65 protein-coding genes are annotated in these 41,447 nt (G+C 65.7%); 5 read left to right on the forward strand and 60 right to left on the reverse strand.

Going from position 1 to position 41,447, the window contains the following annotated elements; all coding sequences use genetic code 11:
* Positions 1–269 precede the first annotated feature (269 nt).
* Complete coding sequence (locus QR64_RS25050) at positions 270–860, forward strand: DUF2637 domain-containing protein (RefSeq protein ID WP_052227131.1); 591 nt, start codon at positions 270–272, stop codon at positions 858–860.
* Positions 861–1,149: 289 nt separating this feature from the next.
* Here the strand turns inward: QR64_RS25050 and QR64_RS00155 are convergent, their stop codons facing one another.
* The 60 genes from QR64_RS00155 to QR64_RS00430 form a co-directional block, all read right to left on the reverse strand.
* Positions 1,150–2,007, reverse strand: coding sequence for a hypothetical protein (locus QR64_RS00155; RefSeq protein ID WP_152640884.1), 858 nt, complete (start codon positions 2,005–2,007; stop codon positions 1,150–1,152).
* A gap of 119 nt (positions 2,008–2,126) precedes the next feature.
* The gene (locus QR64_RS25345) at positions 2,127–2,462 is read right to left on the reverse strand and encodes a hypothetical protein (RefSeq protein ID WP_039583453.1); all 336 of its coding nucleotides are present in this window, start codon (positions 2,460–2,462) and stop codon (positions 2,127–2,129) included.
* Positions 2,463–2,465: 3 nt separating this feature from the next.
* Positions 2,466–2,687, reverse strand: a complete 222-nt coding sequence (locus QR64_RS00165) for a hypothetical protein (RefSeq protein ID WP_039583454.1) — start codon at positions 2,685–2,687, stop codon at positions 2,466–2,468.
* Positions 2,688–2,793: 106 nt separating this feature from the next.
* Positions 2,794–3,096, reverse strand: coding sequence for a hypothetical protein (locus QR64_RS00170; protein WP_039583457.1), 303 nt, complete (start codon positions 3,094–3,096; stop codon positions 2,794–2,796).
* A gap of 34 nt (positions 3,097–3,130) precedes the next feature.
* Positions 3,131–3,319, reverse strand: a complete 189-nt coding sequence (locus QR64_RS00175; RefSeq protein WP_152640885.1) for a hypothetical protein — start codon at positions 3,317–3,319, stop codon at positions 3,131–3,133.
* A complete protein-coding gene (locus QR64_RS00180) occupies positions 3,312–3,584 on the reverse strand; it encodes a hypothetical protein (protein WP_039583460.1) in 273 nt (90 codons plus the stop codon). The genes QR64_RS00175 and QR64_RS00180 overlap by 8 nt, the downstream gene beginning before the upstream one ends.
* A 3-nt stretch (positions 3,585–3,587) precedes the next feature.
* Positions 3,588–3,959: a hypothetical protein gene (locus QR64_RS00185; RefSeq protein WP_052227133.1), complete on the reverse strand. Its 372-nt coding sequence runs from the start codon at positions 3,957–3,959 to the stop codon at positions 3,588–3,590.
* Positions 3,956–5,230 (reverse strand): peptidoglycan DD-metalloendopeptidase family protein, encoded by a 1,275-nt coding sequence (locus QR64_RS27400; protein WP_235366940.1) that lies wholly within the window; start codon positions 5,228–5,230, stop codon positions 3,956–3,958. Before QR64_RS27400 ends, QR64_RS00185 begins: the two co-directional genes overlap by 4 nt.
* The gene (locus tag QR64_RS00200; RefSeq protein ID WP_039583462.1) at positions 5,227–5,532 is read right to left on the reverse strand and encodes a hypothetical protein; all 306 of its coding nucleotides are present in this window, start codon (positions 5,530–5,532) and stop codon (positions 5,227–5,229) included. The genes QR64_RS27400 and QR64_RS00200 overlap by 4 nt, the downstream gene beginning before the upstream one ends.
* A 15-nt stretch (positions 5,533–5,547) precedes the next feature.
* Positions 5,548–6,729 carry a fibronectin type III domain-containing protein gene (locus tag QR64_RS26365; protein ID WP_039583463.1) on the reverse strand — a complete coding sequence of 394 codons (1,182 nt, stop codon included), beginning with the start codon at positions 6,727–6,729 and terminating at the stop codon, positions 5,548–5,550.
* Positions 6,726–7,136 carry a DUF2744 domain-containing protein gene (locus QR64_RS00210; RefSeq protein ID WP_052227134.1) on the reverse strand — a complete coding sequence of 137 codons (411 nt, stop codon included), beginning with the start codon at positions 7,134–7,136 and terminating at the stop codon, positions 6,726–6,728. Before QR64_RS00210 ends, QR64_RS26365 begins: the two co-directional genes overlap by 4 nt.
* Entirely contained in the window at positions 7,136–8,824 is a 1,689-nt protein-coding gene (locus QR64_RS00215) for a hypothetical protein (protein WP_039583464.1), read from the reverse strand. The genes QR64_RS00210 and QR64_RS00215 overlap by 1 nt, the downstream gene beginning before the upstream one ends.
* Entirely contained in the window at positions 8,825–9,739 is a 915-nt protein-coding gene (locus QR64_RS00220) for a hypothetical protein (RefSeq protein WP_039583465.1), read from the reverse strand.
* The gene (locus tag QR64_RS25060) at positions 9,736–13,515 is read right to left on the reverse strand and encodes a phage tail tape measure protein (protein ID WP_052227135.1); all 3,780 of its coding nucleotides are present in this window, start codon (positions 13,513–13,515) and stop codon (positions 9,736–9,738) included. The genes QR64_RS00220 and QR64_RS25060 overlap by 4 nt, the downstream gene beginning before the upstream one ends.
* 24 nt (positions 13,516–13,539) lie before the next feature.
* Positions 13,540–13,935, reverse strand: a complete 396-nt coding sequence (locus tag QR64_RS00230) for a hypothetical protein (RefSeq protein ID WP_039583467.1) — start codon at positions 13,933–13,935, stop codon at positions 13,540–13,542.
* On the reverse strand, positions 13,936–14,172 hold the full coding sequence (locus tag QR64_RS00235) for a hypothetical protein (RefSeq protein ID WP_039583469.1): 237 nt from the start codon (positions 14,170–14,172) through the stop codon (positions 13,936–13,938).
* A 5-nt stretch (positions 14,173–14,177) separates the two neighbouring features.
* Positions 14,178–14,600, reverse strand: coding sequence for a hypothetical protein (locus tag QR64_RS00240; RefSeq protein ID WP_039583471.1), 423 nt, complete (start codon positions 14,598–14,600; stop codon positions 14,178–14,180).
* Between the two features lie 54 nt (positions 14,601–14,654).
* Positions 14,655–16,565, reverse strand: a complete 1,911-nt coding sequence (locus QR64_RS00245; RefSeq protein WP_084222247.1) for a GDSL-type esterase/lipase family protein — start codon at positions 16,563–16,565, stop codon at positions 14,655–14,657.
* A gap of 86 nt (positions 16,566–16,651) precedes the next feature.
* Positions 16,652–17,416, reverse strand: coding sequence for a phage tail tube protein (locus QR64_RS00250; protein WP_039583474.1), 765 nt, complete (start codon positions 17,414–17,416; stop codon positions 16,652–16,654).
* 12 nt (positions 17,417–17,428) lie between these two features.
* Positions 17,429–17,866: a minor capsid protein gene (locus QR64_RS00255; RefSeq protein WP_039583476.1), complete on the reverse strand. Its 438-nt coding sequence runs from the start codon at positions 17,864–17,866 to the stop codon at positions 17,429–17,431.
* Positions 17,863–18,177 (reverse strand): minor capsid protein, encoded by a 315-nt coding sequence (locus QR64_RS00260; RefSeq protein WP_235366941.1) that lies wholly within the window; start codon positions 18,175–18,177, stop codon positions 17,863–17,865. The genes QR64_RS00255 and QR64_RS00260 overlap by 4 nt, the downstream gene beginning before the upstream one ends.
* Positions 18,174–18,332 carry a hypothetical protein gene (locus QR64_RS26720; protein WP_153811614.1) on the reverse strand — a complete coding sequence of 53 codons (159 nt, stop codon included), beginning with the start codon at positions 18,330–18,332 and terminating at the stop codon, positions 18,174–18,176. Before QR64_RS26720 ends, QR64_RS00260 begins: the two co-directional genes overlap by 4 nt.
* An 8-nt stretch (positions 18,333–18,340) precedes the next feature.
* Complete coding sequence (locus QR64_RS00265) at positions 18,341–18,670, reverse strand: hypothetical protein (RefSeq protein ID WP_039583514.1); 330 nt, start codon at positions 18,668–18,670, stop codon at positions 18,341–18,343.
* Complete coding sequence (locus QR64_RS00270) at positions 18,667–19,080, reverse strand: hypothetical protein (protein ID WP_039583478.1); 414 nt, start codon at positions 19,078–19,080, stop codon at positions 18,667–18,669. The genes QR64_RS00265 and QR64_RS00270 overlap by 4 nt, the downstream gene beginning before the upstream one ends.
* Before the next feature lie 159 nt (positions 19,081–19,239).
* Positions 19,240–20,436, reverse strand: coding sequence for a P22 phage major capsid protein family protein (locus QR64_RS00275; protein WP_052227136.1), 1,197 nt, complete (start codon positions 20,434–20,436; stop codon positions 19,240–19,242).
* A gap of 18 nt (positions 20,437–20,454) precedes the next feature.
* Positions 20,455–21,105, reverse strand: coding sequence for a hypothetical protein (locus tag QR64_RS25065; RefSeq protein ID WP_052227137.1), 651 nt, complete (start codon positions 21,103–21,105; stop codon positions 20,455–20,457).
* Between the two features lie 99 nt (positions 21,106–21,204).
* On the reverse strand, positions 21,205–22,395 hold the full coding sequence (locus tag QR64_RS00285; protein WP_039583479.1) for a phage minor capsid protein: 1,191 nt from the start codon (positions 22,393–22,395) through the stop codon (positions 21,205–21,207).
* An 18-nt stretch (positions 22,396–22,413) separates the two neighbouring features.
* The gene (locus tag QR64_RS25355; protein ID WP_039583481.1) at positions 22,414–22,713 is read right to left on the reverse strand and encodes a hypothetical protein; all 300 of its coding nucleotides are present in this window, start codon (positions 22,711–22,713) and stop codon (positions 22,414–22,416) included.
* Positions 22,685–24,337 carry a hypothetical protein gene (locus QR64_RS00295; protein ID WP_200886433.1) on the reverse strand — a complete coding sequence of 551 codons (1,653 nt, stop codon included), beginning with the start codon at positions 24,335–24,337 and terminating at the stop codon, positions 22,685–22,687. Before QR64_RS00295 ends, QR64_RS25355 begins: the two co-directional genes overlap by 29 nt.
* Positions 24,334–24,534 (reverse strand): hypothetical protein, encoded by a 201-nt coding sequence (locus tag QR64_RS00300; protein WP_039583483.1) that lies wholly within the window; start codon positions 24,532–24,534, stop codon positions 24,334–24,336. Before QR64_RS00300 ends, QR64_RS00295 begins: the two co-directional genes overlap by 4 nt.
* Positions 24,531–25,817 carry a terminase large subunit domain-containing protein gene (locus QR64_RS00305; RefSeq protein WP_235366942.1) on the reverse strand — a complete coding sequence of 429 codons (1,287 nt, stop codon included), beginning with the start codon at positions 25,815–25,817 and terminating at the stop codon, positions 24,531–24,533. The genes QR64_RS00300 and QR64_RS00305 overlap by 4 nt, the downstream gene beginning before the upstream one ends.
* 3 nt (positions 25,818–25,820) lie before the next feature.
* The gene (locus QR64_RS00310) at positions 25,821–26,354 is read right to left on the reverse strand and encodes a helix-turn-helix domain-containing protein (RefSeq protein ID WP_039583484.1); all 534 of its coding nucleotides are present in this window, start codon (positions 26,352–26,354) and stop codon (positions 25,821–25,823) included.
* A gap of 253 nt (positions 26,355–26,607) precedes the next feature.
* Entirely contained in the window at positions 26,608–26,853 is a 246-nt protein-coding gene (locus QR64_RS26370) for a hypothetical protein (protein WP_152640886.1), read from the reverse strand.
* On the reverse strand, positions 26,850–27,518 hold the full coding sequence (locus tag QR64_RS25075) for a hypothetical protein (protein ID WP_052227139.1): 669 nt from the start codon (positions 27,516–27,518) through the stop codon (positions 26,850–26,852). The genes QR64_RS26370 and QR64_RS25075 overlap by 4 nt, the downstream gene beginning before the upstream one ends.
* Before the next feature lie 232 nt (positions 27,519–27,750).
* Positions 27,751–27,972, reverse strand: a complete 222-nt coding sequence (locus QR64_RS00325) for a hypothetical protein (protein ID WP_039583486.1) — start codon at positions 27,970–27,972, stop codon at positions 27,751–27,753.
* A 182-nt stretch (positions 27,973–28,154) separates the two neighbouring features.
* A complete protein-coding gene (locus QR64_RS00330) occupies positions 28,155–28,562 on the reverse strand; it encodes a hypothetical protein (RefSeq protein WP_039583487.1) in 408 nt (135 codons plus the stop codon).
* Positions 28,559–28,681: a hypothetical protein gene (locus QR64_RS28535; protein WP_268814351.1), complete on the reverse strand. Its 123-nt coding sequence runs from the start codon at positions 28,679–28,681 to the stop codon at positions 28,559–28,561. Before QR64_RS28535 ends, QR64_RS00330 begins: the two co-directional genes overlap by 4 nt.
* Positions 28,678–29,229 carry a hypothetical protein gene (locus QR64_RS00335; RefSeq protein ID WP_039583488.1) on the reverse strand — a complete coding sequence of 184 codons (552 nt, stop codon included), beginning with the start codon at positions 29,227–29,229 and terminating at the stop codon, positions 28,678–28,680. The genes QR64_RS28535 and QR64_RS00335 overlap by 4 nt, the downstream gene beginning before the upstream one ends.
* An 85-nt stretch (positions 29,230–29,314) precedes the next feature.
* Positions 29,315–29,683: a hypothetical protein gene (locus tag QR64_RS00340; RefSeq protein WP_039583489.1), complete on the reverse strand. Its 369-nt coding sequence runs from the start codon at positions 29,681–29,683 to the stop codon at positions 29,315–29,317.
* Positions 29,680–30,015 carry a hypothetical protein gene (locus QR64_RS00345; RefSeq protein WP_039583490.1) on the reverse strand — a complete coding sequence of 112 codons (336 nt, stop codon included), beginning with the start codon at positions 30,013–30,015 and terminating at the stop codon, positions 29,680–29,682. The genes QR64_RS00340 and QR64_RS00345 overlap by 4 nt, the downstream gene beginning before the upstream one ends.
* On the reverse strand, positions 30,012–30,737 hold the full coding sequence (locus tag QR64_RS00350; RefSeq protein WP_039583491.1) for a phage antirepressor N-terminal domain-containing protein: 726 nt from the start codon (positions 30,735–30,737) through the stop codon (positions 30,012–30,014). The genes QR64_RS00345 and QR64_RS00350 overlap by 4 nt, the downstream gene beginning before the upstream one ends.
* Positions 30,738–30,800: 63 nt before the next feature.
* Complete coding sequence (locus QR64_RS25080; protein ID WP_052227140.1) at positions 30,801–31,628, reverse strand: hypothetical protein; 828 nt, start codon at positions 31,626–31,628, stop codon at positions 30,801–30,803.
* 291 nt (positions 31,629–31,919) lie between these two features.
* Entirely contained in the window at positions 31,920–32,195 is a 276-nt protein-coding gene (locus QR64_RS00360) for a hypothetical protein (RefSeq protein ID WP_039583492.1), read from the reverse strand.
* Positions 32,192–32,332, reverse strand: coding sequence for a hypothetical protein (locus QR64_RS26725; protein ID WP_153811615.1), 141 nt, complete (start codon positions 32,330–32,332; stop codon positions 32,192–32,194). The genes QR64_RS00360 and QR64_RS26725 overlap by 4 nt, the downstream gene beginning before the upstream one ends.
* The gene (locus QR64_RS00365) at positions 32,329–32,706 is read right to left on the reverse strand and encodes a hypothetical protein (RefSeq protein ID WP_039583493.1); all 378 of its coding nucleotides are present in this window, start codon (positions 32,704–32,706) and stop codon (positions 32,329–32,331) included. The genes QR64_RS26725 and QR64_RS00365 overlap by 4 nt, the downstream gene beginning before the upstream one ends.
* Before the next feature lie 115 nt (positions 32,707–32,821).
* On the reverse strand, positions 32,822–33,145 hold the full coding sequence (locus tag QR64_RS00370) for a glutaredoxin family protein (RefSeq protein ID WP_084222248.1): 324 nt from the start codon (positions 33,143–33,145) through the stop codon (positions 32,822–32,824).
* Positions 33,142–33,564, reverse strand: a complete 423-nt coding sequence (locus QR64_RS00375; protein WP_039583494.1) for a RusA family crossover junction endodeoxyribonuclease — start codon at positions 33,562–33,564, stop codon at positions 33,142–33,144. The genes QR64_RS00370 and QR64_RS00375 overlap by 4 nt, the downstream gene beginning before the upstream one ends.
* Complete coding sequence (locus QR64_RS00380) at positions 33,561–33,872, reverse strand: hypothetical protein (RefSeq protein ID WP_152640887.1); 312 nt, start codon at positions 33,870–33,872, stop codon at positions 33,561–33,563. The genes QR64_RS00375 and QR64_RS00380 overlap by 4 nt, the downstream gene beginning before the upstream one ends.
* The gene (locus QR64_RS00385; RefSeq protein WP_147430390.1) at positions 33,872–34,102 is read right to left on the reverse strand and encodes a hypothetical protein; all 231 of its coding nucleotides are present in this window, start codon (positions 34,100–34,102) and stop codon (positions 33,872–33,874) included. The genes QR64_RS00380 and QR64_RS00385 overlap by 1 nt, the downstream gene beginning before the upstream one ends.
* Positions 34,099–34,701: a hypothetical protein gene (locus QR64_RS26375; protein WP_152640888.1), complete on the reverse strand. Its 603-nt coding sequence runs from the start codon at positions 34,699–34,701 to the stop codon at positions 34,099–34,101. Before QR64_RS26375 ends, QR64_RS00385 begins: the two co-directional genes overlap by 4 nt.
* Entirely contained in the window at positions 34,685–35,296 is a 612-nt protein-coding gene (locus QR64_RS00390) for a hypothetical protein (RefSeq protein ID WP_152640889.1), read from the reverse strand. The genes QR64_RS26375 and QR64_RS00390 overlap by 17 nt, the downstream gene beginning before the upstream one ends.
* A gap of 99 nt (positions 35,297–35,395) precedes the next feature.
* Positions 35,396–36,034, reverse strand: a complete 639-nt coding sequence (locus QR64_RS00395; protein WP_200886435.1) for a hypothetical protein — start codon at positions 36,032–36,034, stop codon at positions 35,396–35,398.
* On the reverse strand, positions 36,027–36,542 hold the full coding sequence (locus tag QR64_RS00400; RefSeq protein WP_039583497.1) for a hypothetical protein: 516 nt from the start codon (positions 36,540–36,542) through the stop codon (positions 36,027–36,029). Before QR64_RS00400 ends, QR64_RS00395 begins: the two co-directional genes overlap by 8 nt.
* Positions 36,539–36,799, reverse strand: a complete 261-nt coding sequence (locus QR64_RS00405; protein ID WP_039583498.1) for a hypothetical protein — start codon at positions 36,797–36,799, stop codon at positions 36,539–36,541. Before QR64_RS00405 ends, QR64_RS00400 begins: the two co-directional genes overlap by 4 nt.
* Positions 36,796–36,936, reverse strand: coding sequence for a hypothetical protein (locus QR64_RS26730; protein WP_153811616.1), 141 nt, complete (start codon positions 36,934–36,936; stop codon positions 36,796–36,798). Before QR64_RS26730 ends, QR64_RS00405 begins: the two co-directional genes overlap by 4 nt.
* On the reverse strand, positions 36,923–37,276 hold the full coding sequence (locus QR64_RS00410; protein WP_039583499.1) for a hypothetical protein: 354 nt from the start codon (positions 37,274–37,276) through the stop codon (positions 36,923–36,925). The genes QR64_RS26730 and QR64_RS00410 overlap by 14 nt, the downstream gene beginning before the upstream one ends.
* Positions 37,273–37,476 carry a hypothetical protein gene (locus tag QR64_RS00415; RefSeq protein WP_039583500.1) on the reverse strand — a complete coding sequence of 68 codons (204 nt, stop codon included), beginning with the start codon at positions 37,474–37,476 and terminating at the stop codon, positions 37,273–37,275. Before QR64_RS00415 ends, QR64_RS00410 begins: the two co-directional genes overlap by 4 nt.
* Positions 37,473–37,742 carry a hypothetical protein gene (locus QR64_RS00420; protein WP_039583501.1) on the reverse strand — a complete coding sequence of 90 codons (270 nt, stop codon included), beginning with the start codon at positions 37,740–37,742 and terminating at the stop codon, positions 37,473–37,475. Before QR64_RS00420 ends, QR64_RS00415 begins: the two co-directional genes overlap by 4 nt.
* A 1-nt stretch (position 37,743) precedes the next feature.
* Positions 37,744–38,028, reverse strand: a complete 285-nt coding sequence (locus tag QR64_RS00425; RefSeq protein WP_039583502.1) for a hypothetical protein — start codon at positions 38,026–38,028, stop codon at positions 37,744–37,746.
* An 86-nt stretch (positions 38,029–38,114) separates the two neighbouring features.
* On the reverse strand, positions 38,115–38,384 hold the full coding sequence (locus tag QR64_RS00430; protein WP_033097120.1) for a helix-turn-helix transcriptional regulator: 270 nt from the start codon (positions 38,382–38,384) through the stop codon (positions 38,115–38,117).
* Positions 38,385–38,607: 223 nt separating this feature from the next.
* Between QR64_RS00430 and QR64_RS00435 the strand changes: the two genes are divergently transcribed.
* From QR64_RS00435 to xerC, 4 genes are read left to right on the forward strand one after another with little or no spacing between them, the layout of a single operon-like run.
* Positions 38,608–39,150: a hypothetical protein gene (locus QR64_RS00435; RefSeq protein ID WP_052040033.1), complete on the forward strand. Its 543-nt coding sequence runs from the start codon at positions 38,608–38,610 to the stop codon at positions 39,148–39,150.
* Between the two features lie 46 nt (positions 39,151–39,196).
* A complete protein-coding gene (locus QR64_RS00440; protein WP_033097119.1) occupies positions 39,197–39,637 on the forward strand; it encodes an ImmA/IrrE family metallo-endopeptidase in 441 nt (146 codons plus the stop codon).
* 33 nt (positions 39,638–39,670) lie between these two features.
* Positions 39,671–40,075: a DUF732 domain-containing protein gene (locus QR64_RS26380; RefSeq protein WP_039583503.1), complete on the forward strand. Its 405-nt coding sequence runs from the start codon at positions 39,671–39,673 to the stop codon at positions 40,073–40,075.
* Positions 40,075–41,370: a tyrosine recombinase XerC gene (gene xerC, locus QR64_RS00450; protein WP_084222251.1), complete on the forward strand. Its 1,296-nt coding sequence runs from the start codon at positions 40,075–40,077 to the stop codon at positions 41,368–41,370. Before QR64_RS26380 ends, xerC begins: the two co-directional genes overlap by 1 nt.
* Positions 41,371–41,447 lie beyond the last annotated feature (77 nt).

Raw genomic sequence — 41,447 nt, forward strand, 5'->3', positions numbered from 1 at the left:
TGCCGGGAATCGAACCCGGGTCCTCCGCCGCCTCGCGAGGGCTTCTGCGGTCCGGCAACGTCGGCTAGTGGCAAGTGGTTCGGTGTGGGGTTGTCACTTTCTGAGCGGGCAATTCCATGTAGTTCCGTGTCGCGTCCGGTCGTTCCAACCGGTGTCGTGAATTACCGGTACGTATCCGGTACATCGCGCGGCGGGGCCCGGAAGAAGTAAACCCGCCCCCAGAGGGGACGGGCGGTGTGCACTCATGATGTCAGACCGAAAGGGGATTCGTGAACACCATCCGCGTGACGCGCACCGACGGGGCACTGATCTACGGACTCGGCGCCGCCGCGCTCGCACTGTCCTACACAGCCCTCGCCGACCTCGCCGCCCGTGCCGGGCTCGGACAGTGGCAGTCCGCGGTATGGCCGCTCGTCGTCGACGGACTGATCGTCGCGGCAACGCGGGTGGTAGTGACGCTCGACGACGGGCCGGCGCGTCGTTACGCCTGGGCGCTCCTGTGGTCGGCCGTGGTGGTGTCGGTGGCCGGGAACGCCGCGCACCTCCTACTGCCGCCGGGGCCGGTGCATCCCGGTGTCGCCACGGTCGTCGCGGTGGTGCCACCGGTGGCGGCGCTCGCGTTGACGCACCTGGCGATCGTGCGCGCCCGGGCGCGCGCGGAGGAAGAGGTTGCGCGCGCGGAGGACGAGGCCGAGACCGGCCTCGAGTCGAACGATGACGCACCCGCGTCGCATGCGACACCGCAGCTCACCGCAGTGCCCGAGGCGCCCACTCCCCCGCCGGCCGAAGAGGACGACGCACCCAGTGACGCGGGTGACGCGCTGCGTCATCGCGCGCGTCAGCTCCGCACTGCGGGGTGATCGAACTATGCGATCGGTGAGGAGATCGGGAAGTCAGAGGCGACGGTACGTCGGTGGTTGGCTGCGCCTGTCGCGTCGTAGAGTGGTTTCTTGCGCGGGCGGTGGGGCTTCGGTCCGGGAAGCACCGCCCGCGTCCCGCATCTCGGCGTGCTCGAGCATCCCCATCACCCGCAGCAGATCGCGAACCTCATCGGCGTCCATGTCTGGTTGGACGCATCCGCCGCAGAATCGGTTCCATGGAACGACGAAAGGCCCCCACCCTCACGAAGAGGATGGGGGCCTTGGCGGGTCACAGCGGGTCGTACCGCAAGTACGTATCGGTCGGCTGGATGGTCGGCGTGCCGTAGACCGACGAGCACCGGGCCTCGAATACGAGCAGGTCGCCGTCGACCAGGTCGAGCTGCATCGAGGCGGCCTGGGGCGTGCCGCCCTGGGTCGAGGTCAGGACGATCGTCCCGTTCCGCTTCACCCGGAACTGAATCGACGGGATCACGCCGCCGGTCGTGGTCAACTGGCCGTAGACGGTCGCGGTGCCGGTGCCGACCACGCGCAGGGCGTTCGACTCGATGACCGCGCCCGGGTAGCCGGGGCTCACACCCCAGCCGGTGACCTGAGTCCACGAGCTCGAGCCGTTCTGGGTGCCGGCCTTGTCCATGCCGCCGGCTAGGAACGTGATCGGGGCCAGCTCGACGCCCGTGGTGCCGCCGCCGGACAGGTCGAGGGGGAACTCGACCGCCGAGGATACGGCCACGTCGACGGCGCCACCACCGGTGAGGGTGAGATCGGTGTCGGCGGTGGGGACAGTACCGAAGGCGGCGTCACCGCCACCGGTGAGCGCCAGACCCAGCGTGCTGTGCGACGTCAGCGCTGTGTCGGTGGTGCCGCTGCCCGACAGCGCCAGATCCAGCACACCGACCGGTGTGAGGTCGACCGCGACATCCCCGCCACCCGACAAGTCGAGGGTGATGGGGGTTGCGAAGTTCACGGTCGCCACACCACCACCCGACAAGGCCAGATCGACACCAGCTGTCGCGGCCAACTCCACATCCACCTGCCCGCCACCCGACAGGTCGAGCGGATGCAAAGGTGTTGGGATCAGTTCCACCAGCACCACACCGCCACCAGCGAGGTCGAGGCCGATGGGCATCGCGAACACCGGCGCCGGCGGGAACACCGTGACCCCGCGATCAGGCCCCGGGAACACAGCCGCCCCCGTATCGGGACCAGGGAACACCGCGGCCCCGCGATCAGGCCCCGGCCACATCGTCACGGCCCCGTGTACGTGTACGACGGGGTCGTCTCGAACTTCCCGGACGGGGTGACCGTCGCGTCGGTCGGGTCGTACACACCCACCAACGTCGCCCCGCTCCACCGGCACACATGCGTCACCGTCGTCGACGCCGACACATCAAACGTCAGTTTCGAGCCCGCGACCGTGCCACCCGCCGCCGTCCCCCACGTCGTCGTCTGCCGCGAATACGAACCGTCCGTCACCTCATTCACCCCGGACGTACCCGGATCGCCGGTGTGCAGCGAAAACACGGCACCCCGCGATGCCCACTCATCAGCCATCGCATTCTTCGTCACGTCAGGTGTAGCCATGGGTTAGTCCTCCATATCGGTGCGGTACGCGCGTCCGCGCATCCACGGGTAGTCATCGGTGGTGCTCGTCGTGTTGTTGGGGTAGTGCACCCAGATCACGAACGGTGTTCCGTCGGGGATGATCGCCGGAGTACACTCCTCGGATTCGATCCGCCACTTGATGTCGGCGCCGCTGATCTCGGCGTCCCACGTGATGCCGTTCTGCCACTTCACTTCGGCGGTCATGCCGGGAACGAAGGGGCCTTTCGGGTTCGTGCGTTCGAAAATCCAGTCGCCGCCATTGAGGCAAATGTTCTCGTAAATCGGTTTCCAGCCGAGCATCAGTCAGCCCTCACTTCTTCAGTAGGAACAGGAAATTGAGGGCGCCGAGAATGCACACCAAATACAGCAGGCCGCGAATCGGATGAAACCAGTCGATTCCGCCGGTCCAGTAGTAGACGGCCAGGAAGGTGCACAGGATGACGAGTGCGACCATCGCGGCCATCAGCGCCTTGCCTTCGCTGTAGCGGGTCCACTCGATCCGGGAATACCCGATCACGAACAGCCACAGGGCTACCGCCAGCGCCGTGATCAGAATGTTGGCCGCCTTCTCCGGGCCGACCATCGGAAACAGCAACAGTCCGATGATGACCACAGCGGCGGCTGTGAGGTATCGGGGTGTCAGCCACCTATCCACCGGCATCCCCTCCGAACAGTTTCGCGAGACGCTCACCGATATGGTTGGCCTGCTTGATCTTCTCGTGACGTCCGGTCACCTCGTTGACGAGCGCCCACTGCGCCCGCACCTCATCGAGGACCTGCTGAGCATCGGCCGCCCCCGCCTGTGCAGCGGCGACAGCAAGTTTCGATCTACGCATCGGACCCTCCATCGGCAGGGACTCGGGGTAGTGCTTCCATGACCCGGGCGTCGGCATCAGCCTTGGCCAGCAGGTGCCGGTTCTGGTTCAGGAGTTCGGTGATCGTGTCGTCCTGCCGGGCGATGTGCTCTTCCCGGTACTTGAGGGCCTTGTCCATTCGGGTACCGGGAACGAGGCGGTCAGTGACGACCGCGAGGAACACTCCGACGAGGAGTGTCGTCGAGGCGACATCGACGATCGGGAAGCCGAGGACTGTCAGATCCACGGGCTACCGCCCGAGGAGTCGGTCGCGCTCGGCGAGCACGCGGTCGTATGCCGTCTCGACGTGCTGCCGCACCTGTGGCGGGATCTGCCCGAGGGCATCGGTCGGAACCGAAGCGTTCACGCGCACCCCGGCATGTTCGATGCCGACCTGCACGGCGTTCTCGATCTTCGCTTCCTGCGCCTTCGAGGTGCGGTCCACGAACAGCGTGGACACGACGAGGCCGACACCGGCGAGGACTGACGATCCGATGGTGAGCCACTGTTGCGCCTGTCCGTCGGTGATCCACTGCGCCGAGACGCTGATCGCGAGGAGTGCTGTGATGGTGCTGTAGGTGACCTGGCGGATGGTGGGCCAGAGTGTCGCGATGCTGCTCACTTGCGGGCCTCCAATGCTTCGAGACGTCGATTGATGTTGCCGAGGACTTCGAGGATTTCCTCGGCCTTCACGCTCGCGTCGAACGCATGCTTGTCGGCGGTGGGGATGAGGGAGAACGGCGAGAACGGTTTCTTGTCGACGAGTGACGGGACCGGGCGCACACCGAGGTTCCACAGGTCGCGGGTCTTGGCGAGCAGTTCTACCTGCTCTTCATGGTTGAGCATGTCGAGGAAACCTCCAGAGGTGGGGAGAAGTCGAGTGCCGAGGTTCAGGCACCGCTGGTAGCGGGTGGATCTGTCGGCGATGCCGTTGAGGCCCCCGTTGATGGCGCGTGTGACGCCTTCGAGGTTCCGGGTGTCCGCGAGCGAGTTGATCTGTGGGCGCGCAACCGTCCAGTACCACGAGGCTGCAAGAAACCCCCAGTGCGGATCGTCGCGCACAAGCTGCGGACGCTGCTCGAAGTAGGTCGGGGAATCCACCCAGCCCTGGGCGTGGCACCACGCAGAGAAGGCGCGGAAGTTGGCGCGGCCTGTGAGCTGGATCGGGCCGGAACCCTTGAATCGCGGCCCGTCCCCCGGCTGCGTGTTACCGAGATCCGCGCGGCCGTTGTATGCAGCACCGGAAGCGATCTCCTCCATGTACTGCAGGCCGGCACTCTCATGCCCGATCTGTGCGCACCACATCGCAGCACGCTCCACTGTGGTGCACTTCGCGGCGAGCATCGCGTTCATGAAGCCAGGGAGGAGTTCGCGGTACCGCTCGATCGGCAGACTCCCGCCCATTGCTTCCGAGAGGGCCTGTGCGTCCATGCCTCCTCCTGCGGGTGTTGATGGCGGGGCCTCACCGGGGAAGAGTGCGCCGTCGAGAAGTGGTAGCGGGTCGAGCCGGTTCGGTCCGGGTGGTGACCACACGTATCGGTGCCACTCGAGGTGCAGGTGTGGGGCGACGCCGCCGTTCGTGTTGCTGTCCGGGTTGATGTGCGCGATGCGCTGCCCGGCCTCCACGCGCTGCCCGAGGTGTACCTCGGGGATGATGTGCCCGTAGACGGTGGTGCCGGAACCATCCTCGGTGGGGTGGTCGAGGACAACCCACTGCCCGAACCCTGATGCAGGGCCGACGTGCGTGACACTGCCGCCCTGCACGGCGTGCACCGCCATGCCACCAGAGCCGCCCTCGCGCCCGAAGTCGCAGCCCCAGTGTGCGGTTCCCCAGCGGGCACCGAACCCGGACGTGACCATGTGACCCCGCTCGAGGGGCCAGTAACGCGTCACGATTCAACCTCCACAGTCTCGGGTGTGACGATCTGATACCCCCCCGCAAGCTGCAAAGCGAGATGATGATTCGGCTCATCGGTCACGTACGTGCCTGCGATCGCATCCATGCGCTTGCCGTATCCCGCACCCCCAGGGGTCGCGAGCACGACCTTCATCTGCCCCGGCTGGCCGAACATTCGCGGCTGATGCCACACCAGCAGGTGATCGGTACCTTGGATCGGCGGGTCGACCCGGTATAAGGTCGCCTCGAATCCGCCGGGTGATGCCAGTCCGTCAGCGACTATCTCAGCTGTCGACATGTTCACCTCTCTTTCTCATGCGGTCGTAGTGAATTGCATCGGAGCGGAGAGCTCAGAGAAGTTGTCGCCGATGTCCACGGCCTGAACCTGAACCTCGTATGCAGTGGACGCCGTGAGGCCCACAAAGTCGTGGTACAGAACATCCACCACCGCATAGCGGGTGCCATTCAGGAACAGGACGTAGTTCCGGACCATGACATCGTCAGTCGATGCGTCCCAGGTGACATGCGCTGACGACGATGTGATGGTGGACGCCGCAAGATTGGTCGGTGTCGATGGTGGCGAACCGAGTGCGTCTTCGACATACACCGTGACGATTGCCGCACCTGCGACTCCGTTGCCACCACGCGCGGTCGCATCGACGAGTCCCCACGACGACCCACCTCCACCACCGCCCGGGGCGGACGGCCAACCACCGTAGCCGCCGCGGGCGCCAAACCATGCCAAACCGTCCGCATAGGTGCCGCCACCGCCGCCAGCCGATCCTGTCCCGACCTGCCCGACGTCGATGCTGAACCCGTTCCCACCGATCGCTGCGGCACCCCCTGAGGTTGCGCCCCCCGATCCGCCAGGGTGAAACGGACCATCACTACCGGCCATACCCCTGGATCCGTTGAATCCACCTTTGCCACCGCGCATCTTGAACGAGCGATTCCCGAGACCGTAGGTGGACGCCGTAGCTCCACCCGCTGCAGCGAAGGAGCCGAACGTGGTGTCGCCAGCGTCGCTGTCGTCGTCACCTTCCGTGCCTGCACCGATCGTGACTGCCACATTTGTCGGCAGGTTCTCGAGATCCGCACCGGCGAACTCGACGCGTTCCCAGCCGCCGGAGAACCCACCTTGCCCTCCATCGGATCGGGTGCCCCTGCGGCCCGAGGTGGAGCCGCCGAATAGGTCCGCCACAACCTTGTATGCGGCAGGGTGCTTCGTCCACACATCGGAGGTGCTGTAGGTGTAGCGGATGGCGCGCTCGGTGCCGATCAACAGCTCGTCGATGCGATTGTCGAGACGCGCCACCTCACCACCGAACAGGGGCGCTGAAATGAACTCGCCTTTGAAGTTGCCTTGCGCCGTGTTGTAGGGGCCGACCGCGGAATCGAACTTCGATTGCTTCCACGTCGCCTCGTCGAGCCCGTTCAGCCCGGTGAGGTCGTCATCGAAGGTGCCGTCCGGATAACCACCCCCGGGGACAGTCACCGTGCACCGCCGTCACGCAGTGCGGGGTCGTCGGGGAACTCCTCACGCAGACGACGCAGCATCTCCTGCTTGATCTGCGGACGGATCTTGTCCAACCGCTCGGCGAGGACGTCCTTTTCCGGCTCTGGCTCGTCAGCCGGCACCCATCGTCCGCCACCACCCATCATCGGGTCTTCAGTCGCGTCGATACGGAACTTCTTCTTTGGTTCCTCACGATGTCCACACTGTGGGCATTGGATCATCACTCCGCAGTCGATGAGGTGGGCGGACACCTTCCGCCACCACTTGATAGGGAAGACGAGCATTGCGCCGATCACGTCCGGCAGCCCCACGAAGAACGGGAGGAAGACCTCTTCGGGGTCGTTCGGGTTGCAGTTCGCGAGGGTGGGTAGTTCGTTGTCCTGCATCAGATCACACCTAACGCCTTCATGCCGCTTGCAAGTTTCTGGATGCGTTTCAGGATCAGCCCGAATGCGTCCTGTGGGTCTTTCGAGCCGAGCCTGATATCCCAACCGGGAGCCCGCCCGGGGCCGGCGGTCAGGCGAAGGGACTTCACGCGCGGTGCTTCGATTCGCCCCGACCGGTCACCTTCGGTCTGCACGAATATCCGGTTCCCCAAATCGAAATGCCCATACCCTTTCGCGCCGACCAACCACGGTGTGCCGTCGAGGATCTGCATATCCGCCGAGTACTTCGTTTCGGTCGCGCGGACCGCCTCGCGTAATACCAGGGTGGCACTGAGGGTGTATGCCTGGTCTGCGCCGTCGACCCACATTTCGTACAGCGAGAAGTCCGACAGGTACTGCGAGCGGTTGACCAAGTAGACGGTCATGAAGGCGAGGATCGTGTCCTCCAGGAACGGCATCAGCAGTGCCGTCGCCACGCCCCCCATGGGTGGGATCGGAAGGAAGGGGATCGCTGCCAGGGCATCGCCGATCGCTGCGATGGCCGCCTCGATGATCTCGTTCACGCCGGGCATTGAGTGCCCACCACCGGTCAGCCTGTGCCCACGCGCCAATCTCAGGGACGCCTTCTGCGACACAACCCCTGGCGATCCGGCCGGGTAGAACACGAACGGCACCTTCGGGTTGGTCCCCAGGTAGCCGGGCACCTGATACTCCGGCACCGGCGGCAGGCCAACGACCGACTGTTCTGAGTTCTCGATCGGTAGCGACCCACCACCGAGTCCCTCGGAGAATGCGGACACGAAGATCCGCACCAACTGTCCGACGCCTTCCCAGAAGGAACCCGTCACGGTCGGGGCGAGCCCACCCGAGTTGTTCTCGAACCAGATGACCAACGTGCCGTAGGCGACCTGCGCACCCTCCCACGGCAACGGATCGCCGGGCATGTACCGCCGCCATCGGACGGTCAGGTCCGCGTCGTGCAGCATCGACTCGGCGCACTCGTGCCACGTCTTGAACCGCGAGAGCGCCAGACCGGTAACGGTGCCGCGGGTGGCGGCCGTTTCGTAGTCCAGTGGGGCGAGGGCGATCGGCCAATTCGTGTAGTCCGCGTCCCCGTCAGAGAGGGGGTCGTTCCATCCCATCCCTGCCGGCCACCCATGCGCGCGGGCAAGGTTCAGCTTGAGCGCGGTACCCAACGCCCAATCAGTGGGGCCACCGAGCATGAACACTTTGAACGGCTGGAACCCAGCCGGGGTGGTCGGGGTGGCCCACAGGTCCCGCCACTTCAGTTGCTCGTAGTCGGACAGGAAGTTCGCGGTGACGATGGATTGACCGAGGTCGTTGGTGTCCATGTCGACGGTGTCGAGGAACCCGGACCAACGCCTGCCGACGTAGTCGACCGTGACGAGGACATCGATGGTTTCGCCGCGGTCCTTGCGGCCCCGGATGTCCCACAGCCACTGCGCTTCTTCATGATCAGAATCGATCTTGATGACGCCGGTACCGGTGTCGTTCTCGACATCCAGCCAGTCGTATTCGTTCTCACATCGCACGACGTACTGCAGGTTGATATTGCCGTCCCACAACTGCACGACGGGCGCATACAGGCGCGACATGACCAGGGCAGCTTCGCGTTCACGAACCGCGGCGAGGCCATCCGCGCACGCCTGCTCCAGTGCAGTCGTCATCTACATTCCTCCGAGGCAGTTCGACCACAGGCGCGGCTGATGCAGCTCCGCCCGCGCCCCACCCACCGGCGCATCCGTCACCGAGATCGGCAGGCGTGTTAGCGGGGTGTGTGGCGGGATGGTGTGCATGAAGTAGTAGCCGCCGCCGACCAATCCCATGACATTGATGCCCGATGCGTCCTGCATCATCACGTGCATCGGATCGAGCTGGATCGTCAACGACCCCATAGCCGGAGTGACGGGCTGCAGGGTGATCGACCGTGACGGGTACAGACCACCGGGTGTGCGCGCGCGGGGGCGGCCCGTCCACGACACGTCCGGAACCGTCCACGTTCCCGGCGTCAGGACCCACGTCTGGAACATCTCGACATCGGTCGGGTTGGACACTTCGATCGTGCCCGACCCGGACGTGCCCGCCGTCTCCCATGACTTGACGATGGGCGGTGCCTCCCAGAACGACTGACCGGCACGCAGCTTGTAGAAGACGTTCCCGTACTGGAGCACTTCCGGGCTGATGTCCGGAACGAAGTCCGGTTCCTCGAACATCTGCACCGCGAGGCTGCGGATACCGGAGTCGGATTCGACGCGGATGCGGGCGAGGGTGTCGCCCGGCCACCACGGGTCCAGCTGATACGTGAAGCAGGAGCGGAGCAGAGTGTCCGACTCCTGCCATGTCCGGCCGGGGATGGCGCGGACACGGAAGCCGAGCTGCATGTCGCGCGCCGGGTTCTCGAGCCCGGCGAACGAGCCGCCGCGCTGGCGCCTGGCCCGCTTCCATTCCGTGTCCACCGGCGCGTGGTAGAAGCCCTGCACCTGGCCTTTGCCGAGGCGGATTCCTTCCGTCCCGGCGAAGTCGCCCGCGAGGTGGATCTCCGGGCCACCTCCGGCGCCGAGGATCGAAATGTTCAGGCTCACGCTCCTGCCCCTCCGTACTGCATCAGTAGCCGCTTCGTCGTCTCCAGTAACTTCCGGATCTGTTCCTGGTCGTTGGAGACGGTGATGTTGTTGGCGATCTGCACACCGTTCCGCCGCATTGATGGCGAGGTGCCGCCGGGGCGGTCCTGTTCGTTCATGCCTGCGAACGCCGACTGTGTGTCGCGGATCGCCTTCCAGTAGCGATGGTTCGGGTCGAGCAGGGTGCCCCCCAGGCCGAAGGCGTCGAGGGCGGCCTGGGTGCCAATCTCGCCTGCCTGCGTCCCGAACTCGCCGAAGCGTGTCGACAGCTGCTCCCCCGGGGTCGGGGGTATCGGCAGGCCTGCGGTCTGCGGGGTGCCGCCACCAGATCCACCACTGATAGATACCGTCGTCGGCTGCGGGGTGGTGCCTGCTGCCGTCGTGGTGCCGCCGAGGGTTGACGGCCAGTTAGTGACGAACACTCGTTGCCCGTCGGTGGCGAGGGTGGCGCCGCTGTCCGTGGTTCCGGTGATCAGGTTCGGGTCGCCGAGATCGTTCGCGAGATCCTGCTTCGTGAACGTGCCTGTGCGCTCGGTCGACGGATCGTCACCCGAGGTCGCGCCGGGCCAGTGCCACACCTCCGGGAAGTCCATCGCGCCGTCTGCGCCACCGCCGTACTGGATGCCGTTGGTGCCGTCCGACTCGATGTTTGTGCCATACAGGGTTCCGGCCATGTGGCCGTTGACGCCGACTCCGCCGTTGGTGCCGATGTTGAAGCCGTCCGGGTCGTAGCCCGGCTGCCATCCCATCGCAGCGAAGTCGGAGTCGGTGGTGAACCGGACGTTCTGCCCGGTGCCTGCGTTGAACACGGCACTGAGGTACCCGGAGCAGTCCAGGCCGCCGTAGACGTAGCCTTCGCCGTCGTGGGCCATGGCCTTCGCGACCGCGGCCTGAGAGTTGAAGCCGCCTCCGGTGATGCCGCCGTCGGCCATCTTCACCAGACCCAGCCCGAAGTGCTCGGCCGTGGCGGCGAGGATCCTCTCCGACCGAGCGCGCTTCGACAGCGCCCAGGGGATGTAGGACTCCTTGACGGTCTCGTCCTCGGCCCAGATGATGCCGCGGCCGTGGCCGTCCCGGATCTGCGGATCTCGGATCGCGCCGTCGGCTGCCACCGGCACCGGCCCCTGGATACGCGCGGCCTCGCCGGCGGAGTATCCCTGCGACTGCCAGTACCCGACCCGCCGCTGCTGCAGCTCCACGTACATCGACAGCGACCGACCGTTGTTGCTGTTGATGAAGCTGTTGATCGCGTTCTGTCCGTCGTCGGTGTTCGCGGTGACGAGCACCGTGCCATCCGGGAGGGTCTCGACCTTGAGCCCGAGAGCGGAGAGGTTGTCGATCGCATCCTTGGTCAGCGCCTCGGTGTGGATGGTCTTGTCGTTCGGGACGTCGAGGACCTTGCCCTTGAGGACGTCGAGGGCGTACTGAGCTTCAGGCATCCCTGGCTGGTTGATCTGGGTATCCACGAGGTTCGGGACGAGTCCGTAGCTGTCGATGAGCTTGAGGGCCTCCTGGTTGGTGAGCCCCATCTCCCTGGCCTGCCGGATCAGTTCGTCCCGATTGGCGGCGTACTGGCGGGTGAGTTCCTCCACGGTCGCCCCGGCGAGGAGACCGGTGCGGTTCTGCTCGAGGAACTGAGCAGACAGTCCGGACAGGGTGTCGTGCATGGTCTTCTGGGCAGGGTTGGCCTGGTCGAGCTTGCCGGTCCAGTTCTCGATCTTCGCGACCGAGCCGTCCATGTTGACGCCGAATTCGGAGATCGTGTCGTTGACCTTCTGGATCTCGTCATTGAAGGCCGCCGACAGTTGCATGTTGCCGGCGAACTCGCCGAACCGTTCCTGCGCGGTACCGACGGCGGGGATGAGGGTTCCTTCGATGAACTCGGCGCCCTTGTTCAGTCCGTCCGCAACCGCGGTCCCGCCAGATTCGGCGGCGTCGGCGAGTGCGTTGATCTTGTCCCCCGCATCGCCGAGGTCGGGGATCAGGTCGCCGAGGAAGGGGATGTCGGACAGGAACGCCAAGCCGTCGACCATGTCGGCGACGCCACGCAGGAACTGCACCGACATCTCCGAGCCTGCCTGCGCGAACTCGGCGAGCCCACGCATACCGTTCGCCACGAACCTCAGCACCGCCTCGGCGCCATCGAACGCTGCGTTACCGACGTCGATGAAGAACCCGATGACCCCGGCCCGGTTGTTCGAGATGGTGTCCGCGAACTCGGAGATGTACGGCCCGAAGGCTTCCGCAAGGGCCGCCTTGAGTCCATCTCCTGCGCGCTCGATGGAGCGCATAGCCCCCTCAACGGAGGTAGCTGCGTTGCCCGTCATCACCTCGATGGCAGACTTCGCAGCCCCCTCGTAGTCGTTCATCGACTGCACAGCAGTCGTGAGATCGAGTTCGTTCATGGCGTTACCAAGGTCCTCAGCCTTGGTGCCGAAGAGGCCGACGGCGACCGCGTTACGAACGAGAGGGTCCTCGGTCTCCCGGATCTTGGTCAGCAGCTCCTCCATTGCAGCTGCGCCTTCTTCGCCGCCCTGCCCGACTCGCGCCGACATCTCGGCAGCATCAAACCCGAGTGCCTGGTACGCCTCAGCCGCGGCCGTCGATCCGTCGATTGCCCGGATCGCGAATTCCTTGATGGCATCCGCTGCGGTATCAGTGTCGCGTGCGCCTGCCTGTACAGCCTGGTTCATCAGACCGAACGCCTGCGCCCCCGTCAGGCCGACCTTCTCGAACTGCACCGAGTACTCGATGATGGTGTCCATCAGGTCTTCGGATGCGTTCAGGCCGATGTGCGCGCCCTTGACCATGAGGTCGAAGGCATCGTTGACGTCGGCAGCGAACCCGGACTTGACGGCGTTGCCGGCCGCCCTGGCGACCTGGGGCACATCCTCGCCGAGGATGCGGGCCACGCCGTCGAGCGACTTGATGATCTCCTCGGCGTCACGCTGCGTTGCCCCGGGATCGAGGAGGCTGTTCTGTAGGGCCAGTCGGGCGGTGTCGAGGTTTCCTGCGACGGATTCACCGAACGTGTCCGCGTACGCCTCACCTGCCGCTTGCGCGAACTTGCGGGCCTGCCCGACGGTGACCCCGGTCTGGGCCTGGAACATGTCGCGGCCCAGTTCGGCCTGCATGCCATCCTTGATGGCCCCGGCGAGCATCGCGCCCGCGGTCAATCCGAGGGCTGCGACACCGAGGATGGAGGCACCGATCGGTCCGGTCTTCGATCCGAGGTCGCCGATCGCACCGGCGAACGACGATAGGAAGTTGCTGCCGCCTCGTGCGCCCGCATCACCGCCTCCCTCCCCGGCTCGCCGGTAGAGGTCGTCCAGTTCGCCTTGGGCGTCCCGAAGCTGATCGCGTAGCCGGTTGCCGAGGTCGATGTCGTCGACCGCCCCGGCTGCCTGGCGTGCGCCCGCCCGGATCTGCTCGATCTCGTCCGCTGCTCTCCGTGCGTCGGACAGCAGGTTGGTGTTCATGACGATGTCATCGACGGACTGGTCGGCACGCTGGGCGTTGCGCTCGAGCTCACGGATCTGGTCGGCTACTCGTCGCGCTTCCTGGTCGAGTCGGTCGTTCAGCTCGACAGCTTGCGCGGCCTGCCCTGCGCGTTGGGCGGCGCGGGTGATGTCCTGGAAGCTGTTGCTGATCCGTTGTGTGGCTTGGCGGGACTGCTGTTCGGAGCGTTGGGTGCCCTGAATGAATCGGGAGTCGTCGAGGGTGAGGCGGGCAACCAATTCCCCTACATCGAGCGCAATGACTCAGCCCTCCTTCTTCGCCGCCTTCTTCCGGGCAGCGATCAACTCGGCATGCTTACCGAGAACCTTCTCGATGTCCGCCATGCGCGGGATGTGCGCCATGGCCCAGTGGATTTCGCCCCAGTCCGGGGACATACCGAAGTGCAGGATCGCGGTCCGCCCGGAGTGCAGGATCATCGGCCACGGAAGTCCGTCGGCGACCATCTCGTCGAACGCGGGCCCGAGGGCTGCGATCGCCTCGTCGGTTTGCTCGACCGGCGGCATGCCTTCGGTGGCGACCATGTCGCGCATCTTCTTCGCTGTGTCGTAGTCCGGGGCTGGCACTGTGTACCGCTTCCCGCGGATCGGCAGGTGCAGGTCGGGGTCGAATCCGGTTTCGGTGAGGTCCTTGAGCGCCACTCATGCGCCTTTCGTCAGAGCCTTGTGCAGGCGAGATGTGGGGTTCGCGGCGATGCGAGTGATGTGCACCCGCAGCCACCGCCAGGAGCGCTCGTGGAGGATCCCGGATTCGACGTCGATGCCGTCGGCGTGCAGGTCCAGCTCGAGGACACCCCAGTGATTCAGGCAATCAGTGAAGGTGTAGGCGTCCTGTCCGGATTTGAGTCGGGTGGGGGTGTCGTTCCACCATTCCCGCACCCCGGTTATGGGGTCGTACGGGCCGCCGCCAGGATCATCCGGTCCGTAGGTGCCGGGCGCCGAAAGATCGACCGGAGTTTCTCCCCCATCCGTTCCTGATTCGGGGATGGGGGGATCGGATTTCCCGGCACACCGGCGCTTTCCCACATGGCTTGCCCGGCGGCTTCGGAGTGTCCGAACCAGAGCATGGCGACTCGGGCGGCGTGGGCGATGGTGGGCCAGCCGATGCCGTCGTCGACCATGTGTTGGTAGGTGTCGCCGAGCATTTGGAGGACTTCGGTGCGCTCTTGTTCGTCGTTGAGGCGTGCGCCTGTGGCGATGAGTTGGTGGAGGTGGAGTCCTTGCCAGGCGGTGCAGTGGATTGGGTAGTCGCGGCCTTGGATGGGTAGGTGTAGTGCGGGGTCCATGAAGGTGGCGAGGTCTTCCACCGGGCTCCTTCCTCGGGTTAGGTAACGGCATCGCGGGATGCGTTACGAGCGGGGTTAGGACGTGACCGTAAGCCCGGTCTTGGTGACCAGATCGTCGAGCAACAGGTCGATCTCGCCCTGTTCCAGTACCCGCCGAAACACGGCGAGTCCGGCGGTGACGCCTTCCCACACCCGGCTTCCGGTGTTGGACTGCCCCACCGACATGCCGTTGAACGTGACTCCGGTCGTGTTCAATCCGGGCATGTCAATCGGGGTGCGCGAGTCGATGTAGTACCTCGAGTTCGCCGCGTCGTACACCGCGACCGCGATATGCCAGTTCGTGTCGGCGACGGCCTGGGCCACCGTCTCTGTTTCCAGATTGGTGCCCATCGTGATGTTGCGGGGCGAGCCGCTGATCTGCGATGTCAGGTAGTTCGTCGACACGCCGTTCCAGATGTACGACGGCCCCGTCGAGGACGTGCGCTTGAAGATTGCCACCACGGTAGCTGGGGTGTTGTAGGACTGCCCGAACGTCGCTGCCAGCGAGTTCGTGCTGGCGGTCGTGCGTACACCCTTGCGGCCGTTCGGGCCGGCGACCACGGTCACGTTCGATCCGCCCGCCGTGAGCGGCGCAGATTCGATACCGTCCGCGAGGGGCACCGCCGCCACGGTCGCGTCGACCGCTTCGGCGAGCAGGTTCGGGTCCCAGTAGGCGACCAGGTCGGGGTCGGCGGTCCAGTCCCAGTCGAGGTCCACCGCGGCCGGGCGCACACCGGGCCACGCGACACGGGACGGCAGTTCCCACTGTTCGGCGATGATCTGCGCTTCCCATGCGTGCCCCTTGGTGGTGGGGTGCACCAGGTCGGTGTCGACCAGGTCGTACACGTCGTCGACCTCGTCGGTGGGCCAGTAGGGGCGGGTGTCGTGCACGGTCACCCCGGGGCGCGCTGCGGCGATCTCCCGCATGGCCTGCCAGTACTGTTCGTACGTGTCGCGCTGCCCGCTGGTCAGGCTCAGGGCGGGCGGCTGCACGATGATCGGCACCCACGCCTGGCGGGTGGTGGCCGCGTCGATCTTGTCGAGGACAGCCTCGAGGTCGGCCTTGAACTGTGCTGCGGTGCGACCGCCTGACACGTCGTTGTTGCCCCACAGCATCGGCACGAAGTCGGGGTCTATCTCGGCGATACGCTCCCACATGGTGTCAGCCCCGGCCGGCAGGAACGTCGCCACCGATGCCCCGGACTTCCCGGCGTTGTAGAGGGTGACACCGAGGTCACGGTCGCCGCGCTGCAAATGCACGTTGCCAATGGACACATCACCCACGGCGGAGCTGATCTGCACTGTGTGCCGGTCCTCGGCGACGATCGGGGACTGCCACGAGCCGGTTGCGCGCACAACCCCGGAGGTGGCGGGGGTGACCGTCCAGGTTTTTCCGGCGAACGACACGACGAACGGATTCTGCCCGGGTCCTTCGAGGTAGGTGACGTGGACGCCGTCGATCGGCTGCACCGGGTTGTGCGTCATGGATGTGCCGGACGGCAGTAGCCGGTTGGTCAGCCCGAGGTCGTAGGCGCTGGCCGCGACGCTGCCGCTGGTCTGCCACGCCGCGTCGTTGCCCTTGAGGATGTAGCCGCCAGGCACGTCGGCAGGGTTGAACGATGCTTGCAGCATCTTCTCAAGCAGTGATGCGACCCGCAGGGTGCGGGGGGTGGCGTTGGCCCCCTCGATCGAGGACGACCCGATCATGACGCCGTTGATCTTGCGGGTGAATCGGTCGGCGAGGGCGATCTGCATCGGCATCCGGGCCGTACGCAGCGCCGCCGGAACCAGCGCAGAGGCCGGGGCATAAGTTGCGTTAAGGCCCGCTTCGGACAGGCGCCCGTCGATCTCCCCGTGGGCATCGGCGATACCCTTCGTGATCGAGTCCACCAGCGCCTTGGTCAGACGGGAAACCCCACTGACAATCGTCGGTCTCACATACGTCATAGGGGTTACCCGTCCTTCCTAGCCAATGATCAGATCCGGCCCGATGACCGGCGCATCCTCATCGGTAGCGCCGGTCATCGGGCCGACTAGGGGTTTGCTGCAGTGACCGTGACGTCCGGAGTGGTACCACCGGTGAGGCTGGAACCATCCGCAGTGAGCGTGCCGCCACTAGCGAGGGTCACGTTGTACGAGCCCGCGCTACCGGTGACCGTCGCGTTGCCCGCGCCGACCGTGGACAGAGCCTCGAGAGCCGACTGCACAGCGGAGCTGGTGGCGTCGTAGGCGATGCCCGTGGTGGTCTGCCCGCCGACACTGAGAGTGAAGGTGCCGTCCGTCGGGGAACCGGTCACCGCCACATCCCACACGGTTTCGGACGTCGGCTTACTGATCTCCTGCGGCTTACCGCGGCCCTGTAGCGTGAAGGAGAACTCCTGCAGCGCGTTGACGTCCGATGCTGCAGTGTCGGTCCACTGCACGGCATATTCGGACTGGTAAGCGTCGGGCAGCTCGTCGCGGCGGTAGACGCGGGCCTCGATGATGTTGTCGTAGCCGACCTTGCGGCCCTTCTGGCGCAGGAAGTTCTGCCCCGGGTCATCAGCGAATCCGGACGTGTTTTCGCCCTTGCGCTTGCCGCCACCTTCGACGCGGTGCGCGAGGCCGGTGGCGATCTGCGAGGCGTAGCCCTCGGAGTCGATGTCGGAGTCGTCCTGCAATGCACCTTCAAAGATGGGGGCGACCGAGGAAAGGCCACGGACGCGGGTCCATGCAGGGGCGGCGCTGGTGCCGGTATTGACCTCGAGGATCCAATCCCTGGCGAGGGTGGATGCGAGAGCCTGGGTGGGTGATGTCATGGGTTCGTCCTCCTAGGACGGATTGACGGTGATCACGTATGAGTCGGGTCGGGTCCAACGCCCGTTGGCGTCGGGGTCGCGGGGGGCGCGCACGACACGGCGGCAGAGCAGGACCCGGACACTCCCCCACTCAGTGCGGGTGGTGTCGTGGAGTGCGTCGAACAAGCCGTCCATCAGCCGATCGACAGCACGCGGGTCGCGGCCGGCGGATCGTCCCCGGATCTGGACGTAGATGTCCGGGTTGTGGTCGTCACGGCTGCGGTCGTCGTTGTAGGTGTTGATGACGATCGCGTCGTGTGGGGTGTCGGGCATCGCGCCGAAGAACACCGCCGGTAGCCCTGCCGCGCCGTACATGCCGGTGGGTTCGTATCGCGCGAGCCCGAGATCGGCGAGGTGCTGCGCGAGGGCGTCCTCGAGGGTGGTGGTGTCGGGTGCGCGCGCGGTCGTCACAGTGCCCTCCGGATGGCCTGGGCGATGATCTGACCGACGACTGGACGGGTGGCGATCACGGCGTTCTCGAGGAACTTCGCTTCGCCGTGGTCGTGCCGATAGCCGAGCTCCTCGTGCTGGCGCACCGCGTACGGGAGGCTGTACGAGACAGCGGCCTCGAGGTCACCGGAGTGCGTTGTGCAGTCGTTGCGCAGCGCGCCGGTTTCCTTCGGGGTGCGTTGGATCGACTCCTGCTTGACGACCTCGGCGGCGTCGTTGAGTCCGCGTTGCGCGGCGGCACGGATCGCGGCCATGTCGAAGTTCAGGCTCACCTGTAGCCGCCCGCCTTCTTGACCTTGTCCGCGTGCGCCTCGCACATGAACACGCCAGGCCGGCCCTTGGCGTTGACGCGGTAGAGCGCGTACCCGTCATAGGGCGTGCGCAGGCAGTCCGGGTAATCGCATGGGCTGTGGGCGTTGCGGGCCATGAGTCCTCCTAGGTGAGGTCGACGCTGTAGAAGTTCGGGGTTCGGCCGGCCCCGTCGTGGTGCAGCTGCTCCGCCAACACCTCGGCAGTCCGGCCCCCGAACTCCGGCGGCAGGGTCACGAGTGACCCGGGTGGAATCAGCTCGGTGGTGGCGGACATCGACACGCGGGCTTCGGAGATCACCTCCGAGCCGTCCGGCGCCAGCACCTTCTTGCGCTTCGCCGTGATCTTCCCGAGCACCTCCACCGGCGCGGCGTGCGCGGGACCGTACGGGCCGTCGCCGATCTTCCGTGCGACGAGCACCGGCCACCGCCACCAACGCGCGAGCGGCTCCCTCACCACGACCGCACCGCATTCGATGCCAGCCCAGCGAACCGGAGCAGCCGCAATGCAGTCGGCACGAGACCGTCCATGCTCGACGCCTTCGCGGCCTCGAGCTCCCCTGCGTTCGTGGTCTCCGATGCCCCGTCGATCGACGACGACACCACGATCTCGTCCATGCCGGCGCGCCCCTTCGCGGGGTCGATGCCGTGGGCTGCCCAGAACGCGGCCTGTATGCACGTTGCGTCGCGCATCGCGTCACGCAGGCTCTGGTCGGTGGGCATGCGGTCGGGGGTGGTGTCGTAGATGTCCGCGAGGCAGGCATCAGCGACGAGGGTGGACGCTTCCCGTAGGAGGGTGGTCGCGTTGTCGGGGGCGTCGCGCCCCATCCATGTGGTGAGTTCGGCGGGTGTGGCGTAGATCAGCACAGCGCCTCCTGTGGGGTGATGGTGGTTGGTGCGCAGGGCGCGCTGCTACAGGGGCCGAAAGGAACCCGGCGTGGGGAACCCCCAAGCGGCCTTAGCGTGCGTATTCGATGCCATGTGCCGGGGCACGCAGGAACGCACCAACCACCAAGTCGGGAGAGGTCAGGCTGCGGTGACCGTGGCGCCCGTACCGCCGGTCAGGCTCGCACCATCAACGGTCAGCGAACCGGGCAGCGCGATCGTGAACTCACCACCGGAACCGGTGACCGTGAAATCGGCGGCAGCGAACCCGTCGTCGAGGTTCACCAACGCGGTCTTCACCGTCGCAGCCGTCGCGTTGTAGTTGATGTTCCCCGTGGTGCGGCCGTTGAACGTCAAGGTGAACGTGCCACCCGTCGCGCCACCGAGGTTCACCGCGTAGGTGTTGGTGCCGAGGGTGAGCTTCACGGCCCGCTTGAACGACTTCGTCGAATCCGGGTCGGTGTAGTCGTCCGGATCGACCACGACGCTGATCCCGAAGAACGTGTCGAAGATCGACCGGTTCGTCAGGTGACTGGAGTCGTAGTCACGCAGCCAGCGCAGAGCAATCCCGGCGTACGACCCCGACGCGGAGTCCACGCCACCGAGCGGCGACGCGGGCACACGGTACGCGGTCTGGAACGCGGACTTGTGCATCACGAATCCCTCGTACTGGCCGATGGACTGTGACACGACGACGGGCATACCGGCGACGCTTCCGATGGTCGCCGACCGGAGTGCGTTCGCATCGCCGGACTGGTCGGCCTTACGGAACTGGTCGGACTTGAGGATCATTGCCTCGATGCCGGTGCCGACGAGGAACACGCGGTCGGACTGCGGTACGTGGTAGTCGTTGAGGACCTTTCGGCCGTCGACGGCGGCGGCGTGGAAGTCGAGGCTTCCACCACTACCGCTGATCTCGATGTTCGAGCCGACCGGGTAGGAGGCGCCGGAGATCTTCGCGGCGATCTTGTCCTCGATACGCTCGGCGACGGAGCGGGTCTGCGGAACGATCACCTGGTTGGTGAAGTCCAGCAGGTCGAGGGTGAGTTCCTCGTCGGTGAGGGCGATGGCGTTGTACGGGTGGGTGTCGAGCTTGACATCGATCTTGAACTCGTTCAGATCGGACAGCTCGATCGCCGCCGTATGATCACGCCACGCGTAGTCCTTCGCGACCGTACGGCCGTTGATGCGAAGCGACACGGTGTCGTTGGCGGGGCTGCGACCGGAGAAGTGCTGCGATGCCGAGGACTCGACGATGCCGGGGAGCACGACGTCGCGCTCGAGGACTGCGAGTCCGGCCTGCACAATCTGACCGGCCTTGAGGATGGTGTTTGCCATGAGTGTGTGCTCCTGTGGCTAGTAGAGGGTGATGCCCGAGCGGGATTTGCCGATCTTGTCGAGGAATCCGTCGGGTAGTTCGGTGCTGCTGCGCTGCTTGCCGCCTCCCACTTCGTTGCCGAAGTCCTTGCCGGTGTCCTTCTTGGGGGCGAGGCGCTTGGCGAGTGCATCGACCTGCTCGGCCGGGACTCCGGCGAGTAGTTCGATGTCCTTGTCGTCGGTGATGCCGTGCTTGCGCGCTGCTCGTTCGACTGCGAGTTCCTTGCGGGCCTGTTCGGCTTCCTCGGCGGCTTTGTCGCGTTCGGCTTCGGCGCGCTGCTGGTCGTCGAGTTTGGCGAGGCGGTCCTTCTCGGCCGCCGCCTTGTACTTGGCGACTTCCTGCTCGGCAGCCTTGGCGCGTGCGCGTTCGGCTTCGAGGGCTTTCTTGCCGCCTTCGCCGAGCTTCTCGTCGTCGCCGGACTTCTTGCCGCCGTCGTCGGGCTTGCCGTCGCCTTCGTCGCCTGCGCCTCCACCGTCGGTGCCCTGGTCGGTGTTGCCGCCTTCTCCGCTGTCGTGTCCCTCACCGTCGCGGCGGGGGTGCTGTCGGCTGGGCCAGCGGCCCGTGGTGGCGAAGGGGTCGATTCCGTGTCCGGATCCGAGGATCTGGGCGAGTGCGGTGGTGCGGCGCATTGGTGGGCTCCTTGAGGGTGTGCAGCGTCGCGCTGCGTGTTCGCCCCGGGCACCGTCGCGGTGTCGGGGGTGTCCGCCTAGGGGCGGAAGTCTGTGGGGTTAGCGGGCGCGGTTGATCTGCTCGCGGCGTGGCCGGCGGGTCAGGCTGTGCTCCTCCACGTGCCGCTGGATCGCTTCGCGCTGGGCGCGGAGGCGGGCGTTCGCCTCCCGCTTGGCCTGTGGGGTGATCGCAGTAGCGGCGCGGTTCTTGGTCTCGCGAATGGCACGTTCCATCGCCCGCTGCTTCTGGGTGGCGGCGTAGCCTTCGGGGTCCGGCTCGGTCGTGAACGTCCGAGATGCGCCCGGCACGAACCGACTGAGGGCGTGTCCACAGTTCGGGTGCCGGAAGCCCTTGGAGATGGCGTCCCGCATCGTGGCTTTGATGCGCACCCGGATCGGTCGTCCGGTCGTCGCGGACTCGACCGTGATCGTGCCTGTGCTGCCGTCCAGTGAGAGAACCTGGCCTTCGTACGGCTGGCATTGTGGCGCCGGCTTTGAATGCGACGACACGACCATGAGCGTGTGGCCGTGCTCGAGCGCCCGTTCGATGTGGGCCTCGCGCATCGCCTCGTTCACGACGGTGCGGGAGAGCATTTCGACGTAGCTGGTGAGCGACCAGTTGCGGCCCCGGCTGTCTCGGAAGCCGGTGATGCCGCGCTTGGTGAGGATGTCGAGTGCCTGCTGCGCCGCATCCAATCGCGTCCCGGTCGCTGTCGGTGCGCCGAGGATCCCGCCCGTCGGCCTGCCCGCGCGCGGTATCTCGCGGTTGCGGACCTGAACCTCCGTCACCACCTGCGAGTACAGGGCTCCTGCGTTCGCGGGGAGGGCTTGGGTGGCTCGGGCCAGGGTGGACCATGCCTGCTGCGTCTGCGCGACGGTGCGGGCTGTGTTGCGCCGGCGTGCTGCTGGCGCCCCGACCGCGCCAGCAACACCGACCGCGGTAGTCGTCGGCATGCGGTCCGTCTCGGGTTCGTCGGCGTCGGCATCGGCGGCCTCCTCACCGAGTTCGGCTGCGTCCTGCACGGCCCGCTCGAGCACCTTCGGCATTCGTTCCTGCAGTCGGCGTGCGAGTTGTTCGGCGTGCTGCCGGAACAGGAGCTGCTGTTCGGTTTGGGTGGTGAGCCAGTCGTCGGTGTCGATTCCCTTGGCGATGGCCTGGGCCATGGCGGTGAGGAGTTCGAGTTCGGCGGCTGTGTAGAGGGCGATGAGTTCGTCGGGGATGTTGCGGGCGTCTTCGGGGTCGAGTGCCACCTGCTACACCTCCTCGGATTATTCCTCGACGGGCTCGTACGTCGCTGCGAAGATGTCCGGCTTGCAGGGGTAGAACTCGCCCTTGACGCCGCGGATGATGTAGTCATCCTCGACTGCGAGCATGTCGCCCTCGAGCGTGGGAATCAGGAGTCCGAGGCGGTCGCCGATCTTCTCGTCCGACCAGCTACCAGCGCTGTCGACCCACACGCCTCGGCATCCGTTCGTTCCGACCGGGGCGAACTCGCACATCTGCGGCCAGGTGTCCCAGCGGAGCTGTAGAGCCTCGATCTCAACTGGCTTCTTGCGGTACCGCTCCATCGCTTGCCTCCTCGGCTTCCTGCTCGGGCTGCTCGTCGCCGGCGGGCTGACCACCGAACGGCGGTGCGTCGCTGCCGAAGATCGGAGCCTCCACTGCGGAGCCCTTCTCCTCTAGGATCAGCGCGACCTCGGCGTCGATCTGGTCCTCATCCCAGTCCTGATGCAGATACCGCACCATCGTGCGAGTCGATGCGGCCTTCGCCACCGACCAGGTCTGCACCGTCTGACCGCGCGACAGGTCGGACTCCTGCGCGAACGGCGGCCAATCGAGATCCAGCGGCTCAGCCAAGCTGACGCCGGCCAACTGCAGGCACACCGTCGTGAGGTGTTGCAGGGCGACACCGAAGTGCCGGGCCTTGCCCTCGGTGGTCGTGACCGTCGATTCCTTCTTGCCGGTCGCCTCCGTCGCGGTCTGCGCGACCTCGTCGGACATGCCGAACGAGACAGGCGAGTATCCGGTGCGGCGCAGTACCTCGCGGAGCAGCATCTCCCCCACTTGGTCGTGAGCGAGGACGCGGATGTCGGGCTGGTGGAACTCGAAGATGGACTCTGCGGTGCCGTCCTTGCCGATGCCGGTGCCGACCCTGGTGAAGATCCGTTGATCCTCATCGAAGGTGAGGCCGGCGCCGGGGCCGTTGTGGCGGAGGATGTCCTGCGATGCGAACACCCTGGTCTTGGCGAGTTCGACGTCCTGCATCAGCGACGACCAGGTCTTGTCGATCTCGTGGTAGAGCGGCACAAGATCAGGTGCACCGCAGTCGGAGGCGCCCATGTTCCGCAGATACGTGTCGGCGGACCACTCGGGGTTGGGTGTCTTGTTCGGCACGTATTCGACGGCGAGGACATCCTCCTCGAGTAGCACTGCTGAGGCGCCGTCGTCGGCGAGGTCGACAGCGATGCCCGCGGTCGCATGGTGCGCCTCGAGTGGTTGCAGCACGCCGAGGTTGCTGCTGGTGCCCTTGTACAGCTCGTGAGTGATACGACCCTTCTCGTAGCGTTCGAGGTGCCGCCACACATCCCGACTGTCCTTACCCGAGTCGAGCTCGGTGAAGAACGTGACAGCCCGCAGCCGTCCGCGATGCCAGTCAGGGATAGCACGGTCGGGGTCGACCCATTCGATCCACGGATCGTCCTGCACACTGCGGTCACGCACCACACGTCCGTACACGCCGCCCAACGCAGAGGATGTTTCCCCGGCTGCGTACAGGTCGGAGTGGAACCGTGGGATGTTGAACAGTGCGTCGATCTTGGCCTGGATCGTCTCGTCACGTACCCGGCGGACGCCTTCCTCGGCTTCGAGATCGGTGATCTCGTGTTCGGGGGCGAGGATCGTCGGCGGCTTCGCGAACAGTGAGGTTGCGGAGAGTCTTGCGATGTCGGCGGGGATCGGCGCGTGCAGCCTGCGCGGTGCCAGCTGCGTCGGGGACACTTGACGGCCCCAGAATGCCTGCCACGCTGCCCTCAGGCCGCGGCGTGGTGTGGTGGAGCCGCTGCTGTTCTCGCTGTAGTACTCCTCGAGGCGTGTGGGGTCGCCTTCCCATTGGACTCGTGCTTCGGTGACGCGGGCGATGACCGGCGCGATGGCCTTCGGAGGCCATTCCATCCCTGGCCGGATCGTGCTCATTCGTCCTCGTCTTCGTAGTCGTCGGCGGCTTCCCAGCCTTCGTCGTCGTTGAACTGCTCCCACATGCCCAGGAGGTAGTCAGGCTTGCCGATCTGAGCGAGGACGCCGAGGGCCTGTCGCATGTCGCCGGAGACCTCGACCTTGACGGTTTCGCCGCTCTTGAGCGTCACGTTCAGGGCGAAAGACTCTTGGCTCATGCTGCAATGTCCTCACTGTCGAAGCGGTGGTCGTCGGGTAGCGGTACGGCGTAGCGCCACAGGAACTGTGACGAGGCGACCGCGTAGCGCAGGGCATCAGCGAAGTCGTCGTTCTCCTTGACGGGCTTGTCCTCGCCACGCTCCACTGCCTTGCTGTCCCACACGTAGCCGGGGATCTCGTTCAGCAGGTTCGTGCACGACGAGTGGATCAGGAGCTGTTGGGTGGAGAGCAGTGATGCGACCATGCCGATGCCGAGTTTGTGGTTGTTCGAGGCGTTGACGACGCCGGGGAAGCCTTCGCGGGTGAGTTGCATCTTCAGTGCCGCTGCGCTGGGGTCGACGAAGTGGTAGGGCACGTCGCCGTGCTCGGCCTCGAAGCGACGTAAGAGGCGTGCCCTGTCGGCTGGTGTTCCCGCGGGTGGCGCGAACTCGGCCATGGCGTACAGCCTGTTGTCGACACCCAAGCCCAACAGGATTCCGGCTGCGGGGTGGTTAACGCCGTCGTCGATGCCGATACACAGGAGCTGCTGCATGTCGGGCAGTCGGTCTACGGCATGCAACGCTGGGTCGAACATGTCGTAGATGACGCCGTCCGCCATCGTCCACAAGCCCTTGATGAACCGGTCATTCCACAGGCCGGTGTACTGCTGCGAGAGGTTCTCGATGTACCCGTCGGGTAGGTATCGGCGGTTGTCCTCCAGCTCGAAGTGGAACACTCGGTGTCCGCGTTCGTGCCGGCGGTCGATGTAGTCCTTCTTGAGGAAGTGGCGGGGTCCGTCGGGGTTGGTGGTGGCTCCCATCCAGGCGTTGTCGACGGAGTGGCGGGCCATGAGCTGGTTGACGAACTCTTCGGCCATCAGGGTGATCTCGTCGCAGTACGAGATTTCGATGGTCATGCCGCGGATGATGCCTTCGGAGCGGACATCGGAGGAGCCGAGGACGTGCACTGTGCGGCCCAGAATCTCGGCTGTTGGGGCGCCGCGGTTGTACTTCACCTGCGAGGCCCAGTCGCCGAACATGGTGACGTTCTGCAAGGGGCTGATGAGGTTGCGATAGGCGGTGTCCCGTGTGCGGCCGATGATGACCGCTTCACCTTCCCCTGTGCCTTTCGCCATCTTCATCATGTAGGCGAACAGGGAGCCGACGGTCTTGCCGGATCGGACGGCGCCTTCCCACAGGTTCATCTGCGACTTGGCCGCATCAGCTTGGGCGAGTCCGACGGAGAGGGCTTGTTTGCGGGATATGGGCAGTCGATCGATGGGGTCGAGCACCTCGACAGTCACGGGCTATTTCTCCGGTGGTTCGAGCGAGGCGATGTCTTCCGGTGTCACGTTGGTGACGAGGGTGGTGAGGACGTCGTGCATCTGGGCGAGTGTGGACTTTGCGCCGGCCGCGTCCGCGGTGTGGTCGGAGAGCTTGTCGATGATCGCCGCCGAACCACTGCGAGCGTTGGTGTGCTCCCGCATGTCCCGCGCCGGGATGAAGTTCAGATACACCTCATGCTCCGAGCCACCCTCGCCGCGCTTCAATGTGGGCCACAGGTCCTCACCGTCGAGGACGTCGAGCACCTGCTTCTGCGCCAGCTCCAAGATCCGCAACTCTGCTTCGGCCGCGGCGGCCTTGCGCTCCCGAGCGTTGAGCACCTTCACCGCCGTCGCCTCAGCAGTGCGCTCCGTCCCGAACGTCAGCTCGAGCTTCTTCGCCCACCGACCGATCGTGACCTTCGGCCGATCCATCCTCTCGGCGATCGCACGCAACGACAGGCCCTGCTCATGCAGTTCACGAAGGCGCCGGCTGTCGTCATCGGTCCACGCGGCCATGAGCCACTACACGCACACGAAGGCCGAGACTGGGACGTCCCATCGGGTGGTCCATTCGATCCCTCCTTCGGAAGTTGACGCCCCGCGCTCCCAGGTAGCGAAACCGGACGCGGGGCGGGTCCATCCGAGCGGCGCGAGGGGGTCGGTGCTCGAGGATGGACGATTGGGGTGTCTGGAAACGACGAAGCGCGAGGTCCCTGTGGGGATTCCTCGCGCCGATGGCGTCAGCCTAGCAGAATGCGCCGGATAAGCCTCAGCAACTCGTCCGATGGATTCGTAGGAGTTCGTTCGCGTCGTCGTCTGTGATGTACCGGCCGTCGTAGATGACCACTTTGCATTGGGGGCAGTCGATGTGGGTCCAGCCTTCGTCTTGAATCCGGGCGATGCCTGCGACGATGTCGACCGCAATGTTCACTGCAACCTCTTCGGGCACCGGCATTCCGAGATGTCGCTCAATCGCTTCAGCTGTGATTAGGAACAGTCGCTCATGCGGAGTCACACGGCCACCTTCTCACGTCGACGGGTCTTCACGCGCTCGTGAGCGTCGAGCACATCCCCCACCAGATACAGGTGCCCGAAGGCGTTTGGGGCGCACACGGGCGTGATGTGGCCTGCGCGGTGCAGGGATTCGACACGCTCTTGAGTGAGGAGCGTGTAGGGGGCGCCGAGTTCGCGTGCGAGGGCTGCGATTCCTCGTGTGGTGAGCAGGGCTCGGCGGGCTTCCTCCATGTCGCGGTCGGTGACGGCCCGGATGCGTTCTTCGGGCCGGTCGATGACGCGCCAGACCGGGCGGACTGCGGCGTCGATGTCGGACAACGCTTCTGCGGAGCCTTCGGTGAGGGCCAGGGCGTCGATGTTGGCGCGGAGCCAGCGGGAGGTGCCGGCGGTGCTGGCGTCGCCTTGGTAGTAGATGCCGCGCTGCTCGAGGACGTGTCGTGTCCAGCCGACGAGCGTGTTGTGCAGCTGGTCGCGGACGGCCGATGCGGCGTGGTTGTACGGGAGGGGTTGTTCGGTGCTGTCGTTGCCGCCGAGGGACGGGATGGGGGCGCCTCCGATGCGGTCTTGCCGGAGGATGGTTTCGTCGAGCCTGTGGGCGAGCCAGGGCACGGTTTTGAGGATGGCGTCGAGCTTGGAGAGTTCGGCTTTGGTGAGGTAGCCGTTCATCGTTCACCCCCTCGGGTCTCGTTCATGACGAACGTCTCTCGCGCTCGCTTCGCCTGGGGTGTGCAGTCGTGCTCGACCCGCATTCCGGTGATGCTGACGTGAGCATCGACCGAGCCACCACTACCCGGGTTCAGTCCGTCGGCGATGCGAACCGACAGTGAGAAGAAGGCGTGGATGGGCTGTTTACAGGCTGGGCAGTCGAGGATCTTCTGCGTGGTGCTCGTTGCGCCGTTCACTGTCCACCTTCCGGGGCCGCGTAGGTGCCACGCTCCGGAGACGGCCGATACATGCTCGGGTCCGCCTGCGCCGTCATCCGCACCTCCATGAGTTCGGCCCGCAGCTTCTCGTTCGCCTTGTGTGCCTGGCGGGCGGCTTCGGCAGCCTGTCCGAGTTCGTGCTCGAGTGCGTCGATGCGGGCGTTGGCTTCGTCGATGTCGGTGTAGGCGGCGGGCATCCGGCGTGTCCTTTCGTGCGGTGGGTATGGGTCCGGCCCCGTGCACGGGAAGCTGTGCACGGGGCCGGGGTCTCAGGTGGCGGCGAGTATGAGTGCCAACCCGCCGATGAGGAGCGCCCAGATCAGGAGTGCGGACGGGAGCGCGAAGACGGCGCCGCGGACCGGTCCGTCGAGTGGCCGGGTCATCGGGGATCCTCGTCGAGTTTGGCGAGTACGGCCCGGATGCCGGCGCGGTATGCGTCCCGCTGGTTCTCGGATTGGTTAGCCCAGTCCACGAGTCCGTAGATCGCGATTTCCTTCTCGGCGCGTAAGAACATCTGGGCGAGTTCGTCGATGCGCTTCTCGTCGGACTGCTCGCGTTCGAGGTGGCGCGCATGGCGGCGGAGCGCGTCGACTGCATCCTCATCGGCGGTGGACTCGCAGGGCAGCCAGCTGGCGACGGCCCGCAGGATCTCCGGCGTGACCTCGATTCCGCTCACCGCAGCCGCGTCGGCGTGGTGCTGTTCCTCGTGCGCCTCGATCTCGTCGGCTACCTCATTGGCCGGACCCGTGATGTGGAAGTCGCAGGTGGTGCAGTGGTATTCCCTCATTGGGTCTCCCAGGTGTGGGTAGGTGCGGTGTAGATGGCCGGCGTGTGGTGGCAGCCGGTGAGGATGGCGGCGAGGGTGTAGAGCGCGGCGAGTGCGGCGCACACCTTCAGCCGGGTCACGAGGTGCCGTCCAGGGCTGCGCGGAGTTCGCGTGCGACGACACGGCGGGTGTCCAGCTCCCACTGCTCGGAGGAGTCGTATCCGACTTGCGGCGAGTTCTCCAGATCGGTCGCCAATTCCTCCACCCGGTCGAGGGTGGCCTCGGCGGCCTCTGCGCGGCGGCGTTCGATCACGAGGTCGCCACGCTGCCGTTCGATCTCGCACTCGGCGTCATCGAGGGCGTCGAGGAGGGCTGGGAGCGCGTTTCTTGCGGCGACGATCAGCTCGGCGTCAATTCGCCTCTGGTCATCGTCCTGGTCTTCGCCTTCATCCCAGGTTTCGAGGTCGTGCTCGTAGATGAGGTTGGTGGACTTCCATGTCCACGGCGGGGTTCCGACGCGATAGGAACGACCCTCTTCATCGGTGCGTTCTTGCCACGCCGTGACTGCGTCGCCTGCCCCGACACGAAGTTCGCCTTCGCAATCGTCGGCCTGCCACGGTCCGGGCGTGCCTTTTGCGAGCAGCTCGCGCAGCTTGGCACGGCCTTCGGGCGTCTGGGCGTCGCTCATGCCTGGGCCTCCGCTCGATCAGCAAACCCGAGGGCTGGCGTGGGCCATGCCATTGCTTTGTGGGTTATCCGATGGCATGGGTGATTCATGACTGTGCCTCCGCTCGGTGCGCGGCGGCGAGACAGCGAGCAGCCAGGTCCCGCAACTGGAACGGGTGGACGCCGGCGGTGGCGCCGAAGCACTCGGGGACCTCGAGTTGAGTGCGGCCGTCCGAGTACACGGTCAGGCGAATGTGCTCGTTGGAGAAGTCGGGGTTACCCCAATCGTCCTTCTCCGGCGCGGGCAGCTCTACGACGCCGAACCGGGCGAGGATCGCGTCTGCGGCGTGGCCGCCCCTACTCAGTAGTTGCTTCTGCCGGTTCGGCGACAGCTCGTCGAATGCTCCGAGTCCGCTCGGGTTCGTTTCCGCCAACGCCACCGCGATTACCTGGGCGAGTTCGTCTCGGATGCTCATGCCGCACCGCCCTGGATCACACGAAGCGGACGCCGAAACGAACGCTCCTCGAACTCCAGTGGCTTCGACCGGAGGAGGCGCACCTTCGCCCCGTAGTGCTCGAGCAGCAACGCCCGATCGACCGCGGCGGTGCGGGAGAGGTAGACGCGGCGGACGGACGGCCAGATGAACCTGGTGGTCTGGAAGCGCTCCAGGTATTCGTCGTCGGGTTCCCAGCCCTCGGGCTTCCAGTCGGCGCGCGGCCGGCCTGCGTAGAAGGAGTGCTTGAAGTCCTCGGGGAAGAGTGCGCCTTCAGGGTATTCGACGTCGAGTTTCCACACGTACTCGCTCATGCCTGACGCCCCTCGAATGCGATCTCCCACACCCACGCCGGGAGCGTGTTCACGCGGCCGTACAGCGCGTGCTGCACCGGTACCGGCTCGATACCGTTCGCCCGCGCGATCGACGCGGCCTGCCTGCCGACCTTGGCGAGGAACTGGGTGCTGGTGTTCGGGATGTCGTGCGTCTTGGCGTAGCCGACGGCAGCGAACCAATCGTGGCGACCTTCGATCGCATCGAGTCGGGCCTCGGTCTTGGCGGCGATGGCCTTGGCCTCGTTGGCGGTGCGCTGCGCTGCCTCGAGCTGGTCGATCTGCGCGCGCAGGATGTCGAACGTCGACAGGGCCGTTCCGCGCGGGTTGGTGGCCTGTCCGGCGTGGAAGTAGGCGTCGAGGGCGTCGGCCGCTTCGGCCTGGAAGGCGACGACGGTGCCCTTCGCGCCTTCGGAGACGCGGTTCTCGTCGAGGGTGGCGAGCCACATGGTCATCGTGCGGCGGTCGATGAGGACCATCTCGCGGATCTTGCCGTCCTCGGCAACTGTTGCCTTCAAAGCAACGGTTGCCCATGACCTGCCCTGGAGCTTGCGATACTGCGCCGCGTAGCTCAGTCCGATCGCGTCGCACATCGGCTTGAGGGCCACCATTGGCTTGCCGTCGATCTCGGCTGCGGCGATGGTGGCGTTCGTGCCGGGGACTGCGATCTGGACGAGATGTCCGGTAACGTTGGTGAGTGACATTCGAGCTCCTAACTCGGTGTCCGGCCCCTCGGAGTTACCGCTCCGGAGGGGCAATTTTTTGGTTCAGAGGATCACTCTACGCGAGTGGAAAGCGGATCGCACCCCACTTTCCATCTCCTCCTTAGCGTGTTTTTCTTCGGCCTTCGCCTGCGCATACAGGACTTTGAGGCTCGGCCGCGACGACGGCGCCGGAGCGTGCGCACACAGGTCCGTGCCGATGTACCCCTCCCCGTCACACAGGCGGCAGTCATCGATCGCCCTACGGCGATCCTGGGCACGCGCATGAGCCTCCGCAGAACGAGCACGAGACGACTCCCTCGCCTTCCGGGCCTCCCAGTCCCCTCGAGCCTGGCGGGCCTCGCAACAGGCGCGGCACGCCGGCGGATTCGGCTCGTTGATGTGCCTCGGGCATTTCGAGGAGGGGGGTTCGATCTCGCGCGCGTCGCTTACGTGAGATCCCCCCTCTAAGTAACCACTAGAAGAAGGACGGGTCGGGTCGGGTCGGGTCGGGGTGTCGTTAGTCGCACCGTCACTCACGTCGTGACTATCGGCGTTAGTAACGGCGTTACGTTTCTTGTCCCGGAACCGCTTCTGCCGCTCCCTATTCGCCTCCCTTTCGGCCTCTACCTGCTTCTTCGTCGGCTGGTAGTCATCCCAGTCGACGAACTGGTAGCCAACATCGGTCTGTTCCCAGAGGCCCGCCTCAACAAGCCGTTTGGCGTCGCGATTCTGTGCGCCAAGTGTGCCGATCATGTGCTTCGGCAGTGCGCCTTCTGTGAGATGTGCGCTGCACCAGGCGCCCGCCCGGACCCACAGGCCCATCGCAGAATTGCCTGCCGAGATCACCTTCGGATGGAATGCGAGCGCGTCGTCGACCTTGAACCACGTCATCGGACGGCCCTCCATCGGTCAGCGCCTCGCGTTGAGTTGGGTAGCATTTTCGCCATCCCCTCTCTGCCTAGATCAGTGAGTGGGTAAGAGGCCGTGAGGTGTGTCAGCACCGCGCGGCCTCGCATCATCGTAGCGACAAGTGGAGAACATGCCGCCTTCCATCGAGCTGGTCTATCGGGATGGTGTGCCCGGACATCGGGCACGTACGGTCAGCGGTGTCGTCGTGCCGGCGCACCCGTCCCGAGTACTCGGAGGCGTGGACCTGGCGACGGCACACCGGGCACGAGGTGGTCACGGCGCATCCCCGATTAGGAGCTCGATCGCGCACGCCGCCTCGTCGTGCAGCTTCGCCACGTAGTCGCCACCAGCTTCGCGGGTGACATCAGCGAGGAGATGCAGGCTCTGCGCGTACTCCCGCACCCGGCGGATGATCGCCCGCAGCTCGTTGTTCTCGGACACCATCCCCGCGAGCGCACACTCGGCCTCCTCGAGCCTCGTGCGCGTGTGCTCCCACTCGTGCGGCGGATCGGCCCCGGGATCGCTCCAGCCCACCTCGGCGGCAGTCATGACACGGCCCCGCGCCGGCGGCGCGCCCGGTACAGGACCAGGCACGCCGCGACGAACAGGAACCGGCCGAGGATGATCCCGGCGAGGATGGTGAACGGCATAGACACGGCGAGCACCGCCTTATCCGTGGTAGTCATTCGCTGCCGCCTTCTCGGATCTGTCTCATGCGGGCATACATACGCGGCGCTCGTCCGCGGGCGGGGCCGGAAAAGATGCCGGGCACCTCTTCCTCCCCGAGGGCTACGAGCTCGTCCCAGGCATCGACCAGCCGCGCCCACACCTCGCTACGTGACTTCATCGCCGGGAATGCCAGGCGAGCCAGCGGATAGGCGCGCAGCAACATCTCGCAGCGGTAGAAATCGTCCGGGTCCCACGGATGATCTGCTCCGGCCCATGGGCGCCCGACCTGGTGCCCGGTCAAGTGCGAGACGATCGCCTCGGAGCTGATGCCCCGCTCACCGGAGGCGAGCCAGTGCGCGAAGTGCTCGAGCTTCAGGAGTCCTTCGGTCATCGCGCAGCCTCCACCGGTGCGAGGTTGTTGCCTGCCACATCGCACGCCCGGCAGGCGATAGCCAGCCACCCAGCGAGGCACAGGAGCGTGACCCCCGCGGCGTTCGCGACGGTCTTCATGCCGCACTCGATTCGGATTCCTCGGCGAGGTACGCCTCGGCCGCGGCATCGAGCTCGGCGATGTCCGCGGCGACCGTGTGCAACCGCCCGAGCGCGTTCAGCTTGTCCGGCCGGAATCCGGACCAGTGCATGTCACCGGCCACGACCACAGGGACGGCCTGGTAGCCGAGCAGGCGCACCGCGTCGGCGGCGGCCGGGTCCTGGTCGACGTAACGGATCTCGTACGGCGTGCCCTGCCGGTCGAGATGCTTTTTCGTCGCCACGCACTGCTGGCAGCCGACGGTCTTCGCGAACAGGGTCACGGGAACGGGGTTGGTCACTGGGAAGCTCCTTCGGTAACGGTGGTGATGGTGATGTGCGCGCCCGGTGTCTCCCCCGGAAGCGCAACTCGCTTGGACGCACGCAGATCCACGACCTGGCAGTCATCGCGGTAGATGACATTGCTGAGTGCATCGAGAGTCGAACGGCAAAGCTTGTCGGTATCCCCGATCTGGCGGGCCGCCGAGATCACCGCCTTCGCAGACGCGCTCTTCGGGCGCGGAAGGATGAACTCCGCGTGCACACCGACAGGGCCAGTCAGCAGCTCGCCGGCGTGACGCAACGCCTCGGCGACAACTGCGGCGCGCCACGGCTTCACCCGACCCGACGATTCGACGAGCACCGGTTTACCGCCGCGGTGGCCCTTGTACGATTTCGATCCCTGCGGGCCGACGTGGCCCGCGACGAAGAACTGAATCATCGGCGCGCACCCCGAGATGCCCGGGCCGCGGCCAGCAACACCCCGGCCCACTCCTCCGCCTCATCGACCTCGAGCATGCCGTCGTGAACCCACACGACATCACTCGACGCCGTAGCCAACGGGACACCATCGTCCGAATCCCACGAGATGCCCTGGTCGTCCTCGTACGACGACGGCGGCAAAGACACGACCGCGTGATCGGTGAGGATGGCGTCGGAGATCCGCTGCGCCTCCGCCAAGACCAGCCCGGGAGCACCAGGCATCATCACGTCAGCGATCAGGTCGGCGAGTTCATCGCGCGAGAGCATCACGCCGCACCTCCGATCCCGCGACCGGTCTCGGTGCGCAGGTACTCGTCGACGTCCTGCCGCCACCAGCGCAGCGGCGAGTTCCGGCCGGTGCCCGTCTTGAATGCCTTGCGGAAGAACGGATGGCAGTTCGGGTTCATCCGGTACTTCTTGATCGTGTCCGGCCGTCGGCCGATCGCGTCGGCGACCTCTTCGAGGCTCATATGGGCCGGGTTGGGGCTCTTTCTCACTTCTGGCCTCCCAGGTTGATTTGTCCACTACCGGACTCATGACGAACGGTTCTGCGACGAGAATCGCGGCCGTTGTATGCGTCGGGCATCATTAACTTCTCGATTTCCCGGAGCTCCCTGCGGCGCTCTTCGATCTGCTCGGACAGCTCGGATCTGGTCCGTAGATTTCTCCGGATCTCTTCCTCGCGCTCGCGCGCTCTACGTGCTTCGCTCTTCCGGAGTTGTCGGATACGTTCGCGTTCCCTCGCAACTTCGGCTTGTCGCCGCTCCAACTCCGCTCGGGCCGCGTTGACTCTTGAGCGCTTGGCTGCTTCCTTGATTTCGGCGATTCGCTGCCCTAGAAGTCGCTCGTTCTCGAGCCGGTTCGCTGCGATGCGCTCAGCCTCCGCTTTTGCGGCTTCGAGCTTCTCCGCGTGTGCGGCTGCACGTTCGGCCCGTCGTTCAAGGGCTGCAAGATGCTTCTCGGCAGCCTCGTACTGCTTAGTGAGTCGAGTGATGCTCCGGTCGATCTCCGCCTGGTACCGATCGTCGATCGGATCAGGCGGCCGTATGTACTCGGGCGGGACTCGATGGCGCGACTTCTTAGGCTTCTTCGGCATTGCCGCCACCTTCAAGCGTCAATGAAGCCAAGTCATCCCGCTCGTTGGTACGTAAAACTTCGATTTGCTGCTTGACCCGCTTTTGCTCGGAGCCGCCAGGGGTTCTATTGTCGACCCCCTTCCTGTGAAGTTCGTCGATCATTCGGAAGGTCTTCGCCGACCTCCGTGTGTAGTCCCGATCGGCAAACTTCCCACCCCAGTGCGCAATCAGCTCTCCTGCACGGTGCCCCATCCCGAACGTTTCCGACAGGTCCGCGATGACGCTCCCCAGTGCTAGCCGTGGGTCGATTCTGACCTTTCCATCAGGCAGGAATATTCGAACTGCAGCGAAACAGAGTCGTTCAATTTCATCTCTGTGAGACTTGTTTAGCGAATCAATCTCGGACCTGAGGCGAGCGACTTCCTCGGCTGCAATCTCGTCAGCCCTGCGCATCGCCTCAGAGGTGGTCGATCGTCGCAACTCGAATAGTTGGCGAGACAACGTTTCACGCTCTGCCTTCAAGGCATCACGCTCTGCAATGACCTCTTGCAGTAGTTCGTTATCAAGGTTGGCGAGGCGGTTCTTCGCCTTTGCTGCGTACTTTCCACGGGTCATGAGTTATTCCTTTCGAGTAAGGGCGCCAAGGGTGGTGTGGTGCGCACATCGGGTGCGCCGGATCAGGACTCCGTCGACACACCACCCCTGGCGGGTCTTTCAGGCGGTCGACTGGGACAGTTCGGCGCGGCGGGTCTTCACTGCTGCCGATACGTCCGCGTACCGGTCGCCGAGCCCGGCCTCGTGCTTCGTCCAGAGCGCGCGCAGTTCGTCCTCGGACTTCACGAGAGCGATCTCGTTGAGCAACTCGTCGATGTCGACAGACGGCGGTGGCGGCCCGTCATTGCGAGCGGCCTCGGCGTCGTGCAGGTCGCCCTTGTGCCACAGGTCGAGAGCGGCACCGAAGCGCATCCCCGCGTTACGCAGCGCGTCACCAATCGCTTCCTTCACAGCGTTGGCGCCGTTCTTGCCGCCCATGTCGCCGTACCCGATGCGCATCACGCCACAGACCGTGAGCCGAATCCACAGTCCGCCATTGCGGTCGAACAGCGGCAGCCCGGAGGCGTCGAGAGCGAACGGCTCCCAGGACCATTCGGGGTCCACCTCGAGGAGCCGATCGGTCAGGGCTGCGTGCCCGACGTAATCGAGGTGCGCAGCGGGCATCCCGTGCCTGCTGTTGCAGAGCCGGCAGAACTCCTTCGGCGCGTCCTTGCTGTACGGCTTCGGAAGGACGTTGATCTGGTGATCGGCGAACGGCTCCCGCATCTTCGCGAGGGCTTTGAGACGCTCGTCAGTCATCGCCGTCACCGCCTTCGATGGCGAGGAACGCATCGAGCTCGAGCTCCCCGCGGAAGTACATGCCCTGCACCAACTCGACGACGTTCTTCGCGGGCGTGAACCGCGGCGTCGGGGTCTTTGCCGGCGGAATGGACACCTCGACCCCCGGAGGGAGCGTCGCGTCGAACGGTTCCGCGAGGGCAACCGCGCATTCGACGTGCGTCCGAAGCGACTGCCACCCCTGCTCGGTCAGCTGCACCTTGGTCTCGATGACCTCGTCGCCGAACTGATCGACCATCCAGGCGAACAACTCGGCCTCGTTGAAGATCTCGATGTTCAGCTTCGGCTTGGAGGGCTTCGGCACGGTCGCGTAACCGAGCTCCTCCCCCGCCGCGGTGTGCGCGTAGACGGTGCCCCGCTTCAACTCTGCGGACAGCTCGGCCTTGGCTGCGGCTTCCGCCTTGGCGAGCAATTGCTTCACTGCCGCGATGGCAGCCAGATTGCGGACCGCACTGCTGATCTCACTCATCCTGGGAACTCCTCTCCCTGGACCTTCTCGACGATCCCCGGAAGCATCTGCTGCAACTGCCGGGACTTCTCGTCGACGAACGCCTGGGCCTTCTCTCGGGTGTCGGTCTTCCCGACGCGGATCGGCTCGGCGACATTGCTCGACGTCGCCAGCACCACCCACGCGCCGAGGTCCTCGTCGTGCTCGATGCGGAACTTCAGGTGCAGCTGCCGAGCGCGGCGCAGCACATCCGCTTGGGTCAACTTCTCCGGCTTCACAGCTCGGCGTCCTCTCGATCTGCGTCGAGCAACAGCTCGGCGTGGTAGTCGGCGCTGTCGTCGGCGAACAGGGCCGCGCAGTCGTATTCGTGCCCGAAGACGGTGCGGGCGCAGGTGCAGTCGTCACGCCACCGCATCGCGCGCCTCCTTCTCGGCGTCGAGGACGGCGGTGTAGCACGGGGCACACATGCCGCGACCCTTGAGGATCACCGTGCCGGGCCACTTCGCGAGTGACTGGCTCGGTTTACGGCCGGGCTTGCCGCACTTGGCGCACGGGGACTGGCACACGACCACTGCCGGCGAGTCGCTCACCGGTCGGGGTTCGATGAGGCCGAGCATCTCGAGCAAGCCTCGCGCCTCCTCGACGCTCTTGGCGTTGGCCGCGACCGTGCGCATGGCCGGGGCGATGGTCCAGTCGACGAGGTTGGTGTCCCCGAAGATTGCGGACTCGGCGATGTACCGCTCCGGGCCGCTCATCGCTGACCCCAGATCCGCGAGCGGCCGGGGCATCCCTCGCACACGCCGTCGGCCCATCCGCAGCAGTGCGACCCGGACTCGACCGGCTCCGGCAGACCGCACCAGCCCTCGTGCTGCGGAAACTCGGGCGTGCTGCCACCGCATGTGCAGGGACCGTGCGGTCCCTTCGGCGGGGTGTAGACGTCGACGAAGATGGTCATCGTCCACCCCCGGCGAGGTAGATCAGCGTGCCGATCGTGCCGCCGTACGTCGCGATCCAGGCCACCACAGCCGGGGTCAGGCGCATCGGGCTCGGCGGGGTTTCGTCGTCCTCGTCGGGGGGTGTGGCTGAGAAGGGGTCGAGGACCTCGAGCTGCCCGCGGTCGACGGAGAAGATCTGCGAGAACGTCTCGTGCGCCACGGGGGTCGATTCGTTCTCGACGGCGGCGAGCTCGTGCTCGGTGAGCTTGCGGGTGAGGATCGACATGTCAGGCCCCCTTCGCGGTCTCGTAGGACGGGGCCGCGGCGAGGATGACGTCGTGCAGGGCCTCGAGGGTGTCGCGCAGGGCCTCCCCGCGGACGGCGATGATCGTGCGGGCCGAACCGCGGTAGACGTTCGGTACAGACGTGAAGCTGTCGGTCACGGCAAGCGTGAGAAGCCATCCGCCCGAATCCGCCGGCGTGCACATCGGCTTCGTTTCCGGGCAGTTGTAGAACTCGCAGAGTCCCTCGATGGCGGCGAGCAAGTCGTCGCTGTTAAGCTGTCGCTGCATCTTCGATCCTTTCCAGGTGGTTGATGTCCGGCCGTCCCGCTCCACCGGGGCGGCCTTTTTCTTGTCCAGGGACGTTCTCGGCGTCGTCATGCCGGGACCGGCTGCCGGTTGGAGTCAGTTCCATTTGCCACCTCGGTCATGCCGATAACCTCATGAGCGACGAAAAGGTAGTCCCAGGAGGCGTCGAGCTTCTTGGCGATCTTCATCGCCAACTCCTCGGAGAGGTTTGCCATCTTGCCGGTCTCGAGGAGGCTGATGGTCTGCTGGGTGCATCCGACGAGAGCGGCGAGCTCCCACTGCGCGAGGCCCCGGCGCTGGCGTTCGCGCTTGAGGCGTTCGAGGTCTTTGACCTGCATCCACACATTCCTTCGGTAGATCCGCCGAACCTTGGTTCGTCTTGCGTTCCTCATCTTGCCCCCTACTTGTTCCGTTGACAAGTGGAATCATCACCAATCGTCAACTACTTGTCAAGAGAACAAGTGGAAAGTGGGTCACACCCTGCGGTTACTCTCGCTCTACTTGTGTTGGAAAATGCGCTGCACTGGAACAAGTAGATGCCTAGAGGGGACCTTTACCGCCGTGACCGAACAACATCACCAGCCGTCCCTGCGAGACCTCATCAACCGAGCTGCCGAAGTCCGCGACGCCACGGGCCGGCGACTCGCCGAGCTCGCCCAGAAACAGGGCTACGACCTGACTCACACCACGGTGAACAAGATCCGCGCACGGACCTACAAGTCGCAGCCCTCCGACGACACCATTCGCGCCATCGCCTGGCTTGCCGGCGTCGACGAGGAAGTCGCCTATGCAGCCGCCGGTCGCCGAACCCCTCTGGCGCCCTTCGTCGACGATCTACCCCCCGGTGTGGACTACCTCAACGCGAAGGAGCGCGAAGCAGTGGTCGAACTCCTGCGCGTGATGGTCAGCCAGCGTCTCGCTCTCGATGACGTCAAGGACGAAGACTTGAATGCGGGCGGCCAAGTCCTCAGCCTTGTCGGCCACTCGAAAGAGGAGGATGACGAGGACTTCGATGGCGAATTGTTCGACCCCGAGCAGCTCGCTGCCCGCAAGGGAAAGACACTGGCCGAGCGCGAGGATGAGAACTCCCACGACGACATGTAGTTGATTTTGATTCCATGTCGTTCGAACTGGTGTTCTAATCCGAAGCATGACAGCGAACCGGAAATGGCACCCATGGAGATACCTGCGTGATCACCACCCACACATCGACGTCCACTTCGTCGACCTCCGACCCCACCGACTCCTCGGCCGAGTCACCCGCCGCGGCATCGAAATCGACCAAGGATCACGGCAACGCGAACGACGCTCCACCCTCACCCACGAACTGATCCACATCGAACGCGGACCCGTCCCCCGCCACCCTTACTTCGCCCTCCGCGAAGAACGCACCGTAGAAGAGCTCACCGCCCGCCGACTCATCCCCCTGCGCGAACTCGTCGACGCCTACATCTGGTGCCAGGGCCGCGTGGACGACGAGATGGCCGACGAGCTGTGGGTCGATCTCGACGTCCTGCAGACCCGTCTCCGCACCCTCACCCCGTGCGAACGACGGTGGTTCGACGAGGAGATCGCCCGTCGATCGAACTGACCCACCCACCATCACCACCTGGAAGGAATCACTATGCGCAGATACGCACTCACCACTGCCATCGCCTGCATACTCACGCTGTCGGCCTGCTCATCCGACAATGCCGGCACCCCCACCGAACCCGCCACCACGACCACGACCGTCGCATCCGAATCTCGCTCTGCCGCACCACAATCCGAAGGACGCCAACCCGGAAAACCCATTCAGGTCGACATCTACGTCCGGGCACTCGCCGACATGTACGCCTCCAACGGCCAACCCGCACCGAGCCGCGCCGAAGCCCTCGAGTTCGCCGACTCCATGTGCGGATTCCTCGACGCCGGCAACTCCCCCTACGACGCCGTGCAGCTCCTCAACGAGGAGGGCTACCCCGAGGAGTACACCGGCGACATCGTGCCCAAGGCCATCGCCGCCGCGTGCACGGAGCACCTGCCCTGATGGCCCGCCCGAGCTTGCCCCTCGGCGCCCACGGCAAGATCGCCCGGACCCAACTCCCCGACGGCCGGTGGCGCGCAAGCTGCCGCATCCGCGACATGGACGGCGTCACCCGCAAGGTCTACCGCGAAACCCCCGCCGGCCAACGCGACCGCACCGGCGCCGTCGCCGAGCGATACCTCCTCGAAGCACTCCTCGAACGCGGCCTACCGCAGGACGGGGAGATCTCCGCCGCAACCAAGGTCGAGGTGCTGTGGACCGAGTACCGGAAACAACTCATCGACGGCGACCGCTCCCCCGCCACCATGGAGGACTACGACCGGCTCGCCGCCAGGATCTGCGCCGGCATCGGGCAGCAATCCATCCGCGAGGCCAGCACCCAACAGCTCGACCGGTTCCTGCGGGAGATGGCCGACCGGCACGGCGTGCCCACCGCCCGCAAGACCCGCGGCATCCTCTCCGGCATGTTCAAGATCGCCGTCCGCTACGGGGCGCTGACCACGAACCCGGTCCGGGAAGTGTCCGACCTGGCGTCGCGTCGCACTGCCCGCAAACGCTCGAAGTCGATGGACGCCGCCGCGCTCGCGCAGCTACTCCACGACGTTCGGCACTCCACGGCGCCGTGCCCGGTGGTCCTGTCCGACTGGCAGAAGAAGAAAGGGCTGCGCACCACCAGCAAGGCCGGGCAGATCCCCACGGTCGCCCAGTACTGCGACGGCGCGGACCTCGCCGACGTGATCACCATGTTCGCCGCGACCGGCTGCCGCATCAGCGAACTGCTCGGCATCCGCTGGAAGGACCTCGACCTCGAGGCCCGGTCGGTGACGATCTCCGGGAAGGTCATCCGCGTCCGTCGGGCCGGCATCATCCGGGAGAGCGCCACCAAGTCGGCGGCCGGTATGCGCACGCTGCCGCTGCCGGGGTTCGCGGTCGAGATGCTCGAGGCGCGGGAGCGGCGAGCGGACATGGTCTTCCCGTCGGCGGTCGACACATACCGGGATCCCGACACGGTGTCGCGGCAGTGGCGGCAGGTGCGCGCGGCGCTCGGGTTGGAGTGGGTGACGACGCACACGTTCCGGAAGACGGTGGCGACGCTCATCGACGAGGAGGGGTTGTCGGCTCGGGTGGCGGCCGATCATCTCGGGCACGCTCAGGTGTCGATGACGACCGATGTGTACTTCGGTCGCGGCCGGACGCACTCGGTCGTCGCCGATGCGCTCGATGCTGTAGTTGGTGGGAGTAACCGGTACGTTTCCGGTACATCCGAACCCCCTGAGACAAAAAAGGACCCCAGGTGAGAGATCCTGATTGGGTCTCCCACCTGGGGTTTGGTGGAGCTGCCGGGAATCGAACCCGGGTCCTCCGCCGCCTCGCG

This window comes from Rhodococcus sp. Chr-9, from assembly GCF_000801125.1.
GTDB lineage: Bacteria > Actinomycetota > Actinomycetes > Mycobacteriales > Mycobacteriaceae > Rhodococcus > Rhodococcus pyridinivorans.

Bases quoted from the DNA above. Each gene is read 5' to 3' on its own strand.
- QR64_RS00365 (WP_039583493.1), bottom strand. From the start codon at position 32,706: ATGACCGAAGGACTCCTGAAGCTCGAGCACTTCGCGCACTGGCTCGCC.
- QR64_RS00390 (WP_152640889.1), bottom strand. From the start codon at position 35,296: ATGACCCGTGGAAAGTACGCAGCAAAGGCGAAGAACCGCCTCGCCAAC.
- QR64_RS00210 (WP_052227134.1), bottom strand. From the start codon at position 7,136: ATGCAGGACAACGAACTACCCACCCTCGCGAACTGCAACCCGAACGAC.
- QR64_RS00310 (WP_039583484.1), bottom strand. From the start codon at position 26,354: ATGGCCGCGTGGACCGATGACGACAGCCGGCGCCTTCGTGAACTGCAT.
- QR64_RS25345 (WP_039583453.1), bottom strand. From the start codon at position 2,462: ATGGCTACACCTGACGTGACGAAGAATGCGATGGCTGATGAGTGGGCA.
- QR64_RS00410 (WP_039583499.1), bottom strand. From the start codon at position 37,276: ATGAGCGGCCCGGAGCGGTACATCGCCGAGTCCGCAATCTTCGGGGAC.
- QR64_RS00415 (WP_039583500.1), bottom strand. From the start codon at position 37,476: ATGACCATCTTCGTCGACGTCTACACCCCGCCGAAGGGACCGCACGGT.
- QR64_RS00375 (WP_039583494.1), bottom strand. From the start codon at position 33,564: ATGATTCAGTTCTTCGTCGCGGGCCACGTCGGCCCGCAGGGATCGAAA.
- QR64_RS00165 (WP_039583454.1), bottom strand. From the start codon at position 2,687: ATGACCGCCGAAGTGAAGTGGCAGAACGGCATCACGTGGGACGCCGAG.
- QR64_RS25080 (WP_052227140.1), bottom strand. From the start codon at position 31,628: ATGACGTGGTTCAAGGTCGACGACGCGCTCGCATTCCATCCGAAGGTG.
- QR64_RS26730 (WP_153811616.1), bottom strand. From the start codon at position 36,936: ATGCGGTGGCGTGACGACTGCACCTGCGCCCGCACCGTCTTCGGGCAC.
- QR64_RS00440 (WP_033097119.1), top strand. From the start codon at position 39,197: ATGACAGCGAACCGGAAATGGCACCCATGGAGATACCTGCGTGATCAC.
- QR64_RS00345 (WP_039583490.1), bottom strand. From the start codon at position 30,015: ATGAGCGAGTACGTGTGGAAACTCGACGTCGAATACCCTGAAGGCGCA.
- QR64_RS00250 (WP_039583474.1), bottom strand. From the start codon at position 17,416: ATGACATCACCCACCCAGGCTCTCGCATCCACCCTCGCCAGGGATTGG.
- QR64_RS00420 (WP_039583501.1), bottom strand. From the start codon at position 37,742: ATGTCGATCCTCACCCGCAAGCTCACCGAGCACGAGCTCGCCGCCGTC.
- QR64_RS25075 (WP_052227139.1), bottom strand. From the start codon at position 27,518: ATGAACGGCTACCTCACCAAAGCCGAACTCTCCAAGCTCGACGCCATC.
- QR64_RS00400 (WP_039583497.1), bottom strand. From the start codon at position 36,542: ATGAGTGAGATCAGCAGTGCGGTCCGCAATCTGGCTGCCATCGCGGCA.
- QR64_RS00175 (WP_152640885.1), bottom strand. From the start codon at position 3,319: ATGCGTAGATCGAAACTTGCTGTCGCCGCTGCACAGGCGGGGGCGGCC.
- QR64_RS25065 (WP_052227137.1), bottom strand. From the start codon at position 21,105: ATGCGCCGCACCACCGCACTCGCCCAGATCCTCGGATCCGGACACGGA.
- QR64_RS00330 (WP_039583487.1), bottom strand. From the start codon at position 28,562: ATGAGGGAATACCACTGCACCACCTGCGACTTCCACATCACGGGTCCG.
- QR64_RS00215 (WP_039583464.1), bottom strand. From the start codon at position 8,824: ATGACGACTGCACTGGAGCAGGCGTGCGCGGATGGCCTCGCCGCGGTT.
- QR64_RS00155 (WP_152640884.1), bottom strand. From the start codon at position 2,007: ATGCCCATCGGCCTCGACCTCGCTGGTGGCGGTGTGGTGCTGGTGGAA.
- QR64_RS00245 (WP_084222247.1), bottom strand. From the start codon at position 16,565: ATGACGTATGTGAGACCGACGATTGTCAGTGGGGTTTCCCGTCTGACC.
- QR64_RS25355 (WP_039583481.1), bottom strand. From the start codon at position 22,713: ATGGAGCGGTACCGCAAGAAGCCAGTTGAGATCGAGGCTCTACAGCTC.
- xerC (WP_084222251.1), top strand. From the start codon at position 40,075: ATGGCCCGCCCGAGCTTGCCCCTCGGCGCCCACGGCAAGATCGCCCGG.
- QR64_RS00340 (WP_039583489.1), bottom strand. From the start codon at position 29,683: ATGAGCATCCGAGACGAACTCGCCCAGGTAATCGCGGTGGCGTTGGCG.
- QR64_RS00350 (WP_039583491.1), bottom strand. From the start codon at position 30,737: ATGTCACTCACCAACGTTACCGGACATCTCGTCCAGATCGCAGTCCCC.
- QR64_RS00325 (WP_039583486.1), bottom strand. From the start codon at position 27,972: ATGCCCGCCGCCTACACCGACATCGACGAAGCCAACGCCCGCATCGAC.
- QR64_RS00275 (WP_052227136.1), bottom strand. From the start codon at position 20,436: ATGGCAAACACCATCCTCAAGGCCGGTCAGATTGTGCAGGCCGGACTC.
- QR64_RS00335 (WP_039583488.1), bottom strand. From the start codon at position 29,229: ATGAGCGACGCCCAGACGCCCGAAGGCCGTGCCAAGCTGCGCGAGCTG.
- QR64_RS00295 (WP_200886433.1), bottom strand. From the start codon at position 24,337: ATGAGCACGATCCGGCCAGGGATGGAATGGCCTCCGAAGGCCATCGCG.
- QR64_RS00395 (WP_200886435.1), bottom strand. From the start codon at position 36,034: ATGACTGACGAGCGTCTCAAAGCCCTCGCGAAGATGCGGGAGCCGTTC.
- QR64_RS00200 (WP_039583462.1), bottom strand. From the start codon at position 5,532: ATGTCGACAGCTGAGATAGTCGCTGACGGACTGGCATCACCCGGCGGA.
- QR64_RS26380 (WP_039583503.1), top strand. From the start codon at position 39,671: ATGCGCAGATACGCACTCACCACTGCCATCGCCTGCATACTCACGCTG.
- QR64_RS00380 (WP_152640887.1), bottom strand. From the start codon at position 33,872: ATGCTCTCGCGCGATGAACTCGCCGACCTGATCGCTGACGTGATGATG.
- QR64_RS26725 (WP_153811615.1), bottom strand. From the start codon at position 32,332: ATGACTACCACGGATAAGGCGGTGCTCGCCGTGTCTATGCCGTTCACC.
- QR64_RS00300 (WP_039583483.1), bottom strand. From the start codon at position 24,534: ATGAGCCAAGAGTCTTTCGCCCTGAACGTGACGCTCAAGAGCGGCGAA.
- QR64_RS00425 (WP_039583502.1), bottom strand. From the start codon at position 38,028: ATGCAGCGACAGCTTAACAGCGACGACTTGCTCGCCGCCATCGAGGGA.
- QR64_RS26375 (WP_152640888.1), bottom strand. From the start codon at position 34,701: ATGCCGAAGAAGCCTAAGAAGTCGCGCCATCGAGTCCCGCCCGAGTAC.
- QR64_RS00430 (WP_033097120.1), bottom strand. From the start codon at position 38,384: ATGCAGGTCAAAGACCTCGAACGCCTCAAGCGCGAACGCCAGCGCCGG.
- QR64_RS26720 (WP_153811614.1), bottom strand. From the start codon at position 18,332: ATGGCCCGCAACGCCCACAGCCCATGCGATTACCCGGACTGCCTGCGC.
- QR64_RS00360 (WP_039583492.1), bottom strand. From the start codon at position 32,195: ATGACTGCCGCCGAGGTGGGCTGGAGCGATCCCGGGGCCGATCCGCCG.